Source organism: Ferroplasma sp. Type II (assembly GCF_000496155.1).
This window is the reverse complement of record NZ_KI542796.1, coordinates 1-43,070: the sequence shown is the minus strand read 5'-3', so window position 1 is coordinate 43,070 and position 43,070 is coordinate 1. Positions and strand designations below refer to the sequence as shown.

At 37.6% G+C, this 43,070-nt stretch carries 46 protein-coding genes, 1 tRNA gene and 1 pseudogene; 19 read left to right on the top strand and 29 right to left on the bottom strand.

Annotated elements, in window-relative coordinates; all coding sequences use genetic code 11:
• Positions 1–548, bottom strand: a 548-nt coding sequence (locus AMDU4_RS11915) for a hypothetical protein (RefSeq protein WP_021788214.1), incomplete at its 3' end; no start/stop codon positions are given.
• A gap of 388 nt (positions 549–936) precedes the next feature.
• A complete protein-coding gene (locus AMDU4_RS11910) occupies positions 937–2,082 on the bottom strand; it encodes a pyridoxal phosphate-dependent aminotransferase (RefSeq protein WP_021788213.1) in 1,146 nt (381 codons plus the stop codon).
• Positions 2,083–2,273: 191 nt separating this feature from the next.
• Between AMDU4_RS11910 and AMDU4_RS11905 the strand changes: the two genes are divergently transcribed.
• A complete protein-coding gene (locus AMDU4_RS11905) occupies positions 2,274–3,002 on the top strand; it encodes a metallophosphoesterase (RefSeq protein ID WP_290705269.1) in 729 nt (242 codons plus the stop codon).
• 2 nt (positions 3,003–3,004) lie between these two features.
• Here the strand turns inward: AMDU4_RS11905 and gltA are convergent, their stop codons facing one another.
• Entirely contained in the window at positions 3,005–4,123 is a 1,119-nt protein-coding gene (gene gltA / locus AMDU4_RS11900; protein WP_021788211.1) for a citrate synthase, read from the bottom strand.
• Between the two features lie 29 nt (positions 4,124–4,152).
• The gene (locus AMDU4_RS11895; RefSeq protein WP_021788210.1) at positions 4,153–4,767 is read right to left on the bottom strand and encodes an MBL fold metallo-hydrolase; all 615 of its coding nucleotides are present in this window, start codon (positions 4,765–4,767) and stop codon (positions 4,153–4,155) included.
• A 120-nt stretch (positions 4,768–4,887) separates the two neighbouring features.
• On the opposite strand from AMDU4_RS11895, the gene AMDU4_RS11890 reads away from it, so the two are divergent.
• Positions 4,888–5,763, top strand: a complete 876-nt coding sequence (locus AMDU4_RS11890; protein WP_021788209.1) for a nucleoside hydrolase — start codon at positions 4,888–4,890, stop codon at positions 5,761–5,763.
• A gap of 182 nt (positions 5,764–5,945) precedes the next feature.
• Here AMDU4_RS11890 and AMDU4_RS11885 read toward each other — a convergent pair whose 3' ends face one another.
• Entirely contained in the window at positions 5,946–6,407 is a 462-nt protein-coding gene (locus AMDU4_RS11885; RefSeq protein ID WP_290705266.1) for a zinc ribbon domain-containing protein, read from the bottom strand.
• A complete protein-coding gene (locus AMDU4_RS11880) occupies positions 6,322–6,690 on the bottom strand; it encodes a helix-turn-helix domain-containing protein (protein ID WP_290705263.1) in 369 nt (122 codons plus the stop codon). Before AMDU4_RS11880 ends, AMDU4_RS11885 begins: the two co-directional genes overlap by 86 nt.
• Positions 6,691–6,908: 218 nt before the next feature.
• Here AMDU4_RS11880 and AMDU4_RS11875 point away from each other — a divergent pair, with 218 nt between their 5' ends.
• The 4 genes from AMDU4_RS11875 to AMDU4_RS11860 all read left to right on the top strand — a co-directional run bounded on the left by AMDU4_RS11875 (position 6,909) and on the right by AMDU4_RS11860 (position 9,376).
• On the top strand, positions 6,909–7,613 hold the full coding sequence (locus AMDU4_RS11875; protein ID WP_021788207.1) for a hypothetical protein: 705 nt from the start codon (positions 6,909–6,911) through the stop codon (positions 7,611–7,613).
• Between the two features lie 60 nt (positions 7,614–7,673).
• Positions 7,674–8,135 (top strand): nucleoside 2-deoxyribosyltransferase, encoded by a 462-nt coding sequence (locus AMDU4_RS11870; protein WP_021788206.1) that lies wholly within the window; start codon positions 7,674–7,676, stop codon positions 8,133–8,135.
• Positions 8,136–8,185: 50 nt separating this feature from the next.
• Entirely contained in the window at positions 8,186–9,142 is a 957-nt protein-coding gene (gene coaA, locus AMDU4_RS11865; RefSeq protein WP_290705260.1) for a type I pantothenate kinase, read from the top strand.
• Between the two features lie 105 nt (positions 9,143–9,247).
• Complete coding sequence (locus AMDU4_RS11860; protein WP_290705257.1) at positions 9,248–9,376, top strand: hypothetical protein; 129 nt, start codon at positions 9,248–9,250, stop codon at positions 9,374–9,376.
• A gap of 86 nt (positions 9,377–9,462) precedes the next feature.
• Here AMDU4_RS11860 and AMDU4_RS11855 read toward each other — a convergent pair whose 3' ends face one another.
• Both AMDU4_RS11855 and AMDU4_RS11850 read right to left on the bottom strand, forming a co-directional pair.
• Positions 9,463–9,882, bottom strand: coding sequence for a DUF86 domain-containing protein (locus AMDU4_RS11855; RefSeq protein WP_021788204.1), 420 nt, complete (start codon positions 9,880–9,882; stop codon positions 9,463–9,465).
• Entirely contained in the window at positions 9,879–10,262 is a 384-nt protein-coding gene (locus tag AMDU4_RS11850; RefSeq protein WP_021788203.1) for a nucleotidyltransferase domain-containing protein, read from the bottom strand. The genes AMDU4_RS11855 and AMDU4_RS11850 overlap by 4 nt, the downstream gene beginning before the upstream one ends.
• A 147-nt stretch (positions 10,263–10,409) precedes the next feature.
• Between AMDU4_RS11850 and AMDU4_RS11845 the strand changes: the two genes are divergently transcribed.
• Positions 10,410–11,849: a cytosine permease gene (locus AMDU4_RS11845; RefSeq protein ID WP_021788202.1), complete on the top strand. Its 1,440-nt coding sequence runs from the start codon at positions 10,410–10,412 to the stop codon at positions 11,847–11,849.
• A 27-nt stretch (positions 11,850–11,876) separates the two neighbouring features.
• Here the strand turns inward: AMDU4_RS11845 and AMDU4_RS11840 are convergent, their stop codons facing one another.
• Together AMDU4_RS11840 and AMDU4_RS11835 are read right to left on the bottom strand one after the other, a co-directional pair.
• The gene (locus tag AMDU4_RS11840) at positions 11,877–12,572 is read right to left on the bottom strand and encodes a GNAT family N-acetyltransferase (protein WP_021788201.1); all 696 of its coding nucleotides are present in this window, start codon (positions 12,570–12,572) and stop codon (positions 11,877–11,879) included.
• Positions 12,573–12,626: 54 nt separating this feature from the next.
• A complete protein-coding gene (locus AMDU4_RS11835) occupies positions 12,627–14,312 on the bottom strand; it encodes an MFS transporter (RefSeq protein ID WP_021788200.1) in 1,686 nt (561 codons plus the stop codon).
• A 158-nt stretch (positions 14,313–14,470) separates the two neighbouring features.
• Between AMDU4_RS11835 and AMDU4_RS11830 the strand changes: the two genes are divergently transcribed.
• The 3 genes from AMDU4_RS11830 (at position 14,471) to AMDU4_RS11820 (ending at position 18,338) form a co-directional block, all read left to right on the top strand.
• Positions 14,471–15,178: a hypothetical protein gene (locus AMDU4_RS11830; RefSeq protein WP_021788198.1), complete on the top strand. Its 708-nt coding sequence runs from the start codon at positions 14,471–14,473 to the stop codon at positions 15,176–15,178.
• 109 nt (positions 15,179–15,287) lie between these two features.
• Positions 15,288–16,526: an FAD-binding oxidoreductase gene (locus tag AMDU4_RS11825; protein WP_021788196.1), complete on the top strand. Its 1,239-nt coding sequence runs from the start codon at positions 15,288–15,290 to the stop codon at positions 16,524–16,526.
• Between the two features lie 165 nt (positions 16,527–16,691).
• Positions 16,692–18,338, top strand: coding sequence for an IS1634 family transposase (locus AMDU4_RS11820; RefSeq protein WP_021788195.1), 1,647 nt, complete (start codon positions 16,692–16,694; stop codon positions 18,336–18,338).
• Positions 18,339–18,507: 169 nt separating this feature from the next.
• Here AMDU4_RS11820 and AMDU4_RS11815 read toward each other — a convergent pair whose 3' ends face one another.
• The 5 genes from AMDU4_RS11815 to AMDU4_RS11795 form a co-directional block, all read right to left on the bottom strand.
• Positions 18,508–19,629, bottom strand: coding sequence for an iron-containing alcohol dehydrogenase (locus tag AMDU4_RS11815; RefSeq protein WP_021788194.1), 1,122 nt, complete (start codon positions 19,627–19,629; stop codon positions 18,508–18,510).
• Between the two features lie 123 nt (positions 19,630–19,752).
• The gene (locus tag AMDU4_RS11810; protein WP_290705254.1) at positions 19,753–20,514 is read right to left on the bottom strand and encodes an SDR family NAD(P)-dependent oxidoreductase; all 762 of its coding nucleotides are present in this window, start codon (positions 20,512–20,514) and stop codon (positions 19,753–19,755) included.
• A 59-nt stretch (positions 20,515–20,573) separates the two neighbouring features.
• Positions 20,574–21,461, bottom strand: coding sequence for a diacylglycerol kinase family protein (locus tag AMDU4_RS11805; protein ID WP_021788192.1), 888 nt, complete (start codon positions 21,459–21,461; stop codon positions 20,574–20,576).
• Positions 21,436–22,791, bottom strand: coding sequence for an FAD-dependent oxidoreductase (locus AMDU4_RS11800; protein ID WP_021788191.1), 1,356 nt, complete (start codon positions 22,789–22,791; stop codon positions 21,436–21,438). Before AMDU4_RS11800 ends, AMDU4_RS11805 begins: the two co-directional genes overlap by 26 nt.
• Positions 22,784–24,286 carry an FAD-binding protein gene (locus tag AMDU4_RS11795; RefSeq protein ID WP_290705251.1) on the bottom strand — a complete coding sequence of 501 codons (1,503 nt, stop codon included), beginning with the start codon at positions 24,284–24,286 and terminating at the stop codon, positions 22,784–22,786. Before AMDU4_RS11795 ends, AMDU4_RS11800 begins: the two co-directional genes overlap by 8 nt.
• 478 nt (positions 24,287–24,764) lie before the next feature.
• On the opposite strand from AMDU4_RS11795, the gene AMDU4_RS11790 reads away from it, so the two are divergent.
• Together AMDU4_RS11790 and AMDU4_RS11785 are read left to right on the top strand one after the other, a co-directional pair.
• Positions 24,765–25,172: a HEPN domain-containing protein gene (locus AMDU4_RS11790; protein WP_021788189.1), complete on the top strand. Its 408-nt coding sequence runs from the start codon at positions 24,765–24,767 to the stop codon at positions 25,170–25,172.
• Positions 25,163–25,528, top strand: a complete 366-nt coding sequence (locus AMDU4_RS11785) for a nucleotidyltransferase domain-containing protein (RefSeq protein ID WP_021788188.1) — start codon at positions 25,163–25,165, stop codon at positions 25,526–25,528. The genes AMDU4_RS11790 and AMDU4_RS11785 overlap by 10 nt, the downstream gene beginning before the upstream one ends.
• 135 nt (positions 25,529–25,663) lie before the next feature.
• Here the strand turns inward: AMDU4_RS11785 and AMDU4_RS11780 are convergent.
• The 8 genes from AMDU4_RS11780 to trxA form a co-directional block, all read right to left on the bottom strand.
• Positions 25,664–25,736, bottom strand: a tRNA-Arg gene (locus AMDU4_RS11780).
• Entirely contained in the window at positions 25,737–26,219 is a 483-nt protein-coding gene (locus AMDU4_RS11775; protein ID WP_021788187.1) for an adenosine-specific kinase, read from the bottom strand. It abuts the tRNA gene before it with no gap.
• Between the two features lie 40 nt (positions 26,220–26,259).
• Positions 26,260–26,544, bottom strand: a complete 285-nt coding sequence (locus AMDU4_RS11770; RefSeq protein ID WP_021788186.1) for a hypothetical protein — start codon at positions 26,542–26,544, stop codon at positions 26,260–26,262.
• Positions 26,545–26,596: 52 nt separating this feature from the next.
• Positions 26,597–27,160, bottom strand: coding sequence for a nuclear transport factor 2 family protein (locus AMDU4_RS11765; RefSeq protein ID WP_021788185.1), 564 nt, complete (start codon positions 27,158–27,160; stop codon positions 26,597–26,599).
• A gap of 105 nt (positions 27,161–27,265) precedes the next feature.
• On the bottom strand, positions 27,266–27,559 hold the full coding sequence (locus tag AMDU4_RS11760; protein WP_021788184.1) for a helix-turn-helix domain-containing protein: 294 nt from the start codon (positions 27,557–27,559) through the stop codon (positions 27,266–27,268).
• Positions 27,560–27,627: 68 nt separating this feature from the next.
• A complete protein-coding gene (locus AMDU4_RS11755; protein ID WP_021788183.1) occupies positions 27,628–29,073 on the bottom strand; it encodes an amino acid permease in 1,446 nt (481 codons plus the stop codon).
• Positions 29,074–29,257: 184 nt separating this feature from the next.
• The gene (locus AMDU4_RS11750) at positions 29,258–30,214 is read right to left on the bottom strand and encodes an NAD(P)/FAD-dependent oxidoreductase (protein WP_021788182.1); all 957 of its coding nucleotides are present in this window, start codon (positions 30,212–30,214) and stop codon (positions 29,258–29,260) included.
• A 10-nt stretch (positions 30,215–30,224) separates the two neighbouring features.
• Positions 30,225–30,581 carry a thioredoxin gene (gene trxA / locus AMDU4_RS11745; protein WP_290705248.1) on the bottom strand — a complete coding sequence of 119 codons (357 nt, stop codon included), beginning with the start codon at positions 30,579–30,581 and terminating at the stop codon, positions 30,225–30,227.
• Positions 30,582–30,722: 141 nt separating this feature from the next.
• Here trxA and AMDU4_RS11740 point away from each other — a divergent pair, with 141 nt between their 5' ends.
• Complete coding sequence (locus tag AMDU4_RS11740) at positions 30,723–31,109, top strand: helix-turn-helix domain-containing protein (protein ID WP_021788180.1); 387 nt, start codon at positions 30,723–30,725, stop codon at positions 31,107–31,109.
• 24 nt (positions 31,110–31,133) lie between these two features.
• Positions 31,134–31,544, top strand: a complete 411-nt coding sequence (locus AMDU4_RS11735; RefSeq protein WP_021788179.1) for a molybdenum cofactor biosynthesis protein MoaE — start codon at positions 31,134–31,136, stop codon at positions 31,542–31,544.
• Here the strand turns inward: AMDU4_RS11735 and AMDU4_RS11730 are convergent.
• Positions 31,508–32,863, bottom strand: coding sequence for an MFS transporter (locus tag AMDU4_RS11730; protein ID WP_021788178.1), 1,356 nt, complete (start codon positions 32,861–32,863; stop codon positions 31,508–31,510). The genes AMDU4_RS11735 and AMDU4_RS11730 overlap by 37 nt on opposite strands.
• A gap of 94 nt (positions 32,864–32,957) precedes the next feature.
• Between AMDU4_RS11730 and AMDU4_RS11725 the strand changes: the two genes are divergently transcribed.
• The 4 genes from AMDU4_RS11725 to asd all read left to right on the top strand — a co-directional run bounded on the left by AMDU4_RS11725 (position 32,958) and on the right by asd (position 37,735).
• The gene (locus AMDU4_RS11725) at positions 32,958–34,370 is read left to right on the top strand and encodes an FAD-binding oxidoreductase (RefSeq protein ID WP_021788177.1); all 1,413 of its coding nucleotides are present in this window, start codon (positions 32,958–32,960) and stop codon (positions 34,368–34,370) included.
• Complete coding sequence (locus AMDU4_RS11720; RefSeq protein ID WP_021788176.1) at positions 34,357–35,562, top strand: (Fe-S)-binding protein; 1,206 nt, start codon at positions 34,357–34,359, stop codon at positions 35,560–35,562. The genes AMDU4_RS11725 and AMDU4_RS11720 overlap by 14 nt, the downstream gene beginning before the upstream one ends.
• Before the next feature lie 116 nt (positions 35,563–35,678).
• A complete protein-coding gene (locus tag AMDU4_RS11715; protein WP_290705245.1) occupies positions 35,679–36,725 on the top strand; it encodes a hypothetical protein in 1,047 nt (348 codons plus the stop codon).
• A complete protein-coding gene (gene asd, locus AMDU4_RS11710; protein ID WP_021788174.1) occupies positions 36,713–37,735 on the top strand; it encodes an aspartate-semialdehyde dehydrogenase in 1,023 nt (340 codons plus the stop codon). Before AMDU4_RS11715 ends, asd begins: the two co-directional genes overlap by 13 nt.
• On the opposite strand, the gene AMDU4_RS11705 is transcribed toward asd, so the two are convergent.
• From AMDU4_RS11705 to AMDU4_RS11695, 3 genes are read right to left on the bottom strand one after another with little or no spacing between them, the layout of a single operon-like run.
• Positions 37,727–38,368, bottom strand: coding sequence for an HAD-IB family phosphatase (locus AMDU4_RS11705; protein WP_290705242.1), 642 nt, complete (start codon positions 38,366–38,368; stop codon positions 37,727–37,729). The two genes, asd and AMDU4_RS11705, sit on opposite strands and share 9 nt — an antisense overlap.
• A 1-nt stretch (position 38,369) precedes the next feature.
• Positions 38,370–39,761, bottom strand: coding sequence for a proline--tRNA ligase (proS, locus tag AMDU4_RS11700; RefSeq protein ID WP_021788172.1), 1,392 nt, complete (start codon positions 39,759–39,761; stop codon positions 38,370–38,372).
• 27 nt (positions 39,762–39,788) lie between these two features.
• Positions 39,789–40,826 (bottom strand): hypothetical protein, encoded by a 1,038-nt coding sequence (locus AMDU4_RS11695; RefSeq protein ID WP_290705239.1) that lies wholly within the window; start codon positions 40,824–40,826, stop codon positions 39,789–39,791.
• Between the two features lie 156 nt (positions 40,827–40,982).
• On the opposite strand from AMDU4_RS11695, the gene AMDU4_RS11690 reads away from it, so the two are divergent.
• Complete coding sequence (locus AMDU4_RS11690) at positions 40,983–41,612, top strand: hypothetical protein (protein ID WP_021788170.1); 630 nt, start codon at positions 40,983–40,985, stop codon at positions 41,610–41,612.
• 213 nt (positions 41,613–41,825) lie between these two features.
• Here AMDU4_RS11690 and prpB read toward each other — a convergent pair whose 3' ends face one another.
• Both prpB and AMDU4_RS11680 read right to left on the bottom strand, forming a co-directional pair.
• Positions 41,826–42,674 (bottom strand): methylisocitrate lyase, encoded by an 849-nt coding sequence (gene prpB, locus AMDU4_RS11685; protein WP_021788169.1) that lies wholly within the window; start codon positions 42,672–42,674, stop codon positions 41,826–41,828.
• Positions 42,667–43,070, bottom strand: a pseudogene (locus tag AMDU4_RS11680) (MmgE/PrpD family protein); the annotation flags it as partial. The pseudogene AMDU4_RS11680 and the gene prpB, both read right to left, overlap by 8 nt.

Sequence of the window (43,070 nt, the reverse complement as noted above, 5' to 3'; positions counted from 1 at the left end):
ATAAATATTGCAAATACAATTGCCCCGAAAAACCCAACATATATAATTATTGGAACGGCCATAATAGATCCGATCATGCTGGGCAGTTGGCTTGTTATTTCAGCAACACCATTGTTTTTTCCCATAAGGCTAATTCTAGAGATGGATTGCTGAAGTGCCCTCTGTGTTGAATATACCAATGAAGTGATGGTATCACCTCCAATCAGCAGGATAGATAAAACTGCTAAATTTCCTGTGCCGTATAATGACGCCATAAGTGAGGAAAAAGAAAGGAGTACTATTGTAGCAAATATACAGAATTTCAGCACACTTTTTCTCTGGAAAATATCTATTGCATATCCGAATAGTGGCTCAAGGGAAATCTCTACAATAAGAATCAGTATTCCCGCAATTCCAAGGTATACCCTACTTAAGTAGCCAGATGCCATGATAAAACTTGCTATTATGAAAACCGGCCCCGTACCAGACAGACTTGTAACCCGATATACTGAATACCTGAAGAAATTCCTATAGGAGTATCTTTGTTCTTCATCTTTTATCCCAGACACTCGTGCCCATTTGTTATACTTTTATTAATTTATTACTTTATAAAGTTTATAAACTATCACTTTTCACACACCATTTGCTTAATAATATGGTGCTTATGAATTATACTATGGCATGAATTCTTTACCCCAACACAACGTTGTCCTTTAACATACTTTTAATTTCTACAGCCAAATAACTAAAATTTTTCAATATTCTACAGAATAAGGATTGATTATTTAAAAAATGAAGGTGAAATCCTTAAATGTGTCAAATTTTTGGTAGTTCCTATATTAGTACTGAATTATCATAAAGCTTTTTTTCGGTAGCTTAAAAAATATGGGAATAACTGTATTCATTTGCCCGTTGATGTTAAATTTATCAACAAGAATAGGGATAGTCAGAATTTCTCTATTTCTGTTGCCCATTGAAATATTTTCCTATTCTACCTATGCCTTCCCTTATAACATCCTCAGATGTTGCATAGGAGATCCTGAAATGCTTTTCTGCGCCAAATGGGCTACCTGGTGTTACTATTACATTCTGTTTCTCTAGCAGATCCAGGGATATTGCATCATCAGACCGGTCAATGGAATAACCAGGGAATATGTAAAAGGCGCCCTCAGGTTCATAGAATGAGAGATCATTTATTTCTTTTAGAAGGGAAACTGCAAGATTCCTTCTTTTCTCAAACTCCTTCTTCATCTTTGTTACACTTTCCTCATTCTCAAGGGCCTTCATTGCACCATATTGTGATATGGATGGGGCACAGGTAAGTGTTTGTTGCTGCACCTTATTGGCTGCCTTTATTATATCAACTGGAGCTACCATGTATCCTATTCTCCATCCAGTCATTGCATAGCTTTTAGAAAATCCGCTAAGCGTAACAGTTCTGTCCTTCATCTCCTCTATTGATCCAGGAGAAAACATTTTGCCTTTGTACACTAAATCCTCATATATTTCGTCTGATATTAAATAGAGGTTGTTTTCAATTATAAAATCGGAAAGTTTCCTGAGTGACTTTTCTGAATAAACCTTTCCTGTAGGGTTTACTGGGTTATTTAACATAAAAACTCTGGTTTTAGGTGATACATATTTTCCCAATGAGTCGAAATCAAGTTCGTAATTTTCATCGGTTGGAACTGTTACCATCTTTCCCTGATTCAACTTGATTATATCTGGGTATGAGACATAGTATGGTGCAGGCAATAGAACCTCCTCACCAGGGTCTATTAATGAGTATAGTGCCAGGTTCAGAGAAAATTTTGTGGGAGTTACAAGGACATTTGATGCTGTTGCATCTATTCCGTTTTTCCTCTTCATCTTTTCTGCAATCTTCTGCCTTAGCTCCATTATTCCGGCGGAGGGTGTATAATGGGTTTTTCCAGCCTTTGCTTCCTTAAATGCGTAATCAATTATCTCTTCAGGTGTTGTAAAATCAGGTTCACCAATTCCGAAACTGTATATTGTCTTGCCTGCTTCCTTGAGTTCCGCAGCCTTATTTGACATGCTCACAGTGGCTGATTCATTTATACCATTTACCCTTGAGGATACCATGGCCAGTCATAACAATTTGCCTTAAATATTTGTCCTTTTAAAATCCGTAAAAATGAAAATACATGGGGCATTTAAGAGATAATTGCTGGAGGTTAAAGAGAATACACATATACAGAATTCTTTGTTTTCCACTATGTTATTAAAATTAATAACAGTAAAGATTATTATGGGATTTTCAATAGTTGGGTAACTTGAAAGATATTCAGATCATAAAGGACGTTTTTATATCGGATCTGTACTGCGTTTACCTGCAGGACATTTCAGCAGTTGTTATTTCCGATCTACACCTTGGTTTCGAGGAAGAAATGAACCTTCACGGCCTATTCCTCCCTAGACTGCAGAGAAATCATGTGGAGAAAATGGTAGACCAAATAATTGACCGGTACTCTCCCTCAAAAATTATAATCAATGGTGACTTCAAACAGGAGTTTTCCAGAAACCTACCGCAGGAATGGGATGATGTTAACCATTTCATAGACCGTTACAAAAAAGATACTGAACTGATATTCATAAAGGGGAACCACGACAATTATCTTATGACAATACTGAAATCTAATGGCCTTGAAATATATGACTATTATGAAACTGATAATTATTATATATATCACGGAGACCGGGATATGTCTTTTAGGAAGCTTACAATATTAGGGCATGAACATCCTTCTGTGGTTCTCAGGGATGAAATCGGAAGCGTTTTTAAAATCCCTGCCTTTGTATATAATAATGAACAAAAAATACTCATAACACCGGCAATGAGCTTTTTTTCCTCAGGAACCGATGTATCCGAATCACTTTTAAATAATGAGCATTTCACGCCGGTGCTAAAAAATGTATCAAAAAAGTTTAGAGCATATGGAATAACCGAGGATTTCGGTCTTCTTGACTTTGGCTATGTAACAGACCTTACCCAGAAATTATGAAATTATTCCGGATATTTCCTTTCACCCGGACCCCGGTATATTGCCCTTGGTCTAATTAAACGCTCCTGGGTTTCAACGTATTCTGTTATATGTGCCAGTATTCCAGATATCCTGGAAAGTCCAAAGAGTGTGGTAAACATGTCAACCGGAAAGCCTATGGCATTGAACACCATTCCTGAATAGAAATCAGTATTTGTGTATATACCCTTTGAACCAAATGCTTTTACCCCATTCTCTTCCAGTTTTTTTGCAATTTCTAGTATGTTTTTCTGTTCCTCCGTAGTTGAAAGAATATCGGCATATTTTTTGAATGTCTTCAGTCTTGGGTCATATGTCCGGTAAACTCTGTGCCCAAAACCAACGAGCCTTCTTTTTCCATTAAGAATATTCTCACTGAACCACTTATCAACATTGTCAGGAGTTCCAATTTCAAGAAACTGACGGTAGGCACCCTCAGCCGCACCTCCGTGCAAAGGCCCACGTAGAGCTGCAATTGCCGATGCCAGTGAAGAATACATGTCGGAAAGGGTTGATGCAGTAACCAGTGCGGCAGTTGTGGATGCGGGTATCTCATGATCCATGTAAAGTATGAGTGCTGAATCCATTGCCTTAACCCTGTCTTTATCAACTGATCCGAAGCATGCCTTCAGAAATGTTTCAGCATAGTTTTCACCAGGTTCAGGGTCAATAATATTGTTCCCAGATTTTGCCCTGTATATGTTTGCAACCATTGAAAGTATGGAACCCAGTATTTCCGGTATTTTCTCCCTGTCATTTTCTTTTGTATATTTATAATTTGATTCTTCAGAGGCTCTTGCGGACAGTAGAGTCTGAAGTATCCCAAGTGAGTCTGATCTTTCAGGGAGGCTCTTCAATATGTCCTTTAGATAATTATCAAGCACCAGGTGGTCGTTTATGCGTTTTTTAAAGTCTTTCAATTCCGAATCGTCTGGAAATTTCCCGTAAAGCATTAGATATGAAACCTTTTCAAAGGATGATTTCTCAGCAAGGTCATTTATGTCATACCCTCTATAACGCATAATACCTTTCTGGCCGTCAATATATGTAAGTTCTGTATATTTTATGTAGACATTTTCCAGTCCCGGGCTTATTTCTTCCATATAATGTAATGCATTAAATATATAAAAGGTTAGACACTTGACCTGAAATCCATTTTATCACCATGTCCTGGAAGAATTAAAGCATTGATACTTTTTATGTAATTAAGCGATTTTTCTGCATTTATCACATTCACAGAAAACATCCTGTTATATCCAGGATTTCCACTGATGTTTACAGCTGCGTCCCCAGAGAATAAAATGTTTTCTTCCTTAAAGAAATATGAAGTTGAGTCCCTGGTGTGCCCGGGAGTTTTAACTATTTCAATGCCAGAAACTTTCATTTCTGATAGGGGTTTTAATTCCTTCACTTTCCTGGCATGGGTTATCGTGGATGCAAGTTTCGGCATGAATGGCCTGGACGGAACAGGTTCTGATCCGGAAATTATTGTTAACTCGACTGCCGGTACATATATTTCCATGTGGTACTTTTCATAAAGGCTATAAAGGCCACCTGTATGGTCTACATGGTAATGTGTGATAAGAACAACGTCAGGCTTTATTTTGGCAGATTCAAGAAATTCTACAATTTTTTTGCCTGAACCAGGTGTGCCAGCATCTATTATTATGTTAATGCCATTGGTTTTGACAAGATAAGAATTTGCCATTGTACCATCTATCCTTTCAACTTGGCTTGATATTTTCATATAGAAAGAGAATATTGGAATGATAATAAATTTATCCTATTTCATGTACATTAATTTTCGTGTTGATATATCAATAAGATGCAATAGCAAATTATTTTTATTAACATAATATAAACATAAATGGGTAAGCTTATTCTCAATGTTGACACAGGAATTGATGATGCATTTGCAATAATACTCCTGAATAAATACCGGATATCTCCTGAATTCATTGTGGCAGCTTCAGGAAATTCAACACTGAAAAATACATACAGAAATACTACTGGTATAACCAATCTTCTTCAACTGGGTTGCCCTGTATACCCCGGATCATATAAACCTCTTGTTCGTCCCCATTATCATGAGGATTTTCATGGTGAAAATGGAATAGGATGCTATCACTTCGAAGAGGTATCGCTGGAAAACCAGCCTAATGGAATTATAAAAATGTATGAAGCATTACTACATGATAAATATACAATAATATGTACATCACCCATGACATCACTGGGGTTACTGCTGAGTATGGATAGCGGCATAAAGAAAAATATAGAGAATATTGTAATAATGGGAGGAGCTTTTGGGATAACACAATATGGAAATGGTAATATGGGCAATTCAGAATTCAATGTATTTTACGATCCTGAAGCAGCCAAAATTGTTCTGGGAGCAGATATCAATGAAACAATTATTTCTCTGGACACCACAATGAATCCAGAACTGGCAATATATAATATGCCTCAAAATACTAAGAGAACACCGCTGGATAATTTCATATATAAAACAACTGAATTTATGTTAAAAAAACATAGAACGTTTGAATTGCATGATCCCATAGCAGCGTTATCCTTCATCAACCCAGATATATTTGAGTTTATAAATGGAAATATAGATGTTGATTCCAATGGAGTTACCAGATTCGAAAAAAATAGAAATTCAAAAAAAAGAATAGCTGTTGCACTGAACAATGAGGATTACATAAACCAACTAGTGAATAAGATATATGATATAGGGTAATATCACAAATATATTTGAGTCATAGAACTCTTATATAGGTAAGATTCACTGTTATTCACAAACACTCCTAGTTTCATAGGTATTCAAGGTACTAACCGTTCTCAAAACATTGTGCAATGTTGTGCACCTGTCCAGTTCGTAGCGTAGGCAGTCTCAGTCGAACCTGCTTCAGGGATCTCAGGTTAATCTCTGATGTACAGGTATTCATTCTTCATAGATTGCCAAGAGGCCAACGCACTCACGGGGAACGGGTCTCCGCACATACCGATGCCACGGAGGGTTATGGCCAGTGAGGCCAACCTGTCCCTGTCGTAGTCCCGGTCACAGTTGTCGCATTTAGATATCTTCCACGCAGGGTGCTTTACCTTTTCACCGCATACGGGACACTCTGAGGAGGTCCCTCGTGGATTCACATATACTGTCTTTTTCTGCGATTTGTATTCTATCATCTTCTGGAATTCAGAATATGGCCATCTGTTCAGATGTGTCCTGAACTTCTTCCCCATATCCTCGCCACTTTTTCTTATGCCTTTCATATCCTCGAGGACAGAGGAGGTATCAGGATGTTCTCTCACTATTGTGGTGGACTGTTTGTGTAAAGCATCCTTTATCCTTCTTCTCTGTCTTCCTCTGGCCTGCTTCAATTTTTTGCTGCGCTTCTGTGGATTCCTGATATGCTTCTGCAATTTCTGCCGTCTGCGTGTCCAGATCGGCTTTCTGATCATGTGAGGATACCCTTGCATAGATGAAAGACATCCTGTTATTCTTTATGCCGAGTATACGATTGATCTCGCTCTCAGGCACACGCCGGAAGTTATTCGAGAGCCTGACACACCTGATCTTTCCTTCCCTGTCCCACTTCCTGAGTGTGTTCGGATTGAGTTGGAGTATTTTACAGGCATCCCTTATGGTGTAGAGTTTTCCCATGATACTTATGACAACATATTACAAATATATAATACTATTCATTAACTGTTTGAACCCTATATCATGATTGCCATACAACATGATTCCAGTAATATCAGGATTATTTGTATTTTATCTACCTGGAACAACCCACACGAAGAGGCAAAGACCCATGCACTTTAATATTATTCATACAATTTATTCCTATAAATTTATGTAATAAGTTATATTTTACTTTCATGATAAACGCAAATCCCGTTAGTACAGACATGGATAGAGTGCTTAAACGTTTTTACCAAATTTCAATAGGCAATATTACAAATTCTGACGATGAAAAAGTTGCAAAATATATACATTGCGCAAAATCATTGTTTAACAGTTGGAAGTATTTCTTTAACAGCAATTACCTATCTAACTTAAAAAACTCATCACATTTTTCTAATTACTTCTGTGACATGTTAAAATTATATTTGCCAGAAAGAGGAAATGGAAGCTGGAATGGCATGGAGAGACAGGAAGCAAATTTATGTTCAAATCCAAAATTACTTATTGAGGCTTTAATTGATATGCTAAATTATAAAACAATAAATTCATTACCAGATTATAATGATGTTGAACGCATGTTGAGTAAGTATCAAGTACAAAAATCTACAAATCATGTAAATGGAATGGGAATATTGCTTGCCACTTCTGCTTTATTTGTTTCTAATCAGGACAATTTTATGGTTGTTGACAAGCCGATTATGAACTATTTTAATATAACAACCACCGAAGATGCTATACAAAATTATCAAAATATAATCAAATACTCAAAATGCCTTTCCATTACGTATGGTGTAAATATGTGGCTCGTTAACAAGGCATATGCGGTATCACTGAAAGGCAGTATTAAAATTCAACCCCTATGTAATTGTAATTTTGCATCACAGGAAATAAATATGTAATCTTGAGCGATACAAAGGTATAATTCGGAAAAACTTTTATTTTCCAACCGATACAGCATAATGAATAGATATGATTTCTATATTTCAGCTCCACTTTTCAATGAAATGGAGTTAAAATTTAATGAAAGAATTACCATTTTTCTGGAAAAATTAGGCTTTTCCACATACCTACCACAACGTGATGGCGGGGAGGATGAAATGCTGCTTAAAGACCCTGAATTATGGCCAGAAATAAGCAAAAAGGTGTTTAAACGTGATGTGGAAGCTTTAAAAACCTCTTCTGCCCTTATAATGATAATGGATGGCAGAGTTCCTGATGAAGGGGCATGTGTGGAACTTGGCATGGCATATGCATTTGGAAAAATATGCATCGGGTTCCAGACCGATACAAGAAGATTCTCCACGGGCCAGAACAATCTCATGCTGGATTATTCTATGTCCTATAACATAGTCCATGACTGGGAGAACCTTGAAAAACTTCTTGTTAAAATAAAAGATAAAATTAAGAAAGGTAATCAATAATTAGAGAGATCCTCATCAATAATTTAAATACTTTTTAAACATTTATGGATATGAATAGAACAGGTCTATCCTCCAGAAAAATAAGTTCCAATCTTTATCTAAGATTTGATAGGGATGAATGGGCTAAAAGGAGGGGAAATCTTAATGTTACATTGTCCAAAAATGATATAAGAAAGATACTTGCGCTTAACGATAAAATCACAGCATCTGAAATTCGTGATTTTTATTTTCCAATAACCAGATTTCTTCAACTGTCAATTAACAATAACAGGAATCTTTATACCGAAAGAAACAGTTTCATTGGCATAAATCCTAAGAAGGTTCCATTTATAATAGGGGTAACAGGAAGCGTTGCAGTAGGAAAGAGTACAACATCCCGGCTTTTGAAGACACTACTGGAGAGAATTAATCCCGATTATAATATTTACATAGTATCTACCGATAATTTTCTTAAGAAAAATTCTAAGCTGCAAAAAGAGAACCTCATGGAAAGGAAAGGTTTCCCGGAAAGCTATGAAACACAGGAACTTATAAATTTTCTGGTGGATATAAAATCAGGGATAAGCCGTACAGAAATACCTGTTTATTCACATCTAAAATATGACATACTTAATGAGAAACAGGAAATAGTGGATCCAGATATACTGATAATAGAAGGATTGAATATACTCCAGGTAAATAGTCTCGGAAGACAGGATGAGATTTATGTTTCTGATTTCCTCGATTTTTCAATATTTATAGATGCGGATGTGCAATACATAAAGCAGTGGTTTATAGAGAGATTTTTCATGCTTATGGATACAGCTTTCAGGGAGAAAACCTCCTATTTCAGAAAATACTCAGAATTGACTCGGGAAGAGGCCATTAAACTGTCATCAAGCATATGGGATAATATAAACGGAAAAAACTATTCTGAAAATATTATTAAAACAAGATACCGCGCCGAATTAATAATAGAAAAGGGAAAGAATCATAACATAGAAAGAATAATGATGAAAAAACTGTAAAGTTAATTATTATATTTTTTGATGTATGTAATGACTTGATATTGTTTAGCCAAACACCATATCGAATAAAACCAGAACAATTCTATCACGAATATTTTAATATTTATGAGAATGGCAAGGGTATCTACACTTACGCCAATAGTTGGGCTTGTGCTTTACAATATTGGTATTTCATTAGCAACAATAGCAATAATTACGTACCATAAGGCTATACGATCCAGTATAAGTTATTAGTTCAACCAATAAAGCAGCAGTTTAAATTTGTCTATAAATGTGTCTAACCACAACAGAAGTTGGCATTTTAAATAATTAGTACACTTTCAGTATTTTTCCATTATATTCTCAATACAATTTATTATGCCATAAAAATCATTTAAATTTTCCCTTATAAATGTATATCCTATCCTATCATCAATTTTGCCGTATCGATGAACAACAATATTTCTAAATCCCTTCATATTTTTCATTAAAAATGCTATGTCTTTATTTATAATTTGATTACTATACAAATTATCGATTAAATCTGCATCATCATAAGGAATGCTTAACTCCAAATCGGAACTTAGAATATAAAATATATCTATTAAATTTTCAATAGAATATTCTATTCTTTTATAAATGCCATCTTTGATAAGACCTAAGTTTTGAAAATTATTATAATTGTCCGGCAAATTAATTTTTATTAAATCTAAACTATCATATATTTCTTTTATTTTGTTTTTTATAATATCTTTTCTCATTGTATCTTCTCCAAATTTATGATATCATAATATCCTCTTTTAAAATCTTCAAATTCATCTATTGTATTTTTAAAAATGTCGTATATGTCCTTATTTTTATGGTATACTATTTTCCCTTTCAAAGCATCGAATCGGATATAGAGGGGAAGGTCTTGAAATATGTGAACATCAAAAATATCATTTATATTTGATAGTACACCCAGTCTAAACCGGTCCCTTTCAATTTTATTATCGTTGTAATAAATGCATAAATCTATATCGGAATTTTTATGAAACGTGTTATTTGCATATGATCCGTAAATTATTATAAAAAGTATTTTGCCTTCCTTATCCAGATTTTTTATTGTATTGATCGAATCTTTAATTAGATCATCATACATAAAATCAAATTACAATCCTTATTAATAACTTTTGGATTTAAATCATAATTAGGGGAATGATCTACATACACCCCTAGTTGTATAGTCGCCGGAGAATTTACAAATGCAGGATAGATTAATTTATATACGAAATATTTTTACCTATTTATGGTAGCTAAAAGTTTTGATAATGAAGTTGTGGATCACCGGCTTGAAGTAGTCGGAGTTAACCCAATACCCAATAGTGCAAGAACTATGTCATCGAACAAGATTTTGATATTTTGGGCAATGGCCAGTGCATCTGCACTTACACCAATAGTTGGGCTTGTGCTTTACAATATGGGTATTCCATTCGCCACAATAGCTATAATTGTTGCGTTGCTGATAGGCATTATACCAGCCGGACTGGTAGCTGAAATGGGCAGGCAAATTCCTGTACCTTCTCTAGTAGTATCCAGAAAAACCTATGGTTTTATGACCTCTGGGGCATATTCCCTGATATTTACATTCCTTAACCTTGGATTCTTCGGGCTTAATGATACTGTGGGAGCTGCAATCATAAGCGGTCTTACCCATTCTAACATTATTATCTGGTATATTGTCATGGGTGCAATACAGGTGGTGCTTGTATTATTTGGGGCAAAATGGCTTGAATATTTTTTCAGGTACAGTGCACCTGTCCTAATTGTGAGCTATATAATACTAGCATATTTCCTTCTTACAACATATCCCATCAATTTTTCCCTTCTAATGCATCCAACGGGACCATTCACATGGGGCTCGGCTCTCAATTTCCTCCTTGGGTTCTCCATACTGGCCTGGTCATATAAGATTTCTACCCAGACCCGGTTCGGTTATCCCTATTCCAGTAACGATAGCAAAGGAAAAAGATTGCAATATTTTATCTCAAGTCCCATAGGAATAATGATTCCTGTTTTGCTAATGGGTCTTATAGGACTCATAGGCAACAGTGTCGCACAGGGGAGTGGCTGGAACATAGCAACACTATCATTTCCGGGACTTCATGGCCTTTTCGGCATAGTTATATTTATTGCTGCCCTTGGAGTTTCTCTTGCAATAATACATACCAATGCCATGAACTTATATCCTGCAACAGCGGATCTCCTGGCAGCCCTGCAACCTGCATTCAAGAACAAACCTAATGAAAAATTGGCCCAACCTATAGCAACCATACTTCTAGGTACTGGGGGCATAATACTTGCTATTGCTGGCATACTAGCGCATATCGAAACATTTATACTCGCCCTTGCGTCTATTATATTTCCTTTCACCTTTATACTCATATTCGACTGGTTTGTGCATCTTAGGTACACTACAAAAATAAGCGATTATTACGACATTCCCAAAACTATATTCATGAATTTACGGGCAGATGCTCTTGTACCTGCAATTATAGGCACCATAATAGCAATGTTCGGAATAGGGCCATATGATTTTATCTTCAATTACTTCCCACAGGCTCTTTTTGGTTCTCTCATAGGATTGGGTATATATGTGGCGGTTTATTATGGCTACAGTGTAAAGCATGTCAATTCAAATGAGGGTGTTTCAGAAAAAGTCAATTATTCCGATTTTGAGGTGGAATAAATTTATTAACATTTATTTGATTGCACATTAGGAGAAATTATGAATTTTATTATTCCATATTTTTTTCTCAAAAACGTAACCCGATACAAACTCACTGTCTGGTTTTAGCTTTATAAAACTGCTAAGGTAATCTGGGACACATGTTGAACCTTCTGGAACATAGTCAAAGTCTGCTCCTTCTAATACAGTGTAATATGTCAAGTTCCCAGGGTAAGCATAAATCTGGTTATTCCCAATCTCATAAATGCCTTTATATTCACTGTCGAATTTCCACTCCTTATTAACTAAGCCATGCTTCAGTTTCTGATTAAACGTATATGATGATATATCAATACCACCAAGAAAAAAATCATATTTTTGCACTATGGACATGCTAAAAGATTCCATGAGTTTTATGGACGGTATGTTATTCGTCTCTACCATGCATCTCATTGAATTATATCCATTTTTCATAGCACATTTATGTGTATATTCCAGCATAGTAGTGGCAATATGCTTTCTCCGGGATTCCTGGCTTACCCTGAGCCCGCTGAACCACAGTGAATTATCTTTCAGTGCCTCAATCTTGATAAATCCATCAATACCACTGTTGTCTGAAACATATACATTCCCAGAATTCAGATAAGATGGGCCGTAATGTGTGTTTATATAATCATCGTACCCTGCAGTTGATGATATATGACTAACTGAATTCCAGTCTCCGGGATTGGCTTTTCTAATCATTTTAGTCTAATTTCTTATGATTTAAAAAATTTTGTCATATTAATTGTGTTTATTTTACCTGTTTTCCTGGTCTTCCAGTTTTTCCGAGACATCGTCCACATTGAACGGTTGTCTGAAAAGTGATATAATTCCGGCAAATAGGGTAATACCAAATCCCACGTAGAATACGTCATGCATGGAGTTCATGAATGCGGGGGCTATTGTTTCAGGGAACCATATATGCCCGGTAATTGTTTTTAATGTACCTGCTGGTATAGAAGAAACCACACCGGGCGGTACAGTTGTCATCACATCTTTTACCGTATTAAGCCCCAGAAATGTAGAGAACAGTATTTCAGTTGGTGGTATGTGAGAAAAGTATGTTATAAAGCCTGATGCATGCTCACTGGTCAATGCTGCTGTTATGGTTCCTGGATATGTCAATGCAAGTCCAAGTATAAGTATGGAGAAAAATGCACCTATGCTGGATGCATATCCCGTATTCCTCATTGTGTTGAGTATGCCAGATGTTGATCCTCTTTCGTTTGCCGGGACTGAGGACATAGCAACAGTCAAATTGGGAACATTGAATATGCCATAACCTATTCCGTATATGGTTATTGCTACAGAAAGCACCATATAAGAAAAATCATAGGTAAGCATTACCAGTGACAGAAGTGCAAATGCAGATATAAAAAGTCCAATAGTTGTGAGCCACCTGGGGTCAAACCTGTTGGCAAGTCTACTTGACAGAACACCGAATATTCCCATTGATATGGGCATTGGCAACATATATATGCCTGCCCAGAGTGGTGTCACAGCATATCTGTAGCCATGGATGGGAAGCCATATACCCTGAAATATAAGGGTAAGCATGTACATAAGCCCCATCATGCCCATAGCTGATACAAATGCCGTGAATATGCTAATGCTGAAATTTCTAGATTTAAAAAGATGCATGTCGAACATTGGTCCATTTACTTTCTTTTCAACAAAAGGAAAGAGTACAAGCATAATTGTTCCTATGACAAGTGCGGAAATTACCATGGGGTTTGTCCAGCCCATAGGGTTGTTTTTATATGGCGTAATCCCATAAGTTATCCCCAGGAGGAGAATTATAAGGCCCACGGCGAAAAGTATGTTTCCTGCAATATCAATATGCCTTGATGCCCTTTCGCGGACATCTTTCAGTTTCAGATATGACCATACAGTGCCAAATATTCCAACCGGTATGCTCACAAGGAATATGTCCCTCCAGTATATGGTTGCCAGTATCCCCCCGAGAACTATTCCTATGCTGACACCGGAAACTGCGGCAACACTGTTTATGGAAATAGCAAATCCCCTTTCCTTTGGAGGAAAATTGTCTGTTATTATTGCAAATGTATTTGCTATAATGAATGCCCCGCCCACTGCCTGGATTATCCTAAATATTATGAGTTCCAATGCTATTGTATATCCGGTTCCTGGAGCAATATACAGCAATATTGAGCCTACAGTGAAGATGAGGAACCCAAGATTGAATATTCTGACCCTTCCAAATATATCGGAAAGTTTTCCCATGCTGACCAGAAGCACAGAAAGAACGATCATATAACTCATAATAAGCCATAAAAGATAGGGAAATGACTTTGCCTGCATAGGATCTAGATGAATTCCATTGAATATTGCCGGGAGTGCCACTATTATTATGCTTGTATTAATGGTAGCCATTAATTGCCCTATTGTTGTATTGCTGAGGGCAATCCACTTTTCTTGCATTGCCTCAAAATTGCATCACCATATATAAACATTATTAGTAAATTGTTTACTAATAAAGCACATAATAATATTTCCTTACATTGTTCGTAAAAGTTAGTATACCAAAAATATATCATCACAATCCGTCACATTAATTTAATAATAGGCTATTATCATTCATGGTATCCGTTATTCCACTCAATACTGACAATACATATCTTGCAAGGGAATTTTTGATGAAGGATCCTTACAAAAATGCTAGGATGTACTCATTGCTGGAAAATGATGGGGGTAACTCATTGATAATTTATGACAGCGGCGTTATAAGGGGAATCCTTGCAGTAGACAAAAATAAAATGGAAATATGGTTTTACGGGAATAGGGGGTCATTCAAAGTGGCAATAGAAAACATTGAGCTTAATAATAAGTCCTCGTTGTTTATTGATAGCAAAAACCTTGACATAGCAAAGAGAAAATTCAGGATTCAATATTCCACTGTACTGGTAATGCGCCTTAAAATAAGGGATTACATAGATGAATCTGGAAATGCCAGCAGAGTTACTTTAGAGGAGTCTGAAGAATACATAGCCACCTTCGGTGTTGTACCAAATGAGAATACATTCATTAAAATGCTGGATGGAAAAATAGTTGGGGCTGCCAGTGTTTTGTCTCACAATATTAAGGTATGTACAATAGGATGCATAAAATATGAGATGGGCAATGAAGATCCGATTTCTGAAATTGTTTCATCCATAGTAAATGAATATAAAACATTCACAGAAAACATTGTGGTGTATGCAATATATGATGAAAAACTTAAAGATATGCTGGGAAAACTGGGTTTCACATACAGCGGTGAATTATTAAAACTATATAAAAGCGGGTGAAGAGAATGGTAAGTATGTTCCCTATAAATCCGGAGAAATCCTTAAAAAATCCCATTTTATTATGTTCTCCAAACATAGCTTTATATAAACCTGTGAATTTTCCAATCATATGAAGTATGATATCGTTGTTATAGGTGCGGGAATAACAGGTTTGAGTTCGGCTTACCATCTAAAAAAGATTGATTCATCCCTTAAAATTCTTGTAGTGGACAAATTCAAGACATTCTCACAGGGCAATACAGCAAAAAGTGCCGCTGCATTCAGGGATTTCTTTACATTGAGGGAAAATCAGGTTATGGCTCAAACAGCGATAAACTTCTATAAACATCTCCAAAACGACCTGGGCGTAGATCTTGGAATGAAATATACCGGGTACCTTTTCCTGTTTGACCATGAAAAAGATAAAGAATTTATTTCAAAATACCCACATTCAAGGATTGTGGATGAAGACATATCTGAAATATTTAATTTAAATATAGATAAGGATACCCGGGAGGTCATGGGAATAGGATCAATCAAATCAGCAGTTATAGACGAAAATGCGGGAATAATAGAACCTGACCTTCTGTCAAAATGGTATTACGACCAGCTTCTGGAAATGGGAGTGGATTTTCAATTTAACACCCTTGTAAAAAAACTTGTGTTGGCTCCGGATACAGCACTGAACTATCCGGGGGAGCCTTTTAACTGGCAGAAATCAGAAATAAAATATGCCGAAACAGATAAGGGAATAATTGAATCAGATTTCTATGTACTCTGTACAGATGTTTGGACTACTTCGCTGCTTAACCCCGTGGGAATTGACTCACATTTAAGGCCAAAGAAGAGGCAGGTATTCCAGATAACTTCTCAGGGGATACAGAAAATTATAAACAAAAATATTTTCAACGATTCTGGCGTGTTTCCATTTACCATATTCCCCACAGGTGTCTACATGAGGCCGTACCCAGAGGCAAATTCATTCTGGACAAGCCTTGCAGATGAGCTTAACAGGGATTTTTCGTTTACTGAAAACCCCGAACCGGAGCCGGATTTCTATACATATAACATAAAACCAATACTGGACAACTACTTCCCGGCATCTGAGAATTCAAGAATAACTGCATCGTGGGCAGGTTACTACTCATACAATACTATAGATTTTATGCCATACATATTCAACGAAATTAATATAATAATAGTTTCTGGATCAACCGGTGGCGGCATTATGAAGGGCGATTCCATAGGGAGGATAGTCGCAGCCAGATATGGTCATAAAAAAACTACAACACTTTATGGCGGGAAAAGAGTCGCAAACACATATTCCGGAAGATACAGGGGCACAAAAATCGAGGATATGGTTCTTTAATTCAGTTTCGCGATGTAATATTTTAACGGAAGTTCCACCTCACATTTCTTATCTGAACCGTTGTTCCAGGGAATAAACTCATTAATTGGCGTCCTGGATTTCCCACTAGGAATGTGTTGAATACAAAGGTATATATTGGATTATACATTATGTTATGTAAGCACTATGTACGTGGATGTTAGTAAATCGATACAGTATGGGAAGACATACACCAGATATCTCCTGAGAGAATCCTACAGAGATAATGGCAAGGTAAAACAGAGAACCATTGCAAACATTTCACACTGTTCTCCTGAAGAGATTCAGGCAATAAGGCTTGCACTGAAGTACAAAGGAAATATCTCCGATGTTCTCAGGGACGGTGATGAGATACATTCATCACAGGGTCACTCTGTTGGTGCAGTGTATTCATTGTTCAAGGTGGCACAGGAATTTGGCATAGCGAAGGCTTTGGGAAATACGGAGGAAGCAAAACGTTCACTGTGGATGATACTTGCCAGGATCATAGAACCGGGATCAAGAATGGCAAATGTGAGACTGGCACAGAGACATTCTGCCATAGACATACTCGGTATGGAGAATTTCAACGAGGATGATCTGTACGATGCAATGGACTGGATAGAATCGAACCAGAGATCCATTGAGAAGAGGCTCTTCAGTTCAAGATATAAGGGAAAGATACCTTCACTGTACCTGTATGATGTCACATCCAGTTACCTGGAAGGGGAGAAGAATGAATACGCTGAATTTGGATACAACCGTGACAAAAAGAGAGGAAAGATGCAGATTGTCATCGGCCTTCTGACGGATGATGATGGATGGCCGGTATCCATTGAGGTCTTCAGGGGAAACACATCGGATGTGAAGACATTCACATCACAGATAAAGAAACTCGCAGATGATTTCGGATGTGAATCTGTAACAATGGTTGGAGACCGTGGCATGATCAAGACGGAACAGATTGCGGATCTATCAGAAGAGCGTTTCTATTACATAACAGCAACAACAAAGGCACAGATGGAGACACTCCTGAAAGAGAAAATCATACAGATGGAACTGTTCACTGAGAAGTTATGCGAGATTGAGAATAACGGCATAAGATACATACTGAGAAGAAACCCCGTGAGGGCAAAGGAGATCGAAGATAACAGGAACGGGAAGGTTGAAAAGATCAGGAAGATAACAGACGAAAGGAATATGTATCTGTCTGAACATCCAAAGGCTGGCGTTTCAACAGCCATTGCTGCTGTTAATGAGAGAATCAAAAAGCTGAAGGTGTCAGGCTTCACCTACATTGATGCCACAGATCGGGTACTGACAGTAAGAATTGATGAAAAGGCCATGAAGGAGGAATCATACCTTGACGGCTGTTATGTCATCAGATCGAACCTTCCCGTAGATCAGGGAAGTACAGAGATAATCCACCAGAGATACAAGGATCTGTCAAACGTGGAATGGGCATTCAGGACGATGAAATCTGACACCATAGAATTACGTCCAGTACATGTAAGAAAGAAATCTCGCACAAGAGCCCATGTGTTTATTGCCATGCTGTCGTATGTGATAGAGAAACATCTCAGGGAGAAGTGGATGGATATCAATATCACCGTTGAAGAGGGCATACATGAATTATCGTCCATAAACTGCATTTCAGTTCATGCCGGCACAACCAGTTACAACCAGATACCTGAACCAAGGGATCTGGGTTCAAAACTTCTCAAAGCGCTTTCAGTCACCCTTCCAAAGGCAATCACAAGCAGTGACATATGTGTATCCACAAGGAAAAAACTGGAACTTAAACGGAAGAAGTAGGAAAACACGCTGTTCCTGTAAGATTCTTTGCTTTAATTTTCATGGAACTTCCGCTGTAAATAGCATAAATATAAGGAATGTATATTCATGTATTATCCATTACATATGATTAAAATCACTTCACATTTGTGAGAATTAAACCATGAATAAAATTCGGATATAAATCAACTTACCACGAACTTATGAACAGGTTCCTTATATCATCCATACCTGCATCTGCGGGATTTGTTATTATCCCTGTAGATTCAGATGCGAGGTTTACCAGTTTATCCAGGTTGGCATTAAAGGTTTTCTCATCTAGTCCTGCTTCAGAGACCCTGGTGGCCTGTCCTATATCCCTAAATATATGAACTATGGATTGATCCAGAGTTTTTTCTCTGTATTCCTCAGGAATTATATTATTAAGCCGGTTATATTTTTCCCTCACAGAATCATAATTGAACCTTATGACATTGGGAAGAACTACCCCGACCGATTTCCCATGAACTACATGAAAAATGGCTCCCAACGAGTGCCCGAGAGCATGTGCAAGTCCAATCTGTGAATTGGAAAATGACAGGCCTGCCATAGATGCCCCAATATGTATATTGTTTCTCAACTCCATATTTTCCGGATTTTTTACCAGTTTGACAATAGATGGTATGATGAGATCAATAGCTTTTTCTGCCATGGCATCAGAATATGGATTGCTCCACCTGCTTGTATATCCCTCTATTGCGTGGGTGATTGCGTCTGTTGCAGTATTTATTGTCTGCGCTTTCGGTAAAGATTTCACCATTTGCGGATCCAGGATAGCATAGTCAGGCATTATTTCTGGAGATGCCAGTTCATCCTTTCTTACTTCCATTTCATCAGAAACCATTGCGGCCCATGTGCATTCTGATCCGGTTCCACTGGTGGTTGGAATTGCAATTAAATGGCTCTTTTTTCTCAAATTAAGTTTTACCAGAGGGGTTACATCATAGAATTCAAGATCAGGGCGTTCATATTTAAAGAATAAAATTTTTGAACTGTCTATAACCGATCCCCCGCCTATGGATATAAAATATTCCGGAGAGAAATTATTTATGTCATCTAAATGTTTTGCCATATCCCTGTATTTTGGCTCCTCGGGAATATCATCCACTATTAATATCTCAGTATCAGGCATATTGCCCTTAACTATGTCAACTAGGCCAGCTCTCCTGATGTTTTTATCTGTCACTATTACTGCTTTTTTTATTGATAATGTTTCAAGAAATGAAAGCGAATCTTCTCCAAATATAACTTGAGGGGATCTAAAATACCACATTTACACACCCCCTATCTATTCTTGAAATATTAAATTCCATATAGAGCATTGACCTATTAAAAAAACACATGATAAATATACTCTTTATCCCTATATTAATATTATTGTTTGAACATTAGAACCCTACCTGAAATAATCTGTAGCCATCTGTTCTCCACCGGAATCTATGGTTATAACCTGTCCGGTCATTGATTCATTCCTGATTAAATAGAGAACAGTATCTGCAACCTCATCCGGCTCTATTAGCTTTCCAGTAAGGGTGAATTTTTTGGCAAAATCCTGTTCGTTAAGATCCATTATTTTTAACAAACTGTCTCCCATCCTTGTTTTCACAACCCCGGGGGCCACACCATTGACTCTTATATTGTAGGGAGCCAGTTCCAGGGAAAGAGATTTTGTAAGGCTTATCAGTGCTGCTTTGGTCATGCCGTACAGAGATAATCCTGGAAATGGTGATATTCCGGCCAGTGATGCCATATTTATTATGACACCTTTTTGTGAAATATTCATGAATTCTTTTGAAAGCCATATGGGTGAAAATAGATTGGTAGTGAACATTGCCTGAAGATGATTTTCATCTGTGCTTCCGAATGGTTCCACAAAACCAACACCTGCATTATTGACCAGAATGTTGGGATTTCCGAATCTTTCATTCGTGTCACTGAAAATTCTTTTTCTACCCTCTCCGGTGGAAACATCAGCAACCACAAGAATTCCCTCCGAAATGCTATTAATTTCCTTCAGTGTTTCCATACCTTCATCCACATGCTTTCTGACGTTGACAACAACCTTTCCCCCCGCCTCTGCAAGTTTAATTGCAATTGATTTTCCGATTCCCCTTCCAGATCCTGTTACAATACATACTTTATCTTTTATATCATACATAATTATCCCCGCCATATTCATTGAATTTTTCTTATTCCATATTTAATTCAAAATTCTATTTAAGACTTGTTTAATGATGTATTACCTAATTCCTGGAAAAGCTTCAGGGCATTATGGCAGGATTCAATAGTGAAAGTGTTGGCATTAATTGTTTCTCCATCTATTTCCACAATGCTGTTGCAGTTAACGCTGATTTTTTGAGCCCTTCTGTTTATCACATATTTATCCCTTATGTAGGTACCATTACGCAGAGACAACAATTTGAATAGAATTCTGATTTTTGGCATGTACTTTATTATATGCACATCAAGAAATCCATCATCTATAAGGGATTCGGTTGATGCGTGTATTCCCTTTCCATAATACTGGCCGTTTGCAATTATTATATCTATGATATTTTCATGAAAACTTTCCTTTCCAACTTCTATATCCGACATGACCGGCTTCATTTTCATAATGCACGAAAGTATTGCGTGAATAAAGGTTAATCCACTTCTATGCCGGATGGAATTAACCCTTTCCATTACCATGCCACCGAGTCCTGATTCCATGATATTTATAAAATATCGGGATTCTCCGTTTATATGAACAAGTCCGAGATCTATATTTCTGAATTTTCCAGTGGAGAGAATCTCTGGAATTTCTTTAATGTTTACGCGCCCGATCGTTCTGGACAAGTCGGAACCTGTGCCAGCAGGAACAGGAACCAGAACTATATCTTTTCCAGCCAGAGCCTGTACTGCATAATTTATTGTTCCGTCACCCCCAACTGTAATGAGGTATTTTATATCTAAATTCTTTTCAATAAAATTAATAAAATTCTGCGGGTTTTTTTCTGTGTATGAAGAAGTTACATCATAATTATTCAACAACAATCGGATCTCCTCCATTATCCTGCCCGCATTTCCCGAACCAGCATATTCATTTCCCAGTATGTGGATCCTCATGGCTCACCTCCATTAATGTATAAATTCTTTCCTCCATTGATTTCCCAAGATCCGGTGAATAAATGCTTAAGGCCAGTCTCCGCCTTATGATATCTTCCGGTTTTACCGGGCATTCGTATTTTATTATTTCTTCCAGGCTCTGAGACTTCCTTGAATAATCTATATATGGCATATTCTTTATTTTCAGTGGTTTGTTCAATATACCCGAAACAATTTTAGCTGTCTTTCTTGCACCTACCCTGTAATCTGTTATTTTGCCCCCAAGTACGGAGATGAAATTATCAATCACCGATATTTTGAAATCCCTTGATATCTTTCCAGGGTCATTTCCAGCACCCAGTAAAACTCTTATTCCTGAGAAAGCAGCAATAATTTTATCTTCTTTAAATTCTGGGAAGAATGGACTTATGCTTTCAATCAGGTACCTGATATCTTCCCTATTTATAGAAAAATCATCAGGATTATCTATAAATTTGTCAGTTGTTCCAATATATGCTACCTCCCCTGAAGGTATAATAAAAAGTTGCCTGCCATCAATGAGGGATTTGATAACAGCCGCATTTTTTCTTCCCCAGACAGAAAAGGGAAAAACAATATGAATTCCCTTGCTGAGCCTGAAATTTTGTTCTGTGGGCATTCCTGCTATCTCTAATACCCCGTTACCCCAGGGTCCAGCTGCATTTATAACTATCCTGGAGTTGATTGTTTTATGCGTTCCAGAAATACTGTCATAAATTGTAATACTGTAAGCTCCATTGTATTTTTTTATTGCCTTTGCTTCCATGTAGTTCAGGCAAGATGCTCCATGCCTCTGGGCTGAAACTATGTTATAAATCACGAGTTCTGAGTCCACAGTAATTCCATCCATATAGCTATAATATCCATCAATTCCCCCTGGATAAGTTCCAGTATTCCTGACATGCCGGGGCAATGGGAATTTTCCAGACAATAAATTGTAAAGCGACATTCCGATTCCAAGTTCTATCCTGTTCCACATCTTTTTTCCGGTAAATATATGAAATTCTATAGGCCTGACTATATCAGTATGCCCAATAAGATAATTTCTCTCCTTTAAAAGTCGAAAAACCTCCAGAAATCTACCATTCTGAAGATATCTTAATCCCCCGTGGATAAGCTTTGATGATCCGGAACTGGTACCAGAAGAGAAATCGTTTTTTTCAACCAGCAATGTGCTCACACCGTTTTCTGCCAGTATATTTGCAATTCCGGCTCCGGTTATTCCACCGCCTATTATAGTCACCTCATATGTCTTGCCCTCTATGGAATTAATGATGTTCTTCCTGGTATCTCTGGAGAATTCATCACTCATTTTTCCACCCGGAGAAGAGATTGTCATCAAGCAGAGATTGCATTCTTATTTTATTAGGATGCTGATATTTCTTAAGGTACGTGCCCATGCCGTGATGATCTGACAGCGCGGCCCCCATTTTTATAAAATTATTCATTATACTTTCCCGTACTGCACTGAGGTCTTCCATGGCATTTTCCGATCTTATTATGAAGGTAAAATAAATGCATGCACCTGTTTCATACATATGGGAGAGATGTGCCATTATAATGCCCTTAAATCCCCTTTCCTTTTCAATTGAATGAAATTTCTGGATGGTGCTTTCATGAAGGGCTGGCATAACATCCCACATTGCAGAGGTTTCCAGGGTATCCGGTACATATCCATGTTTCCAGAGAATATTTGCCATTGCAGGTCTTGTATATCTTTCCCTGAACCACTGCCTGGCTGCAAATGATCCCGCTGAAATGCCGCCTGAAATTTTATCCGGGAACTGTGAATTATTATTTACTCCTATCATCATTGCCCCTTTTCCGACACCACGCATTTTAAGATAGTTCAAAAACAGCCTTTTAAGCGATGAATCGCCTCCACTTGAAATGGCAATACTGGTTTCGGTTTCATCGGAAAGCCTGAGAATCGTGGGAAACCTATCCATGGTTCTTATTGCTTCTATTCCGTCGTTAAAGCTTTTAAAGAAGTAGGATTTGAAAAATCTTTTTGCAGGCTGCCGGAAAGTCTTTAGGGTAGCCTCAACTATTAGCCCATATTTCCCCTCACTGCCCAGAAATGCGGATTTTGCTGGGAACCCGGATGATTCTCTGGGAACAATTCTGTCATCTATTTCCCCCTGAGACGTTATTGCCCTGACCGAGATAATTGCATTTTCTATACCACCATACTGGTTGGATTCCTGTCCGTTTTCCAATGTACCTATCCATCCACCCACGGTCGAGTAGTTAAAGGATTCTGGAAAATTGCCACAGGTATATCCATGTGAATTCAGTGTTTTTTCCAGTTCTGGGCCATATGTTCCCGAACCAACTGTTACAGTATTTCCCTTCAATGATATGCTGTTAAGCCTGGATGTGTCTATTGCAATAACGCCAGATCCGGGTTTTAATCTAAAACAGCCGGTTACATTTGTGCCACCTCCAAACACTAAGGCCTTTAATCCGGAATTTTTTATGCCATCCATTATACTATTTAGATTGTTATATTCAGGATAGACAACACCTTCAACTATTGGCATAGAAGCATTGTACCTTGATTCAAGAATTTCAGGAGATGATTTTCCAATTGAGTGTAAAAACCTTGATTTTATGTCAATACTGAAACTTCCTTCCGGAAAAAACCTCTTTAAATCGGTTTCAGAGCCACTATACATATTTTCATCTATATTTCTATTTCCGTCCCAGACAACATTTGTATGCACCTCAAACATATTTTCTATTACCTTAAACTCTGGAGAAAAATCCCTACTTATATCTTCACCATATAGAACCGGAATTAACACATAATACAAATAGAAGATAATATATAACGTTATGCCGGGCAACAATATGAGAGATGTATAAAAATTTAAAAGATTGCTTCTTTTAAAACTTAACTTATTAACGATTAACTATCACTAACTTTTGCCATTGATGTATGTACAGAATTATTGTAATTTTGTTTTAGGTTTTTCTCAGCATAGCTAGGAATGGTAATGATATGTAATATATCCTCCATTCATATTTTTCTGATATGGTAATATTCCCAATTCGCTACATTTGTAGCTGTTTCTCCACGGAATGCGTGTTAACCTTGTGGCATTCTCCAGCAATAAAGGTTGCATATTTCAACCAATAATAGATAATGTGTTCAGAAATCAGGCATTCCACATTGGATTGTAATTTTTAGATATTGCATTTCCTTTATTTTTTCTCCTAAGGGTGTAATATTTTTCGTTCACGATGATAAAACTTTAAATTGCCGTTATTATATAGACATTTATGGAATTGGATTGCGAAGAATTTCATCGTTGGTTTGACCAGGCACTGTACACCTATAATCTCATCGATTCTGATATTAATAATAAGGGTTACAGCTGGGCATGTTTTAAGGCTCAACAATGTGGAGAACTGGCCATTAAAAGTATACTATTATCCTTTGGAAAGAATGCTTTTGGCCATGGAATACTGAATCTATACAATCAAGTTACTGAAATATTCGGACCTAATATGGAAATAAAGAATGCAATATCATATCTTGATAAGTTATATATATCACCAAGATACCCAGATGCGTTTACCGAAGGCTCCCCATGGGAACATTTTACGGATAATGATGCTCTTCTTGCAAAAGAATCGGCAGCGAAAATCATATCCTATGTAAAAGAGGTGATGCCCAATTGCCAATAAATGAGGAAATTGAAATTAGAAGAGAAAAGCATAAACGCACATTAAATCTACTGAACCAGTATGCAACAGAGTTATCCAGAGAATTGGGGAATGTAACCTTCATATTGTTTGGATCATACGCCAGGGGAGATTTTAATTTGTGGAGCGATATAGATATAATAGTTATATCAGATAAATTTAAGAATATAAGATTTTTAGATCGCCCATATATTCTGCCTGAACTGTATGATGAAATCAATTATGCTGATATAATTTGTTGGGATTATATGGAAGCACAAAAAATGCTTTTAAAACCATCATGGAAAGAGGCGTTAAAAAATTCCATAACAATAAAAGATGACTATAAATTAATGTAATAATAAGTGTAAGGATCGAATTATTATTATGCTATTTTATTCAACAGAGTAGGTAGCCGGGAATTAAGATTTCAGCATTTGAGTGTTATCTTACCACAGTGATATTTTTGATTTTATATATAATATACAAAAATCTGAGCCCGCCGGGATTCGAACCCGGATTATAGGCTCCGGAGGCCTATATGATAATCCGTTACACCACGGGCCCCTAAGATTTATAACCTATATCCCTGAGAAGTTTCCTGCGTTTTTCTTTGTCCGAATCCTGTTCAACTCCTACTGGGGAATAGCCATCCGCGATCCCTATTATAGCATTTGTATTTTCTGTTTTTGCTAATATTACCTTAAGCGGATTTGCAGTGGCAGCAAAGATTGTTCCCACTTCCTGGCTCATTTTCAGTTGTGGTAATATGCTTATGGGAAAGGCATTTTTCAGGAGTATAATAAAAGTATGCCCGGCTGAAATTGCTTTTATATTGTTTATGCCATAATCTATTAATTCTTTGCTATTTCCTTCATAGCGGATTAATTTATCACCGGAAGCTTCAGAAAATACTATAGCATATTCACATGCCGGAATTATTGTTTTTATTATCTCATTTATATCTTCAACCGTCTTGATGAAATGGGAATAACCCAGTATAACATTCACGCCATCGGGTTTTTCAATTTCTACGGTAATAATTTCCATAATAACTTAATTGAATAAACAGATATTAATTTATTCCATATTACTGCCTTAAAAAGTTAAAAAGCATGATTATACCGGCAACTCCCAGGAGGCTTATAAACATAAGAGGTATTGCAACATCAGGTCCAAGAAAATGGGAAAAGTAGTAATATATATAAACGGTAATTCCACTCTGGAGGATGAAAATTGAACTAAATCCTATAATCTGTGAATATACTCTGGCATGTAAATGCCTGTAATAACCCACATAATATACTAAAAGCACAGCCAGTGCAATGAGTTCAAATGCCGCAATTGCCATATCTGAAATCCAGAATAACTCCATAGTTGCACCATTATTGTATGATAAATATTTAAATTTATATGAAAATAATTAATTATTGGAGCGAGGATATGTTACCTGCACCGGTTATGTGGAACGTTTCATTTATTATCATATAGTTCACAGGTCCTGTTGATGAGTGGCCTTCATTGTAATACTCGATGCGGTATGTTGTATTTATGTACTGGAATGCATGTGTTGCACTATTCTGTACTATAAACTGAACGAAATTGGCTGTTACTGTTGCTGTGTTTCCGTTTATTGTTACTACTGGATTATTCGTTGTACTGGTTGATGCATAGAACCATACTGCCTGCCATGCTGTAAAGAACTTATTCCATGTGGTGTTTATTGCAGATGTTCCGTGGTATGTGCCGTTTAATGGGCCTCCTATCCAGTGCAATGTTGCATTTCCTGCGTATTGCTGCATGATAATCGAGGAATTCTCAATAGCTATCTGGTTCCAGTGTTCAGTTGAAAGCTCACGGGCGTCGTTTACTTCCAGCTGTGTTTTATCCCTGGCTATGGCCGAGCTGTCCATGTAATAGACACCGATAAATGCACCTGCGAATATTATGGTCAGTGCTATAAAAACTGCTGATATGATTTTCCAGTTCATTTTAGATCTATTATCTATTTCCTGTAATGTATAAATGCATATTTCAAAATTATATGCAATTCATTTACAAATTATATACAGAAGGATAAGCATACTATAATACAATTACTTCTTTTCTTCAATTATCTCTCTTACCATGTGAAAATTTTTCTGGTAATAATCGGAAAGAAAATAAATACATCCATAGCCATCGCCCTCTTTTCTTACTATTCCATTGTCAAGAAGTACCTTTATGTGATGTTGAGCTGTCCTGTAATTAGATTTCAATGCTTCAGCTATTTTATTGATGTTTTCCGGATTGTCCCGCAATATTTCCATGATCATGGCCCTTTTCTGCCCGCCACGGGTTGCAACTAGAAGCCACCACAGTATTCTATGGTATTCGTCCGGAAAATCCATAAGTTTGTTATTGCCATTACAATTTAAATATTACCATAAAAAAATACACAAATTATAAAAAAAATAATTTAAGTCCGGGATTTCATATTGAATTCCCCTGCATCCCTTAAAATTTCTGGCTTTTTCATTCTGTAATACATGGTCACCACAATTCCGCCTCCCAGTATCCACAATATTGTAATTATGAAGGATGCAAAATATGCGTCATTTACCGCACTTGGAGCAGTAAAGAACTTGGTGAAGATATTGCTCATGGTAAAGTATACGACTATAAGTCCCAGGATGGTAGCTATGGATGGCAATATACCATGCTTCAGGAGATTGAATTTGTCTACCCTTTTTGTGTATATTGTCAGAGATGTGTTTGCTATCATATGAACTATGATTATGGATATTCCAGTACCTGCTTCAAGAACAAATGCGGCACTCAGTGGACCGAAAATAAGCCCCATGACAACATCTAAGACAAATGAAAGCAGTGCCCATATTACAACTGCATTGGCAGGAGAATGATGCTTCTCGTTTATCTTTCCAATGGTTTCCGGGAACACCACATGGTCCCTGGCTGCAGAGTACCACCATCTGCTAACTGCAGTGGCCTTTGAAACACCGTTGGAGAGATAGCTGTTTATGGTGAAGACAATAAGCAGCACCAGGCCGACAGGACCCAGATATCTGGAGAATACTGTAAGTCCTGCATCACTATGTGTTGCAAAGCTTCCTATATTGCTAACACCCCATCCAACTGTGAGTGCATAGGCTGCCGGAATCAGTGCCACTGCTGTGAGGATCATAGCAATTACTATTGATTTTCCTATGTTCTTTTTGGGCTTGCTTATTTCCTCTGATATGGTTGTGACAACTCCTGAACCGGTAAAATCCAGTATTGAGAATACCGATGCAAACATAATGGATGAAAATCCAATACTGTATGGCCCGCTTACCTCAAATGGTACAACAGAATTGTGTGCTCCCACCCTTATTATTATAATTATCGAACCAATTAGCAGGAACATAATTTCAAGGAGTCCTGCAATTGCAGTATAGTTCAATGAAGGCCGTATTCCAAGATATGTTACTATGATAATAAATGCCGTAAACATACCTGCGAAAAGTATCCAGAGATATGGAATGGAAGTTACCGAGGGTGCCATAAGGAATATAAAGGCTGATAATCCAAGTATTCCGAATGCTGCACCGGTAATGTCGTAGTACATGAAACTCAGTGCCGTTATTGGACCAAGCCTGCCCTTGTCAGTGGCACCTGCAGCATAAGCGTAATAACTCCCAGAATTAGATTTGAGCTTTGAAAACTCATATGGAGTTACCATCCATAATGCATAAATTATCCATCCTATTATTACAGACATAACTGTCTGGGCTCCTGAAATTGAGAATGATGCTACCAGCAATATGGCTATATCAGCCGCCGGCGCCACCTGCCCCAGAGATTGAAAAACTCCCTGAGTAAGCCCAACAGAGTCTCTTTTTAATTTGGTGTGCGTGATAACCATTTTTACACCTGTATGTATTATCTTTAAATAGTATAAAGGTTTTTCGTTACAAATTCTCAGATTTAATATAATTAAAATAGTAATATAGTCCAAAATCTACTGTTCTTTATATGCCGAATATTATCCTTTGCTATATCATTAAAAAAATCCAAAAATCGTAAGAGTATATTCTAATCAAAAAAAATTAATGTTTAATAAGTTTCCAGTCACTTTTTGCTGCCACTTTTCCCTTTCTTTTCTGTACATAGTTATACGCCGAGAGGGCTGCTGTGGCACCCTGGCCGGCAGATATCACGGCCTGTTTGTATGGTGTATCGGTTACATCGCCGCAGGCAAATATACCTTCGGTGGAGGTTTTACAGAATTTATCCACTATTACCTCATTATTTTCATTCAGTTTCACTAAGTCTTTCACAAAGCCAGATTTTGCTATATATCCCATTTCGGCAAATACAGCTGAGACTGGCAGGGTGTTTCTTTTTCCACTGGATTTATTTTCAAAGGTTATGGATTCTACTGATTGTTTGCCATTTACCGAAATTAATGTACTGCCAAAAAAGATTTCCTTGTTTTTTATACTGTTTACAGTTTCCAGCATTTCATCTTCCCCGAGCAGTTTTCTCCCATTGGTTATATAATGAACCTTGCCGGCAACAGAAGACAGGTATATCATAGCCTCAAGGGCATGACTTCCGTTTCCCACTATTGCAACCTCCTTTCCCCGAAACAGTGGACCATCACATATTGCACAGTAAGATATCCCGTGGCCCTTTAGTTCAGCCTCACCACTTACATTAAGATCCCTTGGAGTCTTGCCAAATGCAAGTATCACTGACATTGATGAAAATTCCTTATTAGCGGTTTTCACTGTGAAATTATCACCATTTCTGGAAATTTTCAGTACCTCATCATATAGAAACTCTGTTCCATAATTCTGGGCTTGATCCTTGAATTTACCTGTCAGTTCAAATCCGCCTATCATGTCAAATCCAGGATAATTCTGTATATCTGTGGTAAGCAATGCCTGGCCGCCTATATCCTTTGTAATTACAAGGGTTTTCATGCCCTGCCTGGAGGCATAAATTGCTGCGGACAGCCCCGCAGATGCACCGCCAACTATTATGGTATCATAGGTATCCATAATACCACCATTATGCCAGGTCTTTGATTTTCTGGATCAGGAATTCCTTTGGAACAACACCTATTGACATGTCCACAACCTTCCCATTTTTAAAGAACATGATTGTTGGTATGCTCTCTATCCTGAGGTTCCTTGATGTAACGGGATTTTCATCCACATTTACCTTTCCGAAATTTGCCACATCAGAGTATTCTCCTGAAAGCTCGTCTATCACAGGAGAGATATATCTGCATGGTGCACACCAGGCTGCCCACATGTCGATAACTGATAATTTCGGTGAATTTACAAATGACTGGAAATTCCTGTCGTTTAACTCAACTGGCCCGCTTTTTCCTGTACTCTTACCAAATACATTGTTGTTTTCCATTCTAATTACCTCCATAAACAGCATAATGCCATTATTATAGCATAACTGTTAAAAAGATATTTCAAAAAGATATTTAACTGTATTGTATGGTATTGTAAAAACAATGCAATATAGTTATATAGAAATACACAATATAGAAATATGGGTTCCTTTAATCAGATACTGGATGAAAATGCCACCTGCAGGGATATGTTTGAATATTTTTTCGATCTGTCACCATCTGATGTTGCCGTTCTTTATTCTCTCACCAGGGACACATGTGAGACTCTGGATGATATAGCCATGAAGATTCAGAAGGACAGGACAACTGTATTTAGGTCTCTCCAGAGACTTGTTGGAACTGGACTGGTCACAAAGAAAAAAAATGTAATGGAGCGTGGAGGATATTATTATTCATATACAAGAATCAGCTCTGCAAAGATAAGTGATTTAATCAATGAGAAAGAAAAAGCTTTCCATGCTGTGCTTCAATGCCTGTTAAATGATATAGATAAAGAATTCAAACATGAAATATATCAAAAATATTAATAGTATCTGGCAATAGTTACTCTAATGATCAGGATACAGGAAGATAAAATAATTCCAGAAGACCTCATAAATGAAGTGAGGAGCAGGGAGGCAGGAGCCATAGTTACATTTTTTGGAACTGTAAGATCAAGGGATGAAACATCGGAAAATGTTATAGGTCTTATATATGAGGCATATGAGGAAATGGCAATTAAAAAGATAAAAGAAATTGTGGATGAGGCAGGAAAAAGATATCCAATAATGGATGTTTCAATTATTCAGCGGATAGGGCGAGTAAATCTTAGTGAAGATTCAATCGGCATAGCTGTATCATCTGAACACAGAGGAGATGCATTCCATGCATGCGAGTACATAATAGACCAAATAAAAATTTTGCCTCCCATATGGAAAAAGGAAGTTTATTCCTCCGGCGAAGTCTGGAAGTCTGAAACATAACCCTTAGTGAAATATTTTGACCGGCCAGTATAAACTGCTATTCCAGTAAATATGGAAACTATGAGGAATAATATTATAGCATTGAATTGCAATCCCACAAGCACCAGTATTGCCCCTGCTGTCAGGCCGCTCACTGCCTCCATAATTTTATTGAACATATAGTTCCAGCCGTTTCCTATTCCCCTTAATGAAGTGGGTATAAACTCATTCAGAACGGCATTGTATGCCATTGGGCCTGAATAATTCATGAAAATGATGACTATGGATAATGGTATTACAGAGTATACCGGCAGTATTCTGGAGAATGCCATAAACAGTGCAAATATGGATATTGCAGCAATTATGGATGGAATTACAGCTGCACGGTATATGCCGAAATGTTTTGCCAGCAAAGGTGATATCACTGCACCGGCAAATCCAAAACTGTATATTATTGCATCTGCCTCCAGTATCTGATAAAATGTCAGAAATTTTAATATTTCCAGCATATATGTAATGTAAAATGCAAAGCCCCAGCCAATGAATCCAACTATACCGTTCAGGGAAAAGGCAAAAAGGAATTCCCTGTTGAGCCCCCTGTAGAATATGGATACAAGGTTCTTCAGACCTGTATTGTTTTTATGTTCAGATGCTTTTATATCCAAATCCCTGCCATATACATTCCTTAAGACCTTACGGGTTTCCCGGTATTTACCATTGCCATAAAGCCATATTGGAGTTTCCGTCAGCCTTGATCGGAGGAGGAGGATTATGGCTGCGAATATTCCCCCTATAACGAAGATGTAGCGCCAGACAGAATCGTTGTGTATTGCTCTATCCAGAAGGAATACAGAACCCACAGCAATCAGTGCAACAACGGAAAAGCTGTATGCCCACAGTGAGTAATAATGGTTTCTCTGTCCCCTGCTTATATATTCATAGATATAGGAAAATCCTGTGGCAACATCACTACCTATTGAAAAACCCATTATTATCCTGAATATGGTGAATTCGTATATGTTAGTGGATACAGCAATTAAGAATGCAAAAACAATGAATATTGCCATATTGTACATCAAAAGCCTTTTCCTCCCAAATCTGTCAGTAAGGTATCCACCAAGGATGGCACCCCCTATGGCACCAATATTGGCTGCCGCAATGGAAATGCCAAGCATTATGCCCAGTGGATTGAGGTCTGCCCTGAAGAATGTAAGCACAAATCCGAATGCTGTCAGATCCCACACATCCAGGAATACACTGGCTGATGCTATGAAAACCATGTATATGCCCTTTATATTATCATGTCTGTAGACAAATTCGGCCACACTGTTGGATTCCATAGCATTCTTAAATGCAGTAGAGATAAAAACCTTTGCAGAAACAGGATTACCGGACTATGGAAATAATTAATAGCCAGTAAGTTTTACATTCTCTATGCAGGTCAAGGAAAAAAATGCCGTCTCCGAACTGGTAAATACAGTGGGGAAAGAGAATATACTTACAGCAAAGGAGGAATTGATACCATATATGAAAGATGCTTCCTATATAGAAGGTATAATGCCTCTTGCCCTATGCCTCCCAAAAAACACAGACCAGGTTTCAGATATTATGAGAATATGCAATAAATACAAAATCAATGTGACTGCAAGAAGTGGTGGTACTTCACTGACAGGCTCATCCACAGGTAGCTTTTCAGGGGTTATTCTCAGCACTATGAATTTAAACAGGATACTTGATATGGACATATCATCAAGATATATTGTATGTGAACCTGGAGTCAGGATAGACACTCTGAACAGTGAGCTCAGGAAATACAATTTCTTTTATCCACCTGATCCTGCAAGTTCCAGGGCATCCACCATAGGCGGTTCACTGTCCACCAACGCTGGAGGTTTACGGGCAGTGAGGTATGGTGCCACAAAGGAGTGGGTACTGGGCATGGAGGTAGTCCTCCCAACCGGTGATATTATAAGGACAGGGGAGTATACACTCAAACGCAGTGCTGGATATGATCTCACTGCATTAATGATAGGAAGTGAGGGGACACTTGGGATAATAACTAAGGCCATACTGAAGATAGAACCTTTGCCTGAAGCCACTGCAAGGATCATAGGTTTTTACAGTGATATAAAATCTGTGGGAAAATCCATGGATACCATAAAAAGCCAGGGGATTACACCCATAATGTCGGAATTCATGGATCTGGGTACCATAAATTCAATAAGGAAAGCCATGGGGCTTGAAATACCTGATTATACAAAATTTCTTCTTATGGTAGATGTTGACAGCCCTTCAGAGGCACTGGAGAAAAAGATTGGGGCAATCCAGAATATTATGAGTAAATTCTCCAGGGATGTGATAGTGGTCAGGGACCAGAAAAGGATGGATGAAATATATGCTGCCAGAAAGGGTGCATATTCTGCACTCCTGGAACAGAGGGAAAACAGCAGGCAGCTTGTAGTAATAGGTGATGTGATTGTGCCTTCCAGCCAGCTTGCCGATTCTCTTGAAGAGATAGAGGAATATGTCAAAAAAGATGGAATCAAGACAACACTTTTCGGGCATATAGGTGATGGAAACATACATGCCAATATGTTCATGGACAATACAGAGGAGGGAAGAAAAAAAATGGAGAAACTCCAGATGGACATTGCAAAGGTTGCCATAGAGCATAATGGGTCAGTTTCAGCGGAACACGGAATTGGAACCGAAAAAAACCTTCTTCTCTACGAAGAATATAGGGCAAGGAATTCACTATACTCCCTGGAAATCATGAAACTTATCAAGAAAGCTTTCGACCCTAATAATATACTCAACAGAGGTAAGATTTTCTATGAACCTGATTGAAGAGATAGAGAATATTACCGGTAAATGCATAAGTTGTGGATTCTGCGAGAGTGTGTGCCCCACTCTGAGTGCTGATGGATTCAACTCAGTCTTCGGAGCACGTGGAAGGGTTATTCTAGCTGATTTTGCCATAAAAAATAATCCGGATGAGCTTGAACTTGGTGATTCATTCTATTCCTGCCTTGACTGCTACGCATGCGTGAACGTGTGTCCGGCAGGTGTGAATGCTGGAGTTGTCAGCGAGCTGATGAGGGAACTGGTTGTTTCTGGTAAGGCTGGTAAGAAAAATCCTGTTGCAGAAATGATAAAAACAAGCATAATGAATTATGAAAATCCACTGGGGCTCAAGGAAGAAGCAGCTTCCTGGGCAGATGGCATCAAATTTGATGAGTGCAGCACACTTATGGTGACAGGCCAAATGTACCAGATGATGCCATATACAAGGCAGATCAACAGGATAAGAAAGTACATTGATGAGGATTTAGTGGAAAATGTGGCCTCTGCACTCAATAGCCATATATCGTTAATAAAGATATCAAGGCATTTCTATGACAGGGAACTTAAGATGAAGATGGAATCCGACCTTAGAAATATTGTATCACTGTTGCAGAAATCAGGTGTCAAATTCGGATACCTGGGTACTGAGGAGCCATATCCTGGAATGTTTCTCTACGATTTAGGATATATAGATGAATTCAGGGAATATGCAGAAAGGGTATATGCATTACTGGTGAAAAAAGGTGTAAAAAAAATTATTGCTATTGATCCCCATACATATGACATTTTTCAGAACATATATCCTAAATTCATAAAGAATTATAAGATAAAAATAGTTTATTATACAGATCTACTGGATTTGAAATACAGGAATTTCAATGGTAATATAACTGTCCAGGAACCGTGCCACATGGTATTGCACAACAACAGCTTCAGAGCCATTGACATATTGAATTCAGTTGCAGAAATAAGGTTGCCTGAGAGAAATGGCAAATCAACAATGTGCTGTGGAGGGCCGGATGAACTTCTTTTCCCTGATATTTCAGGCAAGGTCTCCATGCAGAGATATGCTGATCTGAAAAAGAAATCCGACAACATCGTCACAATATGCCCATTATGCTACAATAGTCTTGCTTATGACAAAAATGTCTGGGATTTTTCAGAATTTATGGGAAAACTTGTTCAGAATAAATGATGTTTTTGAATATTTAAACTCAGAAATTGTATATTTAATTACTCTCCCTCATTTTGTTATATACTGATTTCGAAAAACCTTTATATGGAAGTGTTATACAAAATGAAAGTGGTAAAATGCAAGTTGTAAAGATCGGTGGATCAATATTGAAAAATAAGGAAGATTTACTCCTTATAAAACAAAAATTGATGGACTGCCATAGTTGCATTATTGTTACATCCGCTCTGAAGAATGTAACGAATATGTTAATAAATGCCTATGAGACAAAAAACACAGGGATTATTGATAATATTTACAACATGCATATTAACACAATAAATGTTAACCCAGAAACTGCTAAAATCCTCATGAAATACAGAGATAAATTGAGGGACCTCGTCCTGAGGGAACATTCTTTGTCTTTGCGGGATAATATAATATCATATGGGGAGAGAATGGCAACTGTCCTGCTGTATAATTTCTTTAAGGACAATGGATTCAATGCCTCTTATATAATAGATCCATTGCTGGTTACGGATGATGTTTTCAGCAATTCTAACTGCATTATGGATAAAACGGCTAAGAAGATTATGAATACTGTTTTAGGTGATTTTACCATAGTACCAGGATTTTATGGTGCCACAGAAGATGGGCAGATTACAACCGTAGGCCGTGGTGGCAGTGATTATACTGCCATGGTATTTGCATCGGTGCTCAATTGTGATGTAAGGATAATAACCGATGTTCCGGGAATAATGACTTCCGATCCAAGGGTATTCGAAAATTCCAGAACTCTTCCAGAGGTTTCCATGAGTGAAGTTCTTAAAATGTCCCATTTCGGCGTAAAAAATTTTAATTACAAAACCTTTGTTCCCGTACTTGGAATGGATATAAACATAACTGTGGAATCACTATATGAGGAAGGCATAACGAGAATAACCAAAAAACCAGTGAACAGCGTCAAATGCGTGGCACTCACTGGCTATGGCAATGACAGCGGTAAAAACATGCTGGTCTTTATAGGGCATGGGCTCTCTGATCCAGATATAAGCGGTAATATAATTTCTGCAATAGGTCAGGAACATCTGTACCACATGGATGGCCTTTCACTGTCACTCCTTGTTGATGATGACCTGATAAACAACAAAAGATGCTTCCAGGAGGCACCTCTATGGATAAAATAAGGGTTTCGCTTCTGGGATCTACTGGCATGGTAGGCCAGAAAATGATAAGGCTTCTGGAGAATCATCCATACATTGAACTGGTTAAGCTGAGTGCATCTGATTCAAGAATAGGAAAAAAATATTCAGAAACAGTTAGCTGGATAGAGCAGGGTGGCATACCGGAAAAATTCCGTGATATGAGGCTTGTATCTTCATCTCCTGAGGATAATAGGGATGTGGACTACGTACTTTCTGCCCTTCCACCTGAGGCTGCGGAATCTGCGGAAATTCAACTGGTAAAAAATGGAATAAATGTCATATCAAATGCCTCGCCATACCGCCTTTCAAAGGATATACCACTTATAAATCCTGAACTTAATTTTGAACATCTAAGAATACTTGAAGGAAAGGACACAAAATTTGTTAAAAACCCAAATTGCACATCTGCCATAATGGCCATGCCAATAGGCGAGATACTTGGACTTGACTATGAACGGATTTTTCTGGTTTCAATGCAGGCAATTAGCGGTGCTGGATTTACTGGACTGCCCTATATGTCCATTGATGATAATATAATACCATATATCCATGGAGAGGAAGAAAAGATACCTGCAGAGATATCAAAGATGTATGGCATGGCAGAAAATGGAGAAATAAATAGCAGAAAAATCAGGATGTCTGTAACATCGGTAAGGGTTCCTGTTAAGGTAGGGCACATGGGTATACTGAATGTGGAGTTGAAAAGCAGACCGGATATTGAAAACCTGATTGCAAGAATCAAAAATTTTTCACCACTCCGTGGATTCACTGGACTGTACAATGCACCGAAACATCCCATAGTTGTACATGACGAAGAGGACAGGCCTCAGAATGCCATAGACACATACAATGGCATGGAAGTCCATATAGGCAGAATTTCCTATAATGACGGGAACCTGAGAATGGTAATCCTTGGAAACAATCTTGTAAGGGGAGCTGCAGGAATTACCATACTTACCCTTGAAACTATGAAGCAGATGAATTTAATTTGATTTTATATAATTTATAACAGACATAATATTCCCACCTAAAGTTATTTTAGATATTTTTGAAAGTGCCTTGCTGTCACTGTTGAAAGCTATAAAGTTGTTCACAGCCCTGTACATCGAGTAATCCGATTCCGAATCACCAACGGCAATGCATTCCTCCGGTGAAACATTATATTTTTCCATTACTTTTTTCATGACTGTGTCCTTTTTTAAAGGATTAACCTGAACTTCTCCATCAGGGATAATCTTGCCTGTGCTGTCTAAAAAAATCCCATTGGCATATGCTTCATCGATGCCAAAATCTTTCACCAGCCTTTCTGCAAGCCATAAAATACCACCGGAAACGATTACGGACATAATACCCTTTCTTTTCAGGTATGATATGGCATTTTCAAGCCCGGGCATTGGTTCTATTTCATCCAGTATTTTTTTGATATCATCGTATCTTATTCCTGGATATTTCTCTATCCATGCCCTGATATCCCTGATAAAAAAATCCTCATATGACAGTTTTCCGTCCATATACTTAAGAAAGTTCTCCCTGTTATTTATTCCCAGTCTATTGTTGACATAGAACCAGCTGCTTTTCTCCGCAGTAAGAACACCATCCATATCAAAGAAAATTATTTTTATCATTTCAGTAAGTCCTGGAAAAGGAAGATATTTTCCCCGGCTTTCCACATACAATGCATGGCCCTGTTAAATCAATATTTCTTATTGCCCCAAGTGCAACCTTTTCAGATATTTTTTCTATTTTGTCAGAACATTCCCTTGCCCCGCACCAGTATGCCATTATCATTTTATCTTCATTTATTTTTTCCATACTGTCAATAAAAAGTGTGTTGGCTTTATAAAATTCAGAGGCCTTAGCCTGAATGTCAGAATTAACTTCCTGGAGGTATTCATACATATCTCTGATATCCTCTAATTCTGCTCTTATCTTTTTCTTCCTTGTCCTTAATGATATGGTCACAGTTTTTTCTGCAACTTCCCTTTTTCCTATTTCAATTCTTACAGGAACTCCCTTCATTTCCCAGTCATTGAATTTATATCCTGGTGTATAATCGCTCCTATCGACCTTACACCTTATTCCTATTTCCCTTAATTTTGACTGTATATTGTCTGAATATTCCAGAATTTCATCATAATTATCTCCAGGTATGGGAACTATTATTACCTGTACAGGCGCAAGTTTATATGGCAATACCAGACCCCTGTCGTCACCGTGGATTCCTATTACTGCAGCCATCAGGCGTTCACTGAGGCCGAATGTGGTCTGTGAAACATAGTTCATATCACCCTTCTCATCCAGATATTTGATCCCATAATTCTTTGCAAAATTTTCACCGTACTCATGTATTGTACCGATCTGCAGGGAACGATATCCGGGCATTGGTGTATCAAATGCCACTGAATACATAGCTCCGGGAAATTTGTCCCAGTCAGGCCTTATGTCCATGGAAAAATTAATACACAGATCATTTGAAAGCCTTTCCATTATTTTTAAATAATCATCCATCTGCCTTTCAGCATCATCAAAATCCCTGTGTGCCGTATGAGCCTCATAAAAGTGGATTTCCCTGACCCGTATGAATGATCTGGTATGCTTTGTTTCGTAACGGTACACATTCACTATCTGGAATATCCTGAATGGAAGGTCCGTATGTGACCTTATCCATAAAGGAAACATGGTATACATTGCCGCCTCGCTTGTTGGCCTAAGTGCCAGATCTATGTCCAGTGGAGTTGTGCCACCTTTGGTAACCCAGTATATTTCATTTTCAAAGCCCTTTACATGCTCAAATTCCACTTCGAGCTGTTCTCTTGATATTAATACAGGAAAACTTACCTCTTCTATTCCACTGTCACCGGAATATTCTCTCAGAAGCGAATCTATTGAATGCATTATTTTAAGCCCGTAGGGCAGCCAGACATTCATTCCTTTGATATTATAACGTTTGTCGCTTAATTTTGCAATGTCTATAATTTCGTTGTACCATTCACTGAAATTAGTTTTATTATTTTCCATCTGACATTTATCTTTAACCATTATATATTATTTTTTAACCTGGGTCTCTGTCAGGAGATAAGTATTTATCCATGCATATATGTATAAAATTATAAGTCCTACCGTGAATGCTACTATGGAATAAACAAAAATCTCCAGTTTTGTAACGCTGTATATCATATAATCTGAAAAGGTTGAAATCCCAGTGGGAAAAACATATGCCCAGACTGCCATGGATTGCCTTTGCCGGATGTGTGTGATTGCTACTGCCCCTGAAACAAGAAACAGGAACAGGTCAAACCCCCATAACATGACTGATGTGTTTACTGCAAAATTTAGAGGAACATAGAATATGCCTATGTAATTAAACTGCGGCATAAACATGATATTTATTATGAGCATACTTAAGGCACCCACAGGAATCATTGCTGTCGGGGCAGTTTGAAGATAATTTTGCCTGTCGCTTATATGTGATATATAGGCTGATATTCCCACAAAGAGAAACTGGAAAAAGGAAATGCCAAAGGCAATCATTACCATAAAATAAACTGTACGGAGTATACTGAGGCTGTAATACTTAGACATTGGTGGAGTCAACATGACAGAAGATAATATTATGTTCGCGCTCATGACTATGGAGGGGACAAGGATGGCATATGTTACTCTGCCGAAACTATATTTATTGGTATATAGATTATAATTTAGGACTATGTTGATCAAAATTACTACAGTGTAAAAAAACAGGAAAAGGTAATAGAAAAGATATGCCACAGATCCATTTAATCCTACATATGAAGTATAGAAGAATGCAAAGGCATAATAAAGCACTCCAAGGAATGCAATAAAGCTAAATTTTGTAATATCTTTATAATCTTCCATTATGAGATTTTTATTCTTTATATACCGGAAAACCCATGAAACGAATACAAATGCAAAAAATATTAGAACTATGAAATATATTATTTTTCCAACTTCAAACAGAAACTTGCTGTGAAATACCAGGTAAATTATAAAGAAAGCCAGAGAAATAGATAATGTACCCAGCACCACGGGAAACCAGCCCGAATCCAATCCCTTATATGCCATTGACAAGGTTATAACCATATTATTAATAATTTAATCTGTTACTGTGTGTTTTTTGCCCCCGTTTTCCAGAAACACTGTATATATAATATCTGCTGCGATAATGAAAAAAATATTTTATTAGTAAAGGTTTTTATAGGATAATTCTTTTATATTTTTATGAGAATAGCAGGGTTTATTTCCGATCAGTTGACAGAGAATCCAGTAAAGGTAAATTACACATGGTATGACAAATCCAGCGGAATAGTGCAGTGGAATTTTGAAAATATGGGAAGCACTACCAGGTCGTTTATACTCTTAAGAGGCATAGAGGAAAATCACAAGGTTTCAGAGATATATGCATTCGGTAACGCATTCTATCCACTATATTATAAGAATTTTAATGTTGATTTTGTAACAAAACCAGAGGCACTGGTAAATGTTTCCGCAAAGGCCAATAACGCTCCTCTTGCAGTAATTGAAAATTCCGATTCTACATTGCTTGTTGCTTTTCTTTACACCCTATCAGGAGGGAGTAGATATTCCGTACTGGAAGGTGGCTGGAAGGGAATAGAGCCAGGAGGAATAAAAATTGTGCTGGCAAAATATGCCATGACAGACAACTTCAGCATAAAATATGATGAGAAACAATGCACCCTGTATAATGAAGAGTCTAAAACGGATTATGGATGCCCTGAAAACCCCTTTACAGTAAGGAGCGCATTAATGAAGATAAATAACAGCATAAAGCCACTATTCAATGACAGAATATCAGTAATTAATGATGGAAAAGACGGTCAAATGCTTTAGTACTTGCTATAATCATGAAAATGAAATGGGTATTATGAAGCGTTGCAGTGCCTGCTTGATCAATATCTTTATAGCGCATATACAAAAATCACTTTTACTGGATAGCCTATTAGGTCAAAAACACACCTATGCATGGTATTTTAACTCATAAATTAACAATAAAAATATATGCAACAATTGCCGGTATCGAATTTAGGAAAGGAATAATCTGTTTCAGTTTTTTAACTTCCTCCTGGCTATATTTTTGTCGAAATCCTGGTAGAAATCGTAGTTTATGACTTCATACTGCTCCTTTCTGGTCATCATGTTGTTTATAATTCCTTCCTGTGTGCCCTGAACCTTTAATGCTTCCAGTGCATCGTCCATGGCCTTGGCTGCTATTCTAAATAGAGTTACCGGAAATATAACAAAGCGGTATCCCATTTCCTGAAATTCTGAGGCCTTTATAAATGGAGTTTTTCCGAATTCTGTCATATTTGCCAGCAGTGGAAAATCAGTATTCTCCACAAAATACCTGAATTCCTCACGGTCTGTAAGTGCCTCTGGGAATACAATGTCTGCACCCTCCTTAACGTATGTTTTTGCCCTTTCCAGTGCATCATCCATTCCGGTGACTGCCCTTGCATCGGTCCTTGCAATTATCAAGGAATCTTTTCTTGCGGCACTGGCAGCCCGGATCTTTTCTACCATATTGTCCTTCGACACTACTTCCTTCCCATTGAGGTGCCCACATCTCTTGGGTGAAACCTGGTCCTCTATCTGTATTGCCGATGCACCGGCTTCTTCGAGAAGTTTTACTGTTCTGTATACGCTCAATGTTTCTCCGAAGCCCGTGTCTGCGTCAACTATTATTGGTATATCAGTAATTTCATGAATGCTTCTTACCATGCCTGCAAGTTCTGTGAGCGTAATTACCCCCAGATCAGGAAGGCCCATGGAAGCTGTTAAACCTCCACCGGAGAGATATACTGCCTTGAAGCCCTTTCTCCCTGCAAGTAATGCGGAAAAAGGATTGTAAACACCGGGAACAGATAAAAATTTATTATTAAGAAGATCAGACAAGTTCGACCACCTCTCTGTCCTCCATTGTCCACATATCCTCCAGTGTGTCAGTAATTCCTGTTAACCTTACAAACTTTGATTCTATCTCCCGGTCTGTCATGGGATTCCTGTAATGCCCTTTTGGAATTTCAATCTCGCTTTCTAATGTTTTTCCCCTGCACTTTACCTCCAGCCTGATGGGAAGTTTTTCCGGATACTGTGCTGTGTACTCCTTAAGTTCGGTTATATGTATCTTATCCATTAATGCAATAATCTGTTTGTTTCTTATATCGTTGTAGTTATTTACCCAGAAATCCTTATTTACTAATGTCGAGGCTATAATGAATGGAAGGCTGTGGTCAGCTGTTTCCTTGTTGGTGGGATGCCATTTTTCCTTATCTGCAAGTATGGAAACGC

Excerpts from the sequence above, each read along its gene's own strand:
- AMDU4_RS11910 (WP_021788213.1), bottom strand. The coding sequence starts at position 2,082 with ATGGTATCCTCAAGGGTAAATGGTATAAATGAATCAGCCACTGTGAGC.
- gltA (WP_021788211.1), bottom strand. The coding sequence starts at position 4,123 with ATGGAAGAAATAAGCCCGGGACTGGAAAATGTCTACATAAAATATACA.
- AMDU4_RS11895 (WP_021788210.1), bottom strand. The coding sequence starts at position 4,767 with ATGAAAATATCAAGCCAAGTTGAAAGGATAGATGGTACAATGGCAAAT.
- AMDU4_RS11890 (WP_021788209.1), top strand. The coding sequence starts at position 4,888 with ATGGGTAAGCTTATTCTCAATGTTGACACAGGAATTGATGATGCATTT.
- AMDU4_RS11880 (WP_290705263.1), bottom strand. The coding sequence starts at position 6,690 with ATGGGAAAACTCTACACCATAAGGGATGCCTGTAAAATACTCCAACTC.
- AMDU4_RS11875 (WP_021788207.1), top strand. The coding sequence starts at position 6,909 with ATGATAAACGCAAATCCCGTTAGTACAGACATGGATAGAGTGCTTAAA.
- AMDU4_RS11870 (WP_021788206.1), top strand. The coding sequence starts at position 7,674 with ATGAATAGATATGATTTCTATATTTCAGCTCCACTTTTCAATGAAATG.
- coaA (WP_290705260.1), top strand. The coding sequence starts at position 8,186 with ATGAATAGAACAGGTCTATCCTCCAGAAAAATAAGTTCCAATCTTTAT.
- AMDU4_RS11860 (WP_290705257.1), top strand. The coding sequence starts at position 9,248 with ATGAGAATGGCAAGGGTATCTACACTTACGCCAATAGTTGGGCTTGTG.
- AMDU4_RS11855 (WP_021788204.1), bottom strand. The coding sequence starts at position 9,882 with ATGAGAAAAGATATTATAAAAAACAAAATAAAAGAAATATATGATAGT.
- AMDU4_RS11850 (WP_021788203.1), bottom strand. The coding sequence starts at position 10,262 with ATGTATGATGATCTAATTAAAGATTCGATCAATACAATAAAAAATCTG.
- AMDU4_RS11845 (WP_021788202.1), top strand. The coding sequence starts at position 10,410 with ATGGTAGCTAAAAGTTTTGATAATGAAGTTGTGGATCACCGGCTTGAA.
- AMDU4_RS11840 (WP_021788201.1), bottom strand. The coding sequence starts at position 12,572 with ATGATTAGAAAAGCCAATCCCGGAGACTGGAATTCAGTTAGTCATATA.
- AMDU4_RS11835 (WP_021788200.1), bottom strand. The coding sequence starts at position 14,312 with ATGCAAGAAAAGTGGATTGCCCTCAGCAATACAACAATAGGGCAATTA.
- AMDU4_RS11830 (WP_021788198.1), top strand. The coding sequence starts at position 14,471 with ATGGTATCCGTTATTCCACTCAATACTGACAATACATATCTTGCAAGG.
- AMDU4_RS11825 (WP_021788196.1), top strand. The coding sequence starts at position 15,288 with ATGAAGTATGATATCGTTGTTATAGGTGCGGGAATAACAGGTTTGAGT.
- AMDU4_RS11820 (WP_021788195.1), top strand. The coding sequence starts at position 16,692 with ATGTACGTGGATGTTAGTAAATCGATACAGTATGGGAAGACATACACC.
- AMDU4_RS11815 (WP_021788194.1), bottom strand. The coding sequence starts at position 19,629 with ATGTGGTATTTTAGATCCCCTCAAGTTATATTTGGAGAAGATTCGCTT.
- AMDU4_RS11810 (WP_290705254.1), bottom strand. The coding sequence starts at position 20,514 with ATGTATGATATAAAAGATAAAGTATGTATTGTAACAGGATCTGGAAGG.
- AMDU4_RS11805 (WP_021788192.1), bottom strand. The coding sequence starts at position 21,461 with ATGAGGATCCACATACTGGGAAATGAATATGCTGGTTCGGGAAATGCG.
- AMDU4_RS11800 (WP_021788191.1), bottom strand. The coding sequence starts at position 22,791 with ATGAGTGATGAATTCTCCAGAGATACCAGGAAGAACATCATTAATTCC.
- AMDU4_RS11790 (WP_021788189.1), top strand. The coding sequence starts at position 24,765 with ATGGAATTGGATTGCGAAGAATTTCATCGTTGGTTTGACCAGGCACTG.
- AMDU4_RS11775 (WP_021788187.1), bottom strand. The coding sequence starts at position 26,219 with ATGGAAATTATTACCGTAGAAATTGAAAAACCCGATGGCGTGAATGTT.
- AMDU4_RS11770 (WP_021788186.1), bottom strand. The coding sequence starts at position 26,544 with ATGGAGTTATTCTGGATTTCAGATATGGCAATTGCGGCATTTGAACTC.
- AMDU4_RS11765 (WP_021788185.1), bottom strand. The coding sequence starts at position 27,160 with ATGAACTGGAAAATCATATCAGCAGTTTTTATAGCACTGACCATAATA.
- AMDU4_RS11760 (WP_021788184.1), bottom strand. The coding sequence starts at position 27,559 with ATGGATTTTCCGGACGAATACCATAGAATACTGTGGTGGCTTCTAGTT.
- AMDU4_RS11755 (WP_021788183.1), bottom strand. The coding sequence starts at position 29,073 with ATGGTTATCACGCACACCAAATTAAAAAGAGACTCTGTTGGGCTTACT.
- AMDU4_RS11750 (WP_021788182.1), bottom strand. The coding sequence starts at position 30,214 with ATGGATACCTATGATACCATAATAGTTGGCGGTGCATCTGCGGGGCTG.
- trxA (WP_290705248.1), bottom strand. The coding sequence starts at position 30,581 with ATGGAAAACAACAATGTATTTGGTAAGAGTACAGGAAAAAGCGGGCCA.
- AMDU4_RS11740 (WP_021788180.1), top strand. The coding sequence starts at position 30,723 with ATGGGTTCCTTTAATCAGATACTGGATGAAAATGCCACCTGCAGGGAT.
- AMDU4_RS11735 (WP_021788179.1), top strand. The coding sequence starts at position 31,134 with ATGATCAGGATACAGGAAGATAAAATAATTCCAGAAGACCTCATAAAT.
- AMDU4_RS11730 (WP_021788178.1), bottom strand. The coding sequence starts at position 32,863 with ATGGAATCCAACAGTGTGGCCGAATTTGTCTACAGACATGATAATATA.
- AMDU4_RS11725 (WP_021788177.1), top strand. The coding sequence starts at position 32,958 with ATGCAGGTCAAGGAAAAAAATGCCGTCTCCGAACTGGTAAATACAGTG.
- AMDU4_RS11720 (WP_021788176.1), top strand. The coding sequence starts at position 34,357 with ATGAACCTGATTGAAGAGATAGAGAATATTACCGGTAAATGCATAAGT.
- AMDU4_RS11715 (WP_290705245.1), top strand. The coding sequence starts at position 35,679 with ATGCAAGTTGTAAAGATCGGTGGATCAATATTGAAAAATAAGGAAGAT.
- asd (WP_021788174.1), top strand. The coding sequence starts at position 36,713 with ATGGATAAAATAAGGGTTTCGCTTCTGGGATCTACTGGCATGGTAGGC.
- AMDU4_RS11705 (WP_290705242.1), bottom strand. The coding sequence starts at position 38,368 with ATGATAAAAATAATTTTCTTTGATATGGATGGTGTTCTTACTGCGGAG.
- proS (WP_021788172.1), bottom strand. The coding sequence starts at position 39,761 with ATGGAAAATAATAAAACTAATTTCAGTGAATGGTACAACGAAATTATA.
- AMDU4_RS11695 (WP_290705239.1), bottom strand. The coding sequence starts at position 40,826 with ATGGCATATAAGGGATTGGATTCGGGCTGGTTTCCCGTGGTGCTGGGT.
- AMDU4_RS11690 (WP_021788170.1), top strand. The coding sequence starts at position 40,983 with ATGAGAATAGCAGGGTTTATTTCCGATCAGTTGACAGAGAATCCAGTA.